The sequence below is a fragment of the Rothia sp. HMSC067H10 genome (genome assembly GCF_001810635.1).
GTDB lineage: Bacteria > Actinomycetota > Actinomycetes > Actinomycetales > Micrococcaceae > Rothia > Rothia dentocariosa.
This window is the reverse complement of record NZ_KV802284.1, coordinates 1-54,218: the sequence shown is the minus strand read 5'-3', so window position 1 is coordinate 54,218 and position 54,218 is coordinate 1. Positions and strand designations below refer to the sequence as shown.

General features: G+C 55.3%; 53 protein-coding genes, 2 tRNA genes and 1 riboswitch. Of the genes, 34 read left to right on the top strand and 21 right to left on the bottom strand.

Translation table 11 applies throughout. The annotated features are described in order from the left end of the window. Positions 1–1,489 precede the first annotated feature (1,489 nt). From HMPREF2756_RS02445 to HMPREF2756_RS02340, 21 genes are all read left to right on the top strand, one after another. Positions 1,490–2,383, top strand: coding sequence for a DsbA family protein (locus HMPREF2756_RS02445; RefSeq protein WP_004005962.1), 894 nt, complete (start codon positions 1,490–1,492; stop codon positions 2,381–2,383). A gap of 325 nt (positions 2,384–2,708) precedes the next feature. Next, positions 2,709–2,785: transfer RNA gene (locus tag HMPREF2756_RS02440), tRNA-Thr, on the top strand. 145 nt (positions 2,786–2,930) lie between these two features. Beyond that, complete coding sequence (locus HMPREF2756_RS02435) at positions 2,931–5,087, top strand: acyltransferase family protein (RefSeq protein WP_070617949.1); 2,157 nt, start codon at positions 2,931–2,933, stop codon at positions 5,085–5,087. A gap of 427 nt (positions 5,088–5,514) precedes the next feature. Next, on the top strand, positions 5,515–6,351 hold the full coding sequence (locus HMPREF2756_RS02430; protein WP_070617923.1) for an ABC transporter ATP-binding protein: 837 nt from the start codon (positions 5,515–5,517) through the stop codon (positions 6,349–6,351). 194 nt (positions 6,352–6,545) lie between these two features. Beyond that, positions 6,546–7,376: an SGNH/GDSL hydrolase family protein gene (locus tag HMPREF2756_RS02425; RefSeq protein WP_070617920.1), complete on the top strand. Its 831-nt coding sequence runs from the start codon at positions 6,546–6,548 to the stop codon at positions 7,374–7,376. Positions 7,377–7,911: 535 nt separating this feature from the next. Next, complete coding sequence (rpmB, locus tag HMPREF2756_RS02420; RefSeq protein WP_004005966.1) at positions 7,912–8,148, top strand: 50S ribosomal protein L28; 237 nt, start codon at positions 7,912–7,914, stop codon at positions 8,146–8,148. 3 nt (positions 8,149–8,151) lie between these two features. Next, a complete protein-coding gene (gene rpmG / locus HMPREF2756_RS02415; RefSeq protein ID WP_004005967.1) occupies positions 8,152–8,322 on the top strand; it encodes a 50S ribosomal protein L33 in 171 nt (56 codons plus the stop codon). A gap of 2 nt (positions 8,323–8,324) precedes the next feature. Then, complete coding sequence (gene rpsN / locus HMPREF2756_RS02410; RefSeq protein WP_004005968.1) at positions 8,325–8,630, top strand: 30S ribosomal protein S14; 306 nt, start codon at positions 8,325–8,327, stop codon at positions 8,628–8,630. A gap of 95 nt (positions 8,631–8,725) precedes the next feature. Next, positions 8,726–9,046 carry an HU family DNA-binding protein gene (locus HMPREF2756_RS02405; RefSeq protein ID WP_004005969.1) on the top strand — a complete coding sequence of 107 codons (321 nt, stop codon included), beginning with the start codon at positions 8,726–8,728 and terminating at the stop codon, positions 9,044–9,046. Between the two features lie 358 nt (positions 9,047–9,404). Beyond that, positions 9,405–10,055: a hypothetical protein gene (locus HMPREF2756_RS02400; protein ID WP_070617917.1), complete on the top strand. Its 651-nt coding sequence runs from the start codon at positions 9,405–9,407 to the stop codon at positions 10,053–10,055. Between the two features lie 648 nt (positions 10,056–10,703). Continuing rightward, complete coding sequence (locus HMPREF2756_RS02390; RefSeq protein WP_070553607.1) at positions 10,704–11,546, top strand: hypothetical protein; 843 nt, start codon at positions 10,704–10,706, stop codon at positions 11,544–11,546. Between the two features lie 39 nt (positions 11,547–11,585). Then, positions 11,586–12,098: a cell surface protein gene (locus HMPREF2756_RS02385; RefSeq protein ID WP_070617910.1), complete on the top strand. Its 513-nt coding sequence runs from the start codon at positions 11,586–11,588 to the stop codon at positions 12,096–12,098. 349 nt (positions 12,099–12,447) lie between these two features. Continuing rightward, positions 12,448–13,038 carry a hypothetical protein gene (locus HMPREF2756_RS02375; RefSeq protein WP_070617903.1) on the top strand — a complete coding sequence of 197 codons (591 nt, stop codon included), beginning with the start codon at positions 12,448–12,450 and terminating at the stop codon, positions 13,036–13,038. A 461-nt stretch (positions 13,039–13,499) separates the two neighbouring features. Continuing rightward, positions 13,500–14,387: a hypothetical protein gene (locus HMPREF2756_RS11240; protein ID WP_070617900.1), complete on the top strand. Its 888-nt coding sequence runs from the start codon at positions 13,500–13,502 to the stop codon at positions 14,385–14,387. A gap of 304 nt (positions 14,388–14,691) precedes the next feature. Further along, positions 14,692–15,150: a hypothetical protein gene (locus HMPREF2756_RS02365; protein ID WP_070617897.1), complete on the top strand. Its 459-nt coding sequence runs from the start codon at positions 14,692–14,694 to the stop codon at positions 15,148–15,150. 28 nt (positions 15,151–15,178) lie between these two features. Further along, a complete protein-coding gene (locus tag HMPREF2756_RS11235; RefSeq protein WP_004005976.1) occupies positions 15,179–15,334 on the top strand; it encodes a hypothetical protein in 156 nt (51 codons plus the stop codon). 65 nt (positions 15,335–15,399) lie between these two features. After that, positions 15,400–16,179, top strand: a complete 780-nt coding sequence (locus HMPREF2756_RS02360) for a hypothetical protein (protein ID WP_070617894.1) — start codon at positions 15,400–15,402, stop codon at positions 16,177–16,179. 94 nt (positions 16,180–16,273) lie between these two features. After that, on the top strand, positions 16,274–16,879 hold the full coding sequence (locus tag HMPREF2756_RS02355; RefSeq protein ID WP_246825806.1) for a copper resistance CopC family protein: 606 nt from the start codon (positions 16,274–16,276) through the stop codon (positions 16,877–16,879). Between the two features lie 203 nt (positions 16,880–17,082). Next, entirely contained in the window at positions 17,083–17,874 is a 792-nt protein-coding gene (locus tag HMPREF2756_RS02350) for a copper chaperone PCu(A)C (RefSeq protein ID WP_070617888.1), read from the top strand. 365 nt (positions 17,875–18,239) lie between these two features. After that, positions 18,240–19,502, top strand: coding sequence for a Dyp-type peroxidase (locus HMPREF2756_RS02345; protein ID WP_070617946.1), 1,263 nt, complete (start codon positions 18,240–18,242; stop codon positions 19,500–19,502). Positions 19,503–19,566: 64 nt separating this feature from the next. Further along, entirely contained in the window at positions 19,567–21,735 is a 2,169-nt protein-coding gene (locus HMPREF2756_RS02340) for a bifunctional copper resistance protein CopD/cytochrome c oxidase assembly protein (RefSeq protein ID WP_070617885.1), read from the top strand. 223 nt (positions 21,736–21,958) lie between these two features. Here the strand turns inward: HMPREF2756_RS02340 and HMPREF2756_RS02335 are convergent, their stop codons facing one another. Next, the gene (locus tag HMPREF2756_RS02335; protein ID WP_004005982.1) at positions 21,959–22,642 is read right to left on the bottom strand and encodes a TetR/AcrR family transcriptional regulator; all 684 of its coding nucleotides are present in this window, start codon (positions 22,640–22,642) and stop codon (positions 21,959–21,961) included. Positions 22,643–23,053: 411 nt separating this feature from the next. Here HMPREF2756_RS02335 and HMPREF2756_RS02330 point away from each other — a divergent pair, with 411 nt between their 5' ends. The 3 genes from HMPREF2756_RS02330 to HMPREF2756_RS02320 all read left to right on the top strand — a co-directional run bounded on the left by HMPREF2756_RS02330 (position 23,054) and on the right by HMPREF2756_RS02320 (position 28,067). After that, positions 23,054–24,292 carry an alpha-hydroxy acid oxidase gene (locus tag HMPREF2756_RS02330; protein WP_070617881.1) on the top strand — a complete coding sequence of 413 codons (1,239 nt, stop codon included), beginning with the start codon at positions 23,054–23,056 and terminating at the stop codon, positions 24,290–24,292. Positions 24,293–24,552: 260 nt separating this feature from the next. Then, the gene (locus tag HMPREF2756_RS02325) at positions 24,553–25,842 is read left to right on the top strand and encodes an MFS transporter (protein WP_070617879.1); all 1,290 of its coding nucleotides are present in this window, start codon (positions 24,553–24,555) and stop codon (positions 25,840–25,842) included. Positions 25,843–26,066: 224 nt separating this feature from the next. Beyond that, a complete protein-coding gene (locus tag HMPREF2756_RS02320) occupies positions 26,067–28,067 on the top strand; it encodes an NHL domain-containing thioredoxin family protein (protein ID WP_070617876.1) in 2,001 nt (666 codons plus the stop codon). Positions 28,068–28,083: 16 nt separating this feature from the next. Here the strand turns inward: HMPREF2756_RS02320 and HMPREF2756_RS02315 are convergent, their stop codons facing one another. Then, positions 28,084–29,064 carry a zinc ribbon domain-containing protein gene (locus HMPREF2756_RS02315; RefSeq protein ID WP_070617943.1) on the bottom strand — a complete coding sequence of 327 codons (981 nt, stop codon included), beginning with the start codon at positions 29,062–29,064 and terminating at the stop codon, positions 28,084–28,086. Positions 29,065–29,196: 132 nt separating this feature from the next. Here HMPREF2756_RS02315 and HMPREF2756_RS02310 point away from each other — a divergent pair, with 132 nt between their 5' ends. After that, the gene (locus HMPREF2756_RS02310) at positions 29,197–29,898 is read left to right on the top strand and encodes a hypothetical protein (protein ID WP_070617875.1); all 702 of its coding nucleotides are present in this window, start codon (positions 29,197–29,199) and stop codon (positions 29,896–29,898) included. Between the two features lie 126 nt (positions 29,899–30,024). On the opposite strand, the gene HMPREF2756_RS02305 is transcribed toward HMPREF2756_RS02310, so the two are convergent. Then, entirely contained in the window at positions 30,025–30,675 is a 651-nt protein-coding gene (locus tag HMPREF2756_RS02305; protein ID WP_070617874.1) for a class I SAM-dependent methyltransferase, read from the bottom strand. 84 nt (positions 30,676–30,759) lie between these two features. Continuing rightward, on the bottom strand, positions 30,760–31,830 hold the full coding sequence (locus HMPREF2756_RS02300) for a TlpA family protein disulfide reductase (RefSeq protein ID WP_070617873.1): 1,071 nt from the start codon (positions 31,828–31,830) through the stop codon (positions 30,760–30,762). A gap of 259 nt (positions 31,831–32,089) precedes the next feature. Between HMPREF2756_RS02300 and HMPREF2756_RS02295 the strand changes: the two genes are divergently transcribed. Then, complete coding sequence (locus HMPREF2756_RS02295) at positions 32,090–32,719, top strand: DUF4097 family beta strand repeat-containing protein (RefSeq protein WP_004005989.1); 630 nt, start codon at positions 32,090–32,092, stop codon at positions 32,717–32,719. 144 nt (positions 32,720–32,863) lie between these two features. Here HMPREF2756_RS02295 and HMPREF2756_RS02290 read toward each other — a convergent pair whose 3' ends face one another. Continuing rightward, positions 32,864–33,361, bottom strand: a complete 498-nt coding sequence (locus HMPREF2756_RS02290) for a chemotaxis protein CheA (protein WP_070617872.1) — start codon at positions 33,359–33,361, stop codon at positions 32,864–32,866. A gap of 298 nt (positions 33,362–33,659) precedes the next feature. Between HMPREF2756_RS02290 and HMPREF2756_RS02285 the strand changes: the two genes are divergently transcribed. Further along, positions 33,660–34,703, top strand: a complete 1,044-nt coding sequence (locus HMPREF2756_RS02285; protein WP_246825805.1) for a zinc-dependent alcohol dehydrogenase — start codon at positions 33,660–33,662, stop codon at positions 34,701–34,703. A 135-nt stretch (positions 34,704–34,838) separates the two neighbouring features. Here HMPREF2756_RS02285 and HMPREF2756_RS02280 read toward each other — a convergent pair whose 3' ends face one another. The 7 genes from HMPREF2756_RS02280 to HMPREF2756_RS02250 form a co-directional block, all read right to left on the bottom strand. Next, positions 34,839–35,351, bottom strand: a complete 513-nt coding sequence (locus tag HMPREF2756_RS02280) for a chemotaxis protein CheA (protein ID WP_070617870.1) — start codon at positions 35,349–35,351, stop codon at positions 34,839–34,841. A gap of 215 nt (positions 35,352–35,566) precedes the next feature. After that, a complete protein-coding gene (locus HMPREF2756_RS02275; protein ID WP_070617867.1) occupies positions 35,567–36,094 on the bottom strand; it encodes a peptidoglycan-binding domain-containing protein in 528 nt (175 codons plus the stop codon). Between the two features lie 222 nt (positions 36,095–36,316). Next, complete coding sequence (locus HMPREF2756_RS02270; RefSeq protein ID WP_070617864.1) at positions 36,317–37,372, bottom strand: ThiF family adenylyltransferase; 1,056 nt, start codon at positions 37,370–37,372, stop codon at positions 36,317–36,319. Beyond that, the gene (locus HMPREF2756_RS02265; RefSeq protein ID WP_006888813.1) at positions 37,363–38,118 is read right to left on the bottom strand and encodes a thiazole synthase; all 756 of its coding nucleotides are present in this window, start codon (positions 38,116–38,118) and stop codon (positions 37,363–37,365) included. The genes HMPREF2756_RS02270 and HMPREF2756_RS02265 overlap by 10 nt, the downstream gene beginning before the upstream one ends. Positions 38,119–38,123: 5 nt before the next feature. After that, the gene (thiS, locus tag HMPREF2756_RS02260; protein WP_070617861.1) at positions 38,124–38,321 is read right to left on the bottom strand and encodes a sulfur carrier protein ThiS; all 198 of its coding nucleotides are present in this window, start codon (positions 38,319–38,321) and stop codon (positions 38,124–38,126) included. A gap of 59 nt (positions 38,322–38,380) precedes the next feature. After that, entirely contained in the window at positions 38,381–39,436 is a 1,056-nt protein-coding gene (gene thiO / locus HMPREF2756_RS02255; protein WP_070617858.1) for a glycine oxidase ThiO, read from the bottom strand. A gap of 2 nt (positions 39,437–39,438) precedes the next feature. Then, positions 39,439–40,053, bottom strand: a complete 615-nt coding sequence (locus HMPREF2756_RS02250; protein ID WP_070617855.1) for a thiamine phosphate synthase — start codon at positions 40,051–40,053, stop codon at positions 39,439–39,441. 263 nt (positions 40,054–40,316) lie between these two features. On the opposite strand from HMPREF2756_RS02250, the gene HMPREF2756_RS02245 reads away from it, so the two are divergent. Both HMPREF2756_RS02245 and HMPREF2756_RS02240 read left to right on the top strand, forming a co-directional pair. After that, positions 40,317–40,607, top strand: a complete 291-nt coding sequence (locus HMPREF2756_RS02245; RefSeq protein ID WP_070617852.1) for a type II toxin-antitoxin system RelB/DinJ family antitoxin — start codon at positions 40,317–40,319, stop codon at positions 40,605–40,607. Beyond that, positions 40,607–40,885, top strand: coding sequence for a type II toxin-antitoxin system YafQ family toxin (locus HMPREF2756_RS02240; protein ID WP_070617849.1), 279 nt, complete (start codon positions 40,607–40,609; stop codon positions 40,883–40,885). Before HMPREF2756_RS02245 ends, HMPREF2756_RS02240 begins: the two co-directional genes overlap by 1 nt. Before the next feature lie 251 nt (positions 40,886–41,136). Here HMPREF2756_RS02240 and HMPREF2756_RS02235 read toward each other — a convergent pair. Continuing rightward, a tRNA-Gly gene (locus HMPREF2756_RS02235) sits at positions 41,137–41,207 on the bottom strand. A gap of 141 nt (positions 41,208–41,348) precedes the next feature. On the opposite strand from HMPREF2756_RS02235, the gene dcd reads away from it, so the two are divergent. Both dcd and HMPREF2756_RS02225 read left to right on the top strand, forming a co-directional pair. Then, positions 41,349–41,945, top strand: coding sequence for a dCTP deaminase (gene dcd / locus HMPREF2756_RS02230; protein ID WP_004005998.1), 597 nt, complete (start codon positions 41,349–41,351; stop codon positions 41,943–41,945). A 33-nt stretch (positions 41,946–41,978) separates the two neighbouring features. Further along, positions 41,979–43,208, top strand: a complete 1,230-nt coding sequence (locus tag HMPREF2756_RS02225; protein WP_246825804.1) for a hypothetical protein — start codon at positions 41,979–41,981, stop codon at positions 43,206–43,208. 104 nt (positions 43,209–43,312) lie between these two features. Here the strand turns inward: HMPREF2756_RS02225 and HMPREF2756_RS02220 are convergent, their stop codons facing one another. Further along, the gene (locus tag HMPREF2756_RS02220) at positions 43,313–44,707 is read right to left on the bottom strand and encodes an MFS transporter (RefSeq protein WP_070617841.1); all 1,395 of its coding nucleotides are present in this window, start codon (positions 44,705–44,707) and stop codon (positions 43,313–43,315) included. 225 nt (positions 44,708–44,932) lie between these two features. Beyond that, complete coding sequence (locus HMPREF2756_RS02215; protein ID WP_070617838.1) at positions 44,933–45,166, bottom strand: DUF4235 domain-containing protein; 234 nt, start codon at positions 45,164–45,166, stop codon at positions 44,933–44,935. 299 nt (positions 45,167–45,465) lie between these two features. After that, positions 45,466–45,568: riboswitch (TPP riboswitch) on the top strand. Between the two features lie 57 nt (positions 45,569–45,625). On the opposite strand from HMPREF2756_RS02215, the gene HMPREF2756_RS02210 reads away from it, so the two are divergent. From HMPREF2756_RS02210 to HMPREF2756_RS02200, 3 genes are all read left to right on the top strand, one after another. Next, positions 45,626–46,225 (top strand): ECF transporter S component, encoded by a 600-nt coding sequence (locus HMPREF2756_RS02210; RefSeq protein WP_135008460.1) that lies wholly within the window; start codon positions 45,626–45,628, stop codon positions 46,223–46,225. Between the two features lie 90 nt (positions 46,226–46,315). Beyond that, positions 46,316–47,974 carry an ABC transporter ATP-binding protein gene (locus tag HMPREF2756_RS02205; RefSeq protein ID WP_070617935.1) on the top strand — a complete coding sequence of 553 codons (1,659 nt, stop codon included), beginning with the start codon at positions 46,316–46,318 and terminating at the stop codon, positions 47,972–47,974. Positions 47,975–47,977: 3 nt separating this feature from the next. After that, on the top strand, positions 47,978–48,778 hold the full coding sequence (locus HMPREF2756_RS02200; protein ID WP_048751261.1) for an energy-coupling factor transporter transmembrane component T family protein: 801 nt from the start codon (positions 47,978–47,980) through the stop codon (positions 48,776–48,778). Between the two features lie 91 nt (positions 48,779–48,869). Here HMPREF2756_RS02200 and HMPREF2756_RS02195 read toward each other — a convergent pair whose 3' ends face one another. From HMPREF2756_RS02195 to HMPREF2756_RS02165, 6 genes are all read right to left on the bottom strand, one after another. Further along, entirely contained in the window at positions 48,870–49,769 is a 900-nt protein-coding gene (locus HMPREF2756_RS02195) for an aminotransferase class IV (RefSeq protein ID WP_070617932.1), read from the bottom strand. Between the two features lie 607 nt (positions 49,770–50,376). Then, complete coding sequence (locus HMPREF2756_RS02185) at positions 50,377–51,648, bottom strand: multidrug effflux MFS transporter (protein ID WP_083301650.1); 1,272 nt, start codon at positions 51,646–51,648, stop codon at positions 50,377–50,379. 249 nt (positions 51,649–51,897) lie between these two features. Next, on the bottom strand, positions 51,898–52,545 hold the full coding sequence (locus HMPREF2756_RS02180) for a nucleoside/nucleotide kinase family protein (protein WP_246825802.1): 648 nt from the start codon (positions 52,543–52,545) through the stop codon (positions 51,898–51,900). 3 nt (positions 52,546–52,548) lie between these two features. Next, positions 52,549–53,028, bottom strand: coding sequence for a low molecular weight protein-tyrosine-phosphatase (locus tag HMPREF2756_RS02175; protein ID WP_246825801.1), 480 nt, complete (start codon positions 53,026–53,028; stop codon positions 52,549–52,551). A gap of 167 nt (positions 53,029–53,195) precedes the next feature. Next, on the bottom strand, positions 53,196–53,726 hold the full coding sequence (locus HMPREF2756_RS02170) for a DUF2247 family protein (protein WP_070617831.1): 531 nt from the start codon (positions 53,724–53,726) through the stop codon (positions 53,196–53,198). A 108-nt stretch (positions 53,727–53,834) separates the two neighbouring features. After that, positions 53,835–54,218, bottom strand: a 384-nt coding sequence (locus HMPREF2756_RS02165) for a pentapeptide repeat-containing protein (RefSeq protein ID WP_210393501.1), incomplete at its 5' end; no start/stop codon positions are given.

Sequence of the window (54,218 nt, the reverse complement as noted above, 5' to 3'; positions counted from 1 at the left end):
AACGGTGGTTTTACTAAACAACCCCAACCCGGTGCAGTATCCCCTTGACTATAAGTGCGGTTTGGGCCTGGTACGCTATTTAACCACTCAACTAGTGTTAACTCCGGTACGGCACCCAAGAATGGGCCTCAAAACCCCCGCTACCTGTGACGGACCTTTGACGAAAAACGGGTGCCACCAGCACAGGAAAACCCGGTAACGATGCACCAACTGCCGGGTCTTAACAACCATTCAACACCTCAAACTCACCCAACGGAACTAGCTATGCTTTTATCGCTTGGAATATCAGCATTAGCTTTCAACACGTAAAGCCCCGGAAAAGTACCCTCTAATTCCAGCTGTATATGTAAGCCGGTACTGGGACGTCATGTATTCATACTCCCGTTCACCCTGTTGCGAGTTGCAGCTCGACGGATCTACTTTGGTGCAGATTATGGCATATATCACCATAGCCGCGTCGTTCTTATATCGTCTATGCAGACAGAAAATTGGGTTATGGAATAGAATGTGTGTCTGTTCTAATGTTCCTAACCTGAATTGTGGTTGGGGCTAAGCCGTATTCTGAAGCTCTTACACCGTATCCCTTACCCACTAAACCCCTGAGCAAGACGGAGGTGTAGAGCATGATTACTCGAACAGCTATAGCGGTTCTGGAGGTTTTGACGGTGCCGATACTCTGCTAGAAGCTCGCTGAGTAACACTGCTTGCGGCGTGTGTAGCCATAAAGTACTGCGAGGCTTGTCCACTAGTACTGTCCACTAGCAGGGTGCTCGTGAAGAAGAACAGCTGGATCACAACGTAGATAACTGCTAAGTGCACAGGGGGTGACTACAGGATAAAGGGATAGGCGATGTCCCAAGGCGCCCGTGATAAGGCTCGTCAAATTGTGGCTAAGCAAGTAAGATACTGTCAGCATTAGACATTGACATCGCCGATGAAACTAAGCTGAGTGTAGTAGAGTCATCGCATGCTATTATCCCCTGGAATCTTAGGGCGAAACTCGTTGGTTGAAGCTGTTCTAGTAAATATAGGGTTTATTGCTAATCTCGACATCTGACTTGGTCTGCGGTCGAGGCTATCTTAGACCTTTTCCTTGGTAGCGCAGTCTTGCAGTATGAGGGCCTTATCCGTGGAACTTATGAGCTATAAACGGGGGTCTCTGGAAAGGTATGGTTTACATACATACATGTCACCCAGAGAATAGGGGAACGAGACAACTTATAAGGTACCGAGTCTGCTTTTGCTCATACCGCCAGGTTTATCCTGAGATGCTATCCCGCAGAATAACAAGTCTTATAATGGTACGCGCGGCTTATAGCCAGCGCAGGTGACTGTGGTTGCCCCGTAAAATAAGCTGTGAGCATGAGAACGCGACACAAAGTGTAGAAAACCTGGCTATGACTGGCAGCTACCAACAACCTTCGGTAGGCTAGAACGGGTTAGCGGTAGGCGCATCCACCGCGTCGATCACAAGATAAAGGAGCAGGCAATGTCCCAGGACGCCCGCGAGAAGGCCCGCCAAATTGCGGCTAAACAATCAAAACGCGGCAATGTCGCGATGAACCGTCGATGGATACAACTTACCGTACTCGGCGTAGTCGTTGTTATTGTTTTCGTTATTGGCTTTGTTTATATCAATGGTCAGAACAATAAAGTACCCGAATCGGGTCCTGTGCCTGCGAGTTCGAATGAGTACGGCGGAATTGTGCTGACTAAGGACGGAATCGTCCAAAACTCCTCAACACGAGACACCCGTAACTATAAGGAACTAGGGGACTCTAACGCCTCCTACACCCCCTCGGTAAATGGTACCCCGCAGGCGGGCAAGAAGCTGCCACTCGGCGTTCAGTCGGCAGATGAAGCCTCTAAGAACGGCAAACCGGTGCGCGTAACGATCTTCCAGGACTACAATTGCGTGCATTGCCATGAGTTTGAGGATCAGTACGGCGAGGAACTGAAGAAACAGGTTCAAGAGGGTAATATCGAACTCGAAATCCGTAACCTGACCTTCCTTGATCAGAATTCACCCACCCAGTACTCGGCACGTACCGCTAATGCCGCATACGCCGTTGCTAACCAGGTGAGTGCAGATAAATTCTTGGACTTCCAGAAAGAACTGTTTAGTCACCAGGGAACCGGCGACCTGAACAACCAGCAGATTGCCGATATAGCATCTAAATACGGTGCAAATATCGGTTCGGATATGAACGATAACAAGTGGCGTTCTCTTGTGGATGTCGTGACCGCAGAATCCTCGAAGAACGATATTGGGGGCACCCCGACCGTTTTTGTGGACGGTGAACAATACACTAGCAATGACTTCACTGGCTTCCTGCAGGGGAAGATCGACGCCAAGAAGAATAACAATAACCCGCAGCAGTAATATAAAAGGATTTGCCCGCAAGCGCTAAGCCTGCGGGCAAATCCTTTTTCTATCGTGCTCTAGCCTCAAAGGATACTGACACAATAGTCTAAGATTCCAATGCATGATTCTGCATGAGAGGGCATCTCTGGTAAGGTTCATCGACCGTCTAACATTTTCTGAGCCGTATGAACATAGTTCGAAATCTAAAAGACTCAAAAAATATAGTAATACGGGAAAATAGCGTTTAAGTAGACACATATAAAAACAGTGAACACGATAAACTTTCATAACATCCACTTTTGAATTAGCATACCTGTGCGTTTGCTGTACACTAGAAGACGTTGCCTCCTTAGCTCAGCTGGCCAGAGCATCGGTCTTGTAAACCGAGGGTCACCGGTTCGAATCCGGTAGGGGGCTCCACGAAAGTCCTGATTCATGCGTTACGCAGCTGATGCGTTGAATCGGGACTTTCCCCTTACAGGTCGTTAGCATTATATGAGACCACACACACCGATTTACAGAGCAGCACAGGACACGCGATATTATGGCAGCAGGTCAACCCGCAATGCATCAGCAAGCGGCGCAAACCCCGACTGTATCATCACCCTCAAACTCTTACCCCCTCGAAAACTTTAATGAAACTCGGGGATTCCGCCCCGAAATTCAGGGTCTGCGTGCATTCGCAGTACTCCTGGTAGTGCTATACCATGTCTGGTTTGGTAGGGTATCCGGCGGCGTGGACGTCTTTCTATTCATCTCGGCGTTCCTGCTCTCACTCTCGAATATGCGCAAAATCAACGAGGGCAGGCCGCTTAACCTCTTCACATACTGGCTACACGTGTTCCAACGCTTGCTTCCGGTAGCGACCGTAACCATCGCGGGAACGACCATCGCATCATTTTTTATCCTATCGCCAAGCCGCTGGGCCGATATGCTCGCGGATGCGAAGGGATCCCTCTTCTATTACCAGAACTGGCATCTTGCTTTTAACTCGGTAGATTACTATGCGCAAAACGCAGCATCGAAAACCCCGTTCCAGCACTTCTGGTCGCTGTCTATTCAGGGACAGATTTTTATTCTGTGGCCTTTGCTCTTCGCGCTGGTTGCATACCTGGTGCAGCGTTTCCGCTGGAACTTGTTCACAACTGCCGTTTTAGTTTTCAATACGGTCTTTGTGGCATCTTTGACGTTTTCGATTATTGAAACCGAGACAAATCAGGGGTTCGCCTACTTCGATACCCGCACCCGTCTCTGGGAGTTTGCTGTCGGGACGCTGCTCGCCATGGTAACCCTCAAATGGAAGGCCCCTGAGAAGGCGCGCGTCATCATGGGGTGGATTGGCGTTTTTGGGCTTGTGACCTGTGGCGCCTTCCTGCCTGTGCAGCGTTCTTTTCCCGGATTCTTAGCACTGTATCCAGTAGTTTCAGGTGCTCTCGTCATTATGGCGGGCCGTACCAACAGTCGGTGGGGTGTAGACCGCTGGCTGGTCTCTAAACCTCTGCAGAGTCTCGGCAATATCTCCTACGCCCTGTACCTGGTGCACTGGCCCATCCTGATCTTGTACAGCACCGCTGTAGAGAAACCCCACGTGAACTTTCTCGAAGGCACCGCCATTATTGCGGTATCTATTGCCTTAGCTTGGGTTCTGATCCAGTTCGTGGAGAAACCGCTGCGTTACCGGAAAGACCCTTTCATTCCCTGGCTGATGAAAATACTGCGGTTTAAGAGGGTTTTCGCGGTCAAAACGTGGGCCGATCAGCTTGCCTTCCTGGCCGCAACCTTTTTACTGGCAGGAATACCTCTTGCCGGTGCGCAGGCGTGGGTGAACTACTCCAATACTCAGGCGAGTATTCAGGCAGAAACGCAGACCCAGACTGCAACCGATAATCATCTAGGTGCTCGTGCCGTAGGCACCGATCAGGCGCTCATGCACGACGACCCTATCCCCAATGGTGATTTGAAGAATCAATACGAGATGTTGAGCGACGGCAAATGCGAAGGCAATTTTGCCCTCTCTCATGACTCGCTTAAGAAGTACTGCTCTTCGCAGAAGAACGGAACAGATGATTCGCCGCTTATGATGGTCGTCGGTAACTCCCACGCGGAACAGGCAATGGCCATGTTCAAACCCGTTGCCGAGCAGTCCAAAGTTAATATGCAGTCGATCCTCTTGGGCGGATGCCAGTATCCGCAGCAGGATGCATCATCCTCGAACGAGTGCGCCGAGTTTAACCGGGACGTTACCGAAGAAATTCTGCAGCGTAAGCCGCAGACCGTGGTGATTATCGCAACCATCGCGGAGGCGCGGTCTAATGGGGAGCGCATCGACCCGGCCCTGGAGGAAACGGTCAAGAAGTTCACGGACGCTGGAATACAGGTGGTCGGTGTGCGCGATAACCCGCGGTACGACTACAACGTATACGAATGCGCACAGAAGGCAGGAGACGACCTGGAATCCTGCGCGCGCCCGGTCTCTGAGAAACTGGCTGAAAAGAACCCCGCCCAAGAGGTCTTTGATAAATACAAGGATAAGGGCGCGGTGCTGGTAGATATGACTGACCTGTACTGCCCGGAAGGAATGTGCCAACCGGTTGTCGGGAACGTCTACGTGTACATAGACGAGAACCATGTGAGCAAGGCATACGGGCGTACTATGGCGAAAACTATGCTTGAACGCGCCGCCAAGGGCGGCTGGATACCCACTGGCATGCTCTCGCTCTAAACACGTGCCAAGAATATGCGATGCCGTGTCTTCTTAGCGGAAGGCGCGGCATCGGTACGTCTGAAGCCTCGGTGAACGGCGGCCGCCGCACGTTTACTATGCAGCGATGAAGTTTCATGTGCATATTTTGCAGACATCATATAAGTATTATGATCATGCAGGGGAGAAGGAACGACGTGTGCTCGTTGAAGGTGAAGGGACTCTCTGGCTAAGGTCTTCACACGGGACATGAAAAAGCTTTCATTCATACGCAGGAAGATACACACTCTTAGGCCCGGTGCTAGTAGGTGCCGTGATCGTGGTATGCGCTGATTCTGCAGCCGCAAACCTAGTCCGGCATATAAAAGTTCTGTAGGCATTTTTATGGCGTCTTCAGTACCCTCATACTTATCTGGTTGCTCGTGCAGAACCGAAAGGAAGGTAAATCATGAAAACCGTAACTGAGCGTACTCTGCGCGTAGACAACGTGAGCCTAGGATACGGCGCACAGCCTATCGTCAAAGGCCTGAGCTTAGAATTCCCTCAGGGCAAGGTCACCGCCATTATCGGCCCCAACGGATGCGGTAAATCCACGCTTCTGCGGGGTGTTTCGCGACTCTTGCATCCCCTTGACGGCGAGTTTTTGCTCGATGGTAAGCCTACGCATCAGTACTCCATGAAGGGGTTCGCACGCATGGTCGGGCTTATGCCGCAGCATCCTATTGCGCCTGAAGGCATTACTGTTGCCGATTTGGTTTCGCGGGGGCGCTACCCCTATCAAGGGCTTTTCAAACGTAATAGCGCCGAAGATGATGAGGCGGTAGCCTGGGCCCTAGAGGCCACCGATACGATGTCGCTCGCCGAACGCCAAGTAACCGAGCTTTCCGGCGGGCAGCGCCAGCGTGTGTGGATTGCGATGGCGCTTGCGCAGGAGACCGATATTCTGCTGTTGGATGAGCCGACCACGTACCTTGACCTGGCGCATCAGGTGGAGCTGCTGGATTTACTGGCGGACCTGAACGAAGAACGCGGCACCACCATGATTATGGTGCTGCACGAGCTGAATCTCGCCGCTCGCGTTGCAGACTATCTGATCGCCATGAAGGACGGGCAAATTGTCAGTCGCGGATCTGCTCACGAGGTGCTGACCTCCAGAAATCTTAACGATATTTTTGGGCTCAAAGCCAAGGTTGCTGATCCGTTTAGTGACGGGAGCGTGGTGGTGGTGCCGCATCATCGGTATGCGCACGCTTCGCAGAAGATACTGGACGACGTGAACCCGTGAAATAAGACTTATGAAAGCAGGAGCGAGAAACCCGAACAAAACGCGGTTACGGTATGTTTGAGTTTGCTGCACGGATTGGTTTGCCCTGCCTGAAACCGCACGCAGCTGGATGTCTGCGGTCGATACCTAAGACAGACATATTATTCATGGGATACTGGCGGGTAGATAAAACCAAAAGTTAGGAAGTACCTACCATGCTCAAACTCGATAAAAATGCCAGATTGCACGGCGAACCTGTGCGTTATGTGGCGATGGGCGACTCGTTTACCGAAGGCGTGGGTGATGTCGATACCGACCGCCCCAACCAGGTGCGTGGCTGGGCAGATCGCGTTGCGGAAGCTATCGGCTCAGTCGATGCTCAGGCGCAGTACGCTAACCTGGCGATCCGCGGGCTTTTGATGCACCAGATTGTCGATCAGCAACTAGAGGCAGCCTTAGAACTGAGACCGAACCTCGTTAGCTTCTACGGCGGCGGCAACGATATTATTAGCCTAAACGTGAATATAGATGAGATTATCTCGCATGCAGAGCGAGCCTTTGCGGCTCTGCGCGCGGAAGGAATCGAGGTTCTGACGATTACGGGCCTAGACGTGAAGGGAGAGGGACCCTTTGCTCGGACCCGCCCGCGTACCGCCCTGTATAACGAGCTTCTACGCACGGTGGCGGATAAATACGGTGTGCACATTATCGATTACTGGCGTATGGACGATTTTCTGGATTGGCGGCTGTGGGCTGACGACCGCCTGCATATGAATGAGTTGGGGCATCAGCGCTTTGCATACCATGTGCTGACGCAGTTTGGGCTGGGGCATCTGGCGCAGGACGTGAACCTTATCGCCGGTGAAGAAGAGCCTCTGCCGCTGCGTGAGAGAGTTGCCGAGAGTGCGTATTGGGTAAGAACGCATGCTCTGCCTTGGATGGGTCGGCAGTTGACTGGGCGCAGTTTGGGGGATGGACTAAGCGCGAGGTACCCGAATTTGGTTCCTGCCGCTGGCCTTGGTGAGCCGGTAGAACTCGAAGAATAATCTGCCGTATGCCGTAAAATACGGGTCTGTACGAGTTAAGATGTTAATCTCACATTTAAAATTTCACTGATGTAATTAGATGTTTGTCACATGGATATCGACAAGGGACGAAAATTCCGTCATGAACTACCTTAAACTCCCTTGTGACTTGAGGAAACAGCGAGAACTGGTAGAATAAGCGGGTAACTCTATCGTGACCTTTCGGCGTGCCCGGAAGAAGTCTGTATCAAATGGTTACCCCTCAAAATCCAAAAAATCCTTGGTTTTTAAGGGGATTTTCTGGCGTGCAGGCTTGCGTGAGTTGCTGGATTTACCTAGAATTTAACGCTGTTCGTAGTGGTGGAAACGCCTCTCGACACTAAATTATGCTTCACCGTTTTTCCCGCGGCGGGGATTGACATCTGGATCTCACCCAGATGCCGGTCTCAAACACTCTAGCCCGGAGAATAACCCGGTGCTTCTACATTGGTGACGGGACGTACGAGTAACATCGACTGCGCATCCGTCAGAAAAGTCAATCAATAAGGAGTGAAACATGGCAGCAGTCTGCCAGGTGACCGGAGCTGTTCCCGGCTTTGGACACAGCATTTCGCACTCGCATCGTCGCAATAAGCGTCGATTCGATCCGAACGTTCAGAAGAAGACCTATTGGGTTCCTTCGCTTCGCCGTAAGGTGACCCTGAACGTGTCCGCTAAGGGCATTAAGGTTATCGATGCTCGTGGCATTGATGCCGTGGTCGCAGAAATCATCGCACGCGGGGAGAAGATCTAGTACATGGCATCCAAGGCTAAGGACCTGCGTCCTATTATCAAACTCAAGTCCACTGCAGGCACCGGGTACACCTATGTAACCCGTAAGAATCGCCGCAATAATCCTGACCGTATGGTGCTAAAGAAGTACGATCCCGTGGTTCGCAAGCACGTTGACTTCCGAGAGGAGCGCTAAGAATGGCTAAGAAGTCAAAGATCGCTCGTAACGAGCAGCGCAAGGTCATCGTAGCTCGCTACGACGAGAAGCGTCGAGAACTGAAGAAGACGCTGGTGAACGAGAACGCTACCCCCGAGGAGCGCGAAGCAGCACGTGTAGCTTTGCAGAAGCTACCCCGCAACGCATCTCCCGTCCGCGTTCGCAACCGTGACCAGATCGACGGTCGTCCGCGCGGTACCTTCCAGAAGTTTGGTATCTCCCGCGTACGCTTCCGCGAGATGGCACACCGTGGCGAATTGCCCGGTATTACTAAGTCAAGCTGGTAATTTCTGGTATTTTGTACCTAGGCGAGTTATTTTTCCTCGTGAAAAGCAGCTCGACTTAGTCTGAAAAAGATAAGTCTCAGGAAGGGGCACCCCAAATGGCTAAGAACCGTACCGAACTTGTTGCAGAGGTAGCAGAGAAGTCTGGCAAGAGCCAGGCAACCGTGAACGCAGTGCTCGACGCAGTGTTCCAGGCTTTCGAGACCTCCGTCTCTAAGGGCGAGAAGATCACCATCCCCGGCTGGTTGGCTATCGAGCGTACCGACCGTGCAGCTCGTACCGGTCGCAACCCGCAGACCGGTGAAACCATCCAGATTCCCGCTGGTCACGGTGTGAAGCTGACCGCAGGCTCCAAGCTGAAGGCGGCAGTCGCTACCAAGAAGAAGGCCACCAAGGCCACCTCCAAGAAGAAGAAGTAACTTCTTGAGACTTCTAGGACCTGATAGGGGCTCCCACCACACGGTGGGAGCCCCTATGTTTATGGTTTGTTTTCTCTATCTGAGAGCTTCTGCCTCGTGATAACGCCCGATACCAAACTCCGTTTGAAAAGGTTGTCAGGACGGGATAAACTACCGGGGACGGAATCTTATTCTTCTAAGAACTTCACATTGAACATACGCATCGCAACATTACGCTGTAATACCTTTCGCCCCAAGAAAAGCGGGTAACACCTTGTCACCTAAAAGTCTCAATCAGGTTAGCTAAAATAGTAGTAAGTAATGTTGCAGCCTGAAAATATATCCTGTTATGACACAGAAACACTCAGAAAGACATACCGTGACCATCGTACCGAGAAAGTATAGCGCTCTTCCGTTAGCCCTTGCAGGGCTTGGTCTGTTGAGCGCGTGTGCATCCTCCGAACCTCAGGATCCGGTGACTCCCGCCGTGGTGACAGTGACTGCATCCCCCTCAACACATGGTACGGCTGCGGAACCTTCACCTTCGGCAACCTCTAACCCCTCGTCAGATCCCTCTCATGCCCCCGACGCGCCCCAGGGTAATGGGGGAGGAGGAAATACCGCTGGCGGCTCGGTGAATGGTGATACTAATCAGAATCAGCCCGGAACCGGCGGGAACAATACGCCCGCGCAACGTAACAATGGTGGATCTCCAACCGAACCCAAGGTGAATGTGAATGGTTCCTGGACCCACACGAACTCCGAAGGCGATAAAATCACCGTTGAGACGAGCGGCGCGTGGGAAGTTATTAAGAGCGACGGCGAGGTCATTAGAGTGAGCGTAAGCGGCGCATGGATCCAGACCGACCATGACGGCGAGGTTATTACGGTTAACGCCGACGGCTCGTGGTCAGTCTCCGAGAACGGCATTGTTGAGGATGAAGAAGACCGGCCTGAAATCCCTGCAATTCCTGGAAAACCCAATAATCCGGAGGCGGCAACTCCGGTAGCTCCTGCAGTCCCGCGTTAAGACGCGGTTCTGTGCGGAAAACTGATATACACAATATATAACTATGAACGATATAAATATATAAGTATCATTAAATACTTTATATGTAAACTTTATAAGTATTTCACCCTGTTCTCAAAATATCTATAAATCAAACGGTCCTTGCACAAAGATCTCTGCGGTCGGCTGCCCGGGTGATACTCTACTAAGCTGAGCTTTCTTGTGTTTTGGCATTTCTTGTCGTTGAGCGTATGCCTCTTGATGCGCGAATGAAGTTTTACCTTGTGGGGCAGGGGTTTGTGCGTCGGGAGGATCAAGATCTTCACATAGAAATCTCGTAAGCGTAAAGAAAATGTATATAAAAATGCTGATTAAGTTTAATCCGTAGTTTCACGTCCGAGATTTTGAAGTGTTTCCTGAGATATTCTTGAGGGTACCCGCAGAAATTAACGTGATATTTTTCAAGAAACGTGTTAATGGATAGCTTCAAGAAGCGGAACACCTTTAGAATAGATGTATCCCTTCTTCCGGAAGGACTAGTTATCCCGCAACGATGCTCTTCAGTGTGAATTGCTATAACACCATGTTTTTCGGTGCTGTGGTGCGCTCATGCTGAACGTCTGGGTGGTCGCAACGGGACGTCATCACCGGTTTATAGAAAGAAATGCAATGAGCATGAAGAGAACCTACGCCGTTGTATCGGTGGCTGTGGCGAGTATTCTTGCCCTGAGCGCCTGCGGCTCCTCAAATGAGGCGTCTTCCTCCGTAACATTATCGCCCAACAGCAGCTCCTCAAGCTCAAAATCTTCCCCCACGAAATCTAAGTCTCCAAGTCCCAGTTCCTCGGCGAGTTCATCCCCTTCCGCGACGGCGACTGAAACCGCAACCCCCGAACCTGCGGATGCTACTCCCTCTTCAACCGCCGAGAGTAATACTACAGGTGAAGCCGTGAATGCTCCCACGCTCACGGATGCGGCAACAGCCCCCGAATCTCCGGCTGCTAATTCTCCTGAGGAAAGCGCAGCAGCTGGTGGTGTAGATGCGAATAAGGATGTCGATGAAGCGGCGAAGCCGGCTGACGGCTCTGCTGGAAGTAACTCTGGGCAGCAGGGAAATTCTGGAGGTCAGGGAGGAGCAGGATCCGTAAATAAGAATGGCGGTTCGCAAGGATCTACCGGCAACAAGGGAAATGGCGGTGCTTCTAGTATCAAGGTGAACCGCGATGGTTCGTGGTCTCAGACTGCTGCGGATGGAAGCACTATCAAAGTTGATTCTGATGGCTCGTGGAAACGCAAGAATGCCGATGGAACCCGAATTCGTGTGTACGACGACGGATCGTGGGTGCAAAAGTATCCGAATGGAAGCGAATTCGGCGTCACCGATAACGGCGAATGGTACTCCTCTAATGGATGGCGAATCTCGTCCTACACGCCCCCAGCGCCCACGTATCCTGGACGGGGGACGGCTCGTCCAGCACAGCCTAAGCGCGCTGTTTGGCAGGGGCGCGGGTAATAAAAACGGCTGACTTCCTGCCCTGAGATGGGAAAACACGTGAAAACTGCAAAAATTATAGCGAGTCTTGCTCTGGCATTTGCTTCTGCTCTGACGCTAAGCGCTTGCGTTGCTCATAGCTCCAGCGGTTCGGCCGCCTCTCCATCGGTGTCGAAAACCCCTAAGTCTTTTCCGTCCGTAACGGTACGCAGTATGGAGGAACAAACCACACAGGTTTCCTCGGATGGTTCATGGTCTTATGTATCCAATGATGGTTTGCAGGTGAAAGTCAATGCTGACGGTTCTTGGACTAAAACCGGGATTATGGGCGAGGAAACTGCGGTGTCGGCAGATGGGTCATGGACCCATAAGGCTCGAATCGAGATTGCAGAGCAGGGAACAGTGCAAGGCTCCCAGGCTAAGGTGCAGGCGGATGGTGGCTACACGACTGTGAAGAAGGGTGGACAGCCCGGAACCGCGAAACCCAGGGTTCCTCAGATACCTGAAAAACCTGCAAACCCTCAGGCGGTAACGCCTAAGACCCCGGTTGAGCCCTCGTATGCTCTGCAATAGTTTGTGACTGCGACCTCTGTCGTGAGGACTTTCAGGAACCGAAGCGCCGCATCCACAAGGCTAGGATGCGATGCTTCGGCTTTTCATCTGCCTGCGATAAGAGCTTGTGGTACGGGGGTATACCCCACCCCTTTACTTCTGCGGGAATTTGGGGGCCTGAAATAGGCATAAAAAACCTTAAGATAATTTTTAAGTTTCTTAGGTTAAACACAGGTTTACATAGGCTCAACATAGCTAGAACCAGTAGAATAAAGGTATTCCCGGTAGGGTATAGCTCCTGTAATTTCAGTCTTGTGACGCGAAATTTTTGGGTACTGAACAGTAATTCATCATCAGAAAGACTACGCACATGATCACCAAGAAAACTTCCGCCCTTCTTTCTCTAGCTGTAGCAGGCGTTGTAGCCCTCAGCGCATGCGGTGCCAATAACTCCAATAACGCTTCGAACTCTTCATCGGCATCCGCCTCTGCATCTGAGACTCCCAAGGTCTCCGCCTCCGATGGTTCGGTCACTGTGAATAATGGTGATACCACGGTATCTGCCGGTGGTAACGGTGGAATCCAGCCTGATAGCGGTTCAGGGTCGAGTGCATCCGCATCCGCTGGCAATAGGGGCGGCGGGGCCGGTTCGCATACTGTTGTATCTGATGGGTCGTGGACTTACACTGAAGCTGATGGTGATAGTGTCGTTGTGGCTTCCGACGGCTCATGGGTTCGCACCGAGACTGATGGCGATATTACCACTGTGAGTTCCGATGGCTCATGGACTGTTAAAGATGGTGGTGATGTGACAGCTGTAGACGCTGATGGCAGCTACACCGTTCAGGAGGATGGCAAGTCGTCCACTAAGAAGCCAAGCCTTCCGGATCTGCCCAATAAGCCAAGCGACTCTAAAGCTGTAACTCCTAAGTCCCCGGTTCAGCCAACCACTGCCGGCTAGATTATCCTATGTAAAGAGCCGATATGCCGTGCGTTGCCTCTGACGCGCTACGGTAACTACTGGTCTAGAAGGCTCCACCCGGACGTAGCATCACGGTATACGGCGCGATAATTCAAGCGGTGCGCATCCTTACGATAAGGATGCGCACCGCTTTGGTGTGTGGATAAAGGGCGGCAAAATAAAAACCCCGAAACCATAAGAGACGCTTGTATAAGTGCAAGGTATGCTCTAAGTTTTCTGAGGTCTAAGAGAAGGGTAAATATTTTAAAATATTAATTAATTTTAATAACACAAGAAAATACAGTTAATTGTTTAGGTTAGAAATGAGTATGCATTAAAGGGTCTATTTATTGCTCTTAGCATAAAAAGAGCCACAGGGAGGGGAAAATTCCTGAAAAATACCGTCAGTGTGTGAGAGAGTTGAAAACCAGTCAATAATCACCGGCAGAAAGGATAGGCGTATGATCGCCAAGAAGACTTCCGCTTTTGTATCCCTGGCTGTTGCGGGCATGGTGGCGCTGAGCGCCTGTGGCTCGGACAATTCTAACGGCTCCTCCTCAAGCTCTTCCGCAGGAAGCGGGGCGTCCGATTCTGCATCGGCAAACTCTTCAGCTTCCGCTTCCGGCGGCTCAGACTCCTCGAACGCTAGCGGTGGTGCCAGCGGCGATGCTTCGGCAAACTCCAGTGCCGGTTCTGACGCTAGCGGCGGTGCAGACTCAGAGAAGGGGTCTGGTAGCGGATCTAGCGACGGCATGGGATCGGATAATAAGTCTGGTTCAGATTCTGGCTCACAATCAGGCAGCGAGGGCGGCTCCGGTGGAGGCTCAGGTGCTGAAGGTGGTGGCGGCGCTCAGGGTGGCGCACAATCGGGCAGCGGTGACGGATCAGGCGGCGGAGCGAACGGTTCTGGCGCTGAGGGTAGCGGCGGTGCCCAGGGCGGCACCGCTCCTAACTCTGGAGGCGGTGCTGCCGGTGCTGACAGTAGCGGCGCACAGGGTGGTGGCGCCAATGGCGCTCCCGGATCTGAGGGATACGTTCTGGTCTCGGAAGACGGCTCTTGGACTGCTACTGAACCCGACGGCGATACGGTCACGGTCTACTACGATGGCTCTTGGACTAGGACCGACGCTTCCGATGGTCATACCGATCTGGTGGGCATCGATGGCTCCTGGGTTAAGAACGAAGGCAATACAGTGACGGCTGTGCAGTACAACGGCGCCTACAACGTGATGGTTAACGGTCAGGCTACGTCCGAAAAACCCACCGACCTGCCGGATCTTCCCGTGGTTCCCAATACTCCGGGAGCGGCAACTCCTAAGACACCTCTCAATCCGACCACTGCGGGCTAGCACCTGCAGATGGCCGTGAAGCGGCTGTGTAATCTGGCGCGCATCCTTAGTGTTTGAGGATGCGCGCCTTATTTCAGCTAAAAACACAGAAGATATAAATATGATGGAGGAATTTAACCGTTGGATATGCAATTAAACTACATAATTTTATGCATACCATTTCGAAAATATTTATGGAAATGCAATGTATTTACGGCTCATAGCATAAAAACGTTCCGCACCTGGGATAAATCCCTGAAAAATACTTTAGGTGTGTGAGAGGGTGGGGTTTGAACCAAAAATTACCGGCAGAAAGGATAGGCGTATGATCGCCAAGAAGACTTCTGTTTTTGTGTCCCTGGCTGTTGCTGGCGTGGTGGCGCTGAGCGCATGTGGCTCTGGCAGCTCTGGTGGTGACTCCTCCTCAAGCTCATCCTCAGCATCTACATCATCAAGTTCATCAGCCTCACAGGGATCCGTGACCACGGACAACGGCGGCACATCAGACGACTCCGGTTCAGGCGGTGGCGCTGGCGGCGGCTCAGGCGCAGAAAATAATTCTGGCGGCGGCTCACAAATGGAGAACGGCGGCGGATCCGGCGGCACTGGTTCAGACCCTTCAGCGGGCGGCAACATGCAGACCGGTGAGAGCGGTACCGGTGGCCACATGCAGACGAAGCCCGGCAGTGAAGGTGGAGCCCGTATGGATAACCCGCCGGAGGAACAGGGTCAGCAGCAGCAACAGCAAGAACAACAGCAGCCTCAGCAACAGCAAAAGCAGTAACCTGAGGCATTCGCCCCTCTGAGGCGGTATGCTGCCGCCGAAACAGGCGAGTTTCGGCGTATCTGTGCATATGGCGCGCATCCTTGAACGTGAGGATGCGCGCCATTGCGGCGTTCAAAACGTTAACCAGCCGAACATGTCACATCTTCGCCGTGAAATACCTGGTCAGCTGACAAACCGGTAGAATGTGGGATATTGACAGGTTGCGGGTACGCCCGCATATGACGACTACGAGCGAGGGGGCGGAATATGCACACACGCGCAAAGACGCGCCCTCATACCCGCCTTCTCGCCGTCAAAGACTGCGCCGAGCGGAAATCATCACCGCGTGAGGTACAGTCAGCAACCGCTACAAGGCGAGGTGCCCGTGTGATGCGTGCCTGGCTTATCTCGGCATCTGCGGTTCTGCTGGGCTCGGCAGGGCATACTCTCGCCGGAGGCGGTGCCGCGCATCCGATGATTCTTGCGCTTTGCACCGCGTTAGGGGCGCTCGCCGCTCTGGGACTTCTAGCGCTTCTCGAACGTATAACGCGCTCACGGCAGCGAGCCATCTACCTGGGCACCGCAGCAGGCGCCATCACGGTGCAAACCCTGCTCCACGGTGTTTTCAACCTATCCCACGGATCCGCTCAGGCGGCGCATCGTGTGGCGGCACTGCAAGGAAACCACGCGCACGGTCATGCACATGCGCCCGGAACACCCCTTGCCCTTGAACACGGGAATGGGTTCAATCACGCCGTCGCCCAGCATGCTACCGGCACTATGATCGGGGCGCACGCTCTTGCGGCCCTGCTAAGCCTTATACTTTTGCACCGTGGTGAACGCGCTCTCGCACAGGCATTGTGGGCTTTACACTGTTATCTGAATACACGTTTGCAGTCCGCTCTGCGCGTTCCGGTGCTGGCACCGCTTCCTGTCTTTCCCCGTATATACGGACGTTTTGTCATATCCGTTTATCTTCGTCGGCTGATGCTAGCGTTCTCCCGCGTGGAGCGAGGACCGCCTGCAGTCTTGGGAAACCCCGCGTAACCCCAACCATCGCCCGTGCTACGAGTCTGCCCACCGGCTGGCTCGCGTGAGTGTTATACACCTTCCTCGACTAAAACCGAGCGTGAAAGCGCATGTGGCATGGGCATTCGATGCAGATAAAGGATTTACACATATGCGCACCATGATGCGTACCCTGGCAGCGGTTTTGCTCGCCAGCCTGATGCTTTTCGGCGGTGCCGCAGCGCAGGCGCATGACGAACTGGTTTCTTCCGACCCCGCCGCGAACGCAACTTTGACGCAGGCACCTGCCGAGCTGAACCTGACCTACAGCGCGAACCTCATGAATATTGAGGGCGGAAACCGTGTGCGCGTGGTCGATTCGACCGGCGCATCCGTAGCTGAAGGCGAGCCACAGGTGAAGGGAACGACCGTCACCCAGCCGCTCAAGATCAAGGATGCGAGCGCCGACGAGACCTATACCGTCACCTGGCGCGTAGTCTCCTCGGACGGGCACCCTATTCAGGGGACCTATACGTTCAGCGTTGGCGCTGGTAAAGCCGCAGCACCCTCGCAGGATGCGGGCACCGGCGAATCTTCGCAGGTCGCAGCTGATACCCAGAACTCCACTAAGTCAGATTCCGATTCCGGGGTGAATTGGTGGCTGATCGGCGGCGGTGTAGGTTTCTTCGTCGTGCTGGCTGTGGGGATTCTCGCCCTGCTCAAAAAACGTTCCGCATAATGCCTTGTACATTCGTGACGTTACTGGGTAGCTTCCGGACGTCACACCCATTGGCAGGCGTTGCATCGGGATCTTCCAGCAGACCGCGGCACACACGAATAAAAGTCGCAGAATAATCGAACGCCGCGAACTGTCGCATGTGCCTGCCGAAGAATTATTCGCACACACAGGCGGGTTTTACCGCCAGAAAAGAGTAAAAGATCATGAAAAAATTTCAGGCTCACCACAAGCTGATGGCTTTGAGCTCCGTAGCTCTCGCCGGGATTCTTACCCTGAACGCTTGTGGCTCTACCAACACGAACTCTGATTCGAGCGCATCCGCAACGAGCTCTTCCAGCGCAGCGGCAAGCGGTTCGGCACAGTCGTCTTCAGGCCCGCTCAAGATTGAGAACACCTGGGCTAAGGCAACCGACGGCGGTATGACCGGCGTTTTCGGCAAGATTACCAATACCAGCGATCACGATGTGAAGGTCGTCTCGGCAACCTCGACTGCGACCGATGAAGTGCAGCTGCACACCACGGTTAAGGACTCTAACGGAAGCACCAAGATGCAGCAGGTGCAGGAATTTACGGTGAAAGCGGGGGAGACCCTGGAGCTGAAGCCCGGAGGCAACCACATTATGCTGATGGGTCTGAACTGCTCGCTCTCAGCGGGCGCCAGCACCACGGTAACCCTTAAGACTGAGGACGGCGCAACCCTGGAGTTCAAGCCTGAGGCACGCGACTACTCTGGCGCTAAGGAAGAATATCAGGGCGATGCGCAGTCCACCGGCTCAGCTTCGGCGGGCGCATCCGCATCAGCTTCGGGTGACTCCCATGAAGGTCACGAGCATAGTCACGGGGATGGTGAACACTCCGATCATGAGCATAATCATGGGGATGGCGAGCACTCCGATCATGAACATGGTACGCACGAACACGGTGAGCACAGCGACCACGACCATATGAGCGGCGAAGCCTCGGGGAGTGCATCCGCAAAACCGCAGTGTAAGTAGCCGCAGCGCTCGGCAACGGGTGTTTTAACACATCCACCGAGCCTATGCAGGATGCGCGGCGTACGAAACCGCAACATTTGGGGGACTGGCACCGTGCATCCTGCCTCACTCAACTGAAGCGCCGATAGCGCGCATGAGAGATAGCCGCAGGCATAGAGGAATGAAAGATTATGACGGCGGAGAATGACAAGATGGGTACCCCGCAGCCTCCGCATGAGCCTTCTTCGACGGAGGCCAACGAGCCGCAGGAGGGTACCGCCGGGATCTCTGAAGGATCGGCAGCTGCGGACTCTTCACGGCATCAAGGCGCCCGGTCTGTGGAATCTCCCGGGGTGCGTCGCCGTACAGCGCTCGCCGGTGCTTTCCTGGGGGTGGGGACCGGTGTGGCCGTTGGCGCCGGGGCACGCGGGCTGATAATGCCGGAGCATGAAACGGGTGCGCACGAGGCCGTATCCGCGCAGCAGATGCTGACCACTCAAACCGTGAATTTTTACGGCGATAAGCAAGCCGGAATTATGACCCCGGCACAGGCTCATGCGCGTTTTATTGCTCTTGATCTGAACGATGGGCTGGAAGCCCCCGGGGTGCAGCGTCTGTTGAGGATTTTGACCTCCGATGCGGCCGCCCTGACTGCAGGGCAGACTCCGCTGACAGATCAGGAACCTGAGCTTGTGCAGGCTCCCGCACATTTGACTATCACATTCGGGTTTGGCGAAAAGATTTTTGATATTGTGGCACCCGCCAAAAAACCGGCGTGGCTTAAACCTCTCCCAGCGTTCCCGAAGATCGACCAACTGCAGCAGAAGTGGAACGGCGGTGATCTGTTCCTGCAGATTTGTGGGGATAATCTGCTGACGGTCTCGCATGCCCAGCGGATGCTCACCAAAGACACCCGCTCCTTCGGGCGTATCCGCTGGGTGCAAGAGGGCTTTCTGAGCGCCTTCGGTACCGGTCAGGGCACTCCGCGTAATCTCTTCGGCCAGGTAGACGGCACCGTGAATCCGGTCGAAGACCCTCACGAGACACCTGGGCGCGGCGGCGGGTCGGCACACGAGATCGTGTGGGGCGAGGGGAACGCTGAGCAGAACTTCCCGCAGGCCTGGGAACCGGGCGGTACCTCCGTGGTGATTAGGCGCATCCACATGAATCTGGATACTTGGGATGAGGTCGATACCCCCGCTCGTGAAGACGCTATCGGGCGTAAGCTCTCTAACGGCGCGCCCTTGACCGGCAATGATGAATTTGATGACCCCGACTTTGATAAGCTCGATAATCTGGGCTTTGAGGTCATCGCCCCGTATGCGCATATTCGCCGGGCGCACGGCACCGAGCTTGAGAAGAAACCGTGGGAGCGCATCCTGCGGCGCGGCTATAACTATGACGAGCCGGTCTTTAACGCTTCAGGGTTCTCAGAGCACGGGCAGATCAGCGGCGGCATTTCGGATGCGGGGCTGATTTTCGTGGCCTACCAGGCAGATCCGGTGGCGCAGTTTGTGCCTATTCAGAAACGGCTTGAACAACTGGATATGCTTAACACATGGACGGTTCCGGTGGGATCAGCCGTGTTCGCAATTCCTGCCGGGGTACGTGAGGAAGGCGGGTATATCGGCGAAAGCCTTTTCACCTAGCCGTCCAGAATTTACGTGCATACCTAACATGCACCATCGCACACACCACAGATGAAAAAGAACTATGGCTACTACGTCTTCACAACCGCAGAAAACCGAGACTGACCCTCAGCGCGCCGCCGTGCGCCCCGGGCTGTCCGCGCCCTGGATTACCGCCTATGTTGGGGTCGGTCTGCTGACTCTGCTGGTCTCGTTAAGGCTAACCCTGGCGAACTCGGGAACCGAGCTTGCCGATGCTGGCGGTTTTGTGCGCTGGGCGCTGCCTATTTCCGAGGTTATTCATAATTTCTCGATGGCGACGACCATGGGTGCGCTGATCTTCGCGATGGGCATTATTCCCCGCTATGCAGCCGATGCCGCCGGAACACACCGAGGCAAACGCACCAGGAAAAACGCTGTCGAAAAAGAGTACAAGCCATTTGCCGATGTGCTGAACCTTGCCGCCGCCTCCGCCGTGCTGTGGACTCTTGCGGCGCTTGCCGTCTTGATTCTTTCCTATGCCGATATTTCGGGGCGACCCATTGGCTCTGGCACCGATTACGCTAGTGAGCTCATCAGTTATATCACCACCTTAGATGCGGGTAAAGAAAAAGGTATGACCGTCGTGGTCGCCGCCGTGGTCGCCACCGCCTGTTTCGGGGTACGCTCGCTTATGGGACTGTTTTTCATCTTCATGATCTCGCTCGTTGGTATCGCGGATATGGCGCTTTCGGGGCATTCCTCGGGCGGGCAGGACCATATGGGTGCCGTCAACTCCCTGGGGTTGCACCTGCTGGGGGTGAGTATCTGGTGCGGTGGGCTGATCGCGCTAGCGTTTATCTCGCGTAGTATTTCGGGTAAGGATGCGGGCACCGGCACCATTGTTGAGGCACACCGCGGCGAACACACGGCGGTATCTCGTCGCGTGCCGATGGCCCAGGCGGTACTGCGCCGCTACTCGCTGCTTGCCCTCATTGGGTTCATTCTCGTGCTGCTCTCGGGTATTACGAACGCCGGGGTGCGCATGTCATCGTGGCGGGATTTAGGCACCGACTACGGTAAGATTGTGCTGCTTAAACTGGGGTTAACGCTTCTGCTCGGGGTAATCGGGGCAGCGCATCGGCTTTATCTGATTCCCGCGCTCTCTGCCGGTAAGATGAATGGTACGCGTGCCCTGTGGAGCGCCATCTCTGCTGAGCTCGTGATCATGGGGGCAGCCTCCGGACTGGGGGCTTCGCTCTCACGTACACCGCCGCCGGTTCCGGAAACTCTCGCGCCGGATGCCACGCCGGTGCGCATTATCACCTGGTACGATATGCCGCCCGAACCGCATTTTCAGCGTTGGTTCACCGAGTGGCGTTGGGACTGGTTCTGGGTTGCTGTGCTGGGGTATCTGGCGATTGTATATCTGTGGGCGTTCGTGAAGGTACGTCGTGCGGGTGACTCTTGGCCCGTGATGCGCGCTGTCTCCTGGATTTTAGGGCTGCTCGTGCTGAACTATATCACCTCCGGTCCACCCGCTGTATATTCGCGTGTGCTGTTTTCGGTGCATATGTTTGAGCATATGGTGCTTACGATGGTCGTGCCGATTCTGCTCGTATTGGGCGCGCCCGTAACACTGCTGCTTAAGGCGCTGGAGCCGCGCCAAGACGGTACGCGAGGCCCTCGTGAGTGGATTGTGCGCATCGTGCATTCGGGGTGGTCGAAAGTTGTTACACACCCCATTTTTGCCGCCGTAAACTTTGCGGGATCGATTATTATCGTCTATTTCACGCCGCTTTTCGGGGTGATGCTGCGGTACCATATCGGGCACGAATTCATGATGATTCACTTTACGCTCACGGGCTATATCTTCATGCTGGTGCTTATTGGTATTGACCCGATTCCGCACCGCCCCGAGTACCCGATGCGTCTGATTATGCTGATTGCAACCCTGGGGTACCACGCCTTCGTCGGCATATCGATCATGAACTCCAAGGCGCTCCTGGAAGCTTCTTGGTTCGGCAATTTGGGGCGCACTTGGGGTTTGTCGGCGCTGGACGACCAGAAGATGGGCGGCGCGCTCATGTGGGGTATCGGTGAAATTCCGACCATGATCGTGGCGATTGCGGTGGGCTTCCAATGGTCTATGGCAGATAAGAAACTTGCTGCACGCATTGACCGGCAGGCCGACCGTGATGGGGACGCCGAACTGAATGCCTACAACGAGATGTTTGAGCGCCTGCATGAAGAGGATGCGCGCGACAGCTCCTAAACGACTTTCATTCATTCGCTCTTCCAAGCCCCTCGCGAACGCGATCAAGCTACCTTCGTAGTTAAGCTTTGTCATTGGTGACCGCGTGTGGTGTACCCGCAGCAAAGCCTTTGAACCCGGTCGTTGCTGAACATACTCGCGGCATAAAAATAAAGGGCGTAGGGGGTCCCCAGAGGGGTGCCCCTACGCCACATAAGACGGTATCGGCAGATGAAGCCGTTCGTTATGACTTGAGCGAGTATTCGATGCCGTCGAGCAGAATGGTCATTTTATGCCGCAGCCACTCTAAGGGATCCGAGGTCACCGAATCCCGCAGAATAGTCCGAATCTCTTGACGCTCGGCGGAAGCACCTGGGTCTTGGAAAGACTGCAGGTCGGTTGAGGTGCGCTGCATCTGGTGCTGAATTTCTTCACGTCCAGCGCCGGTTTCAGCAATAAACGCATCGCTGTGTTCAACGCTTCGTCTGCTGTCGATAACCATGTCTAGCAGCATATCGCAGGTGAGAACGGCCTTCTTTGCCGAAAAACCTTGTTTGATGAGAATCACACAAAGCTCTTCGAAAAAGTATGTAGCAATGGGGGGAACGATGCCGCGTGCCACTTCGGTTGCCGCGCCCGGGTATTTCTCAAGGCTGTGCCAGGTATTGAGGGCGTGTGCAGTCAGAACCTCACGCCAGGGACCTTCAAAGGAAGGAACCTCAATACCGGAATAGGCATATTCGAGCCCCATACGTACCAGTTCGTCGCGGTCCGGTGCGTAGCGATATAGGGTGGTTTCCCCTACCCCTAGACGGTCACGAACGGCGGCAAACGTGAGATTGGCAAAGCCTACGTCTAAAACGGTTTTGGCAATCTGCTCACGGGTTAGGCTTGGGGGACGTCCACGGCGGGCTTTGGGTTGGGTCATGGTTGGTTTCCTTGCACGGTGATTGCATATTCATATCTGATAATAGGTCTTTACGAGGCGGAATAAAAATAGCAGTTTGCCCCGGTATCTCAGGGTGAGACAAGAATGAAAATTCTTGTCACCTGATCAAAAAGTCACAGATGTACTAGCCTCGCAGCGTCGCGAGAGCAAGGTTTGCGGGTCCTTCCCCCGAAAAACCGCCTCAAAAACGGTGTGTAGCACTCGGCGCTGGTTAATAAGTCAAGCCTTGCCTTATTTATTAGTATGGGTTAGCTTAAGATTACGGGCATTGTGTGGTCCGATCATAACTGTGAATGAACACACACCATACTTTTGCGTTATATCGCGGTATATGACGCTTTGAACCTCGTATAGCAATGAAGCGGCAACCCCGCAGAAAGAAGGCGCCCCATGGTACAACGTCAGTTCCCCAAGCCCAGCGAACTCAAAGAATTTATGACGTTCAAGAAGCCCAGCCTGGACTTCGCCGGGAACCGCCTCGAAAAAGCCCTCACCATCTATGATCTGCGCAAGATCGCCAAACGCCGCACCCCAGCTGCCGCTTTTGACTATACCGATGGCGCCGCCGAAGGCGAGTTCTCTATGAACCGCGCACGCCAGGCCTTCGAGGATATCGAGTTTCACCCCGGCGTGCTCACAGATGTTTCGACCGTAGACACCACTACCGAGGTTCTAGGCGGTACCTCTGCCATGCCTTTCGGTATCGCTCCCACCGGCTTCACTCGCCTCATGCAGACCGAGGGTGAGATTGCTGGCGCCGGTGCAGCAGGTGCCGCGGGCATCCCCTTCACCCTGTCTACTCTGGGCACCACCAGCATTGAGGATGTGCGCGCCGCAGACCCCAACGGCCGCCTTTGGTTCCAGCTGTATGTCATGCGTGAGCGCGAAATCTCCTACGGGCTGGTAGAACGCGCCGCCAAGGCAGGATTCGATACGCTCTTCTTCACCGTAGATACACCCGTTGCTGGCGCTCGACTGCGCGATAAGCGCAACGGTTTCTCTATTCCTCCGCATCTGACGACGAAGACCCTGCTGAACGCAATTCCGCGCCCCTGGTGGTGGTTCGACTTCCTGACCACGCCCAAGCTGGAATTCGCTTCGCTCTCCTCGACCGGCGGCACCGTGGGCGAGCTTCTGGATAACGCGATGGACCCCTCCATCAACTATGAAGACCTGAAGATTATCCGCGAAATGTGGCCCGGCAAGATCGTGATTAAGGGCGTGCAGAACCTCGAAGATTCTAAGAAACTCGCCGATCTGGGCGTAGACGGCATCCTGCTCTCGAACCACGGCGGTCGTCAGCTGGATCGTGCGCCCGTACCCTTCCACCTGCTCCCGGAGGTTGTGCGCGAAGTAGGGATGGATACCGAGGTGATGGTCGATACCGGCATTATGAACGGTGCCGATATTGTCGCCTCTATGGCGCTGGGCGCGAAGTTCACCCTGATCGGTCGCGCCTACCTGTACGGGCTTATGGCTGGTGGTCGCCGTGGCGTGGACCGGACTATCGAGATCCTTTCCGACGAGGTACGCCGCACCATGAAGCTGCTCCAGGTGCACAACATTGCCGAACTTGAGCCCAAGCACGTAACTCAGCTGCGCCGCCTGCAGCCGATCCCGAAGGCGTAAGCTCTAAAGCTGCATAACCTCCCTTTCGCTAGGGGATGATAAAAGGCTCTTGAGGTGAACAAAGCGTTAGAAACTCTGCTTTGCTCACCTCAAGAGCCTTTTAGTATGTAGGTTGCTTCCTGTAGATGAATATATGATTCAGGGCTACGTACTCTTTGTCATAATGAGGTAATTATTTTTTCCATGTTTACTCAGCGGAGCACTAATGCGGAGGATCTATAATTGATTTCCTCAATTATCTGAACTTCAGGAGTATCTTCATGGCAGCCTCTGAATCAGTGCCGGAACCTCATACTGGTTTTACAGCGAATATCACACGCACAAGGCTACCTGCTTCCTTTACTACCGTGCTTATTGGAGAGTCCTTCTCACTTTTCGGCACTCAGATTTCTTCTGTGATGATTCCTCTTATCGTTGCGATAACGCTTAGCGCAGGAGAAATAACTCTGGGCGTTGTCAGCGCTGTAGGGTGGCTGCCCATTATCTTGATAGGACTTATCGCCGGGGCAATTGTTGATAGACATAGTCGTTGGACCATGATGGTGGTATGTAATATCACACGTGCCGGATTAATTGGGTTGATCCCACTTCTTGCGCTTACGCAGAATCTCACAGTGACAGTTCTCGTAGTTATCTCATTCTGCATGGGGGTCTGTAACGTATTCTTCGATGTTGCTTATCAAACCTATGTCCCCGACATTGTGCCCCGGAATATGCTTGACAGAGCAAATAACAGGTTTGAGCTTATTCGTTCAATGGCTCAGCTTATAGGACCACTTATGGGAGGATTTTTAGCAGCACATTACCGCCCAGAGTACCTAATTACTTTGGATGCAGTAACTTTTCTCATTGCATTTATCGTGTTGCTACTGCTACCAGGTCGTTTCAGGGTTCCATCGGCAATTTCACAGAGAAGTTCGCTGAATACACCCAGTATTATTTCTGATATGATGGCTGGTCTTAAACTTGTATGGCGCACGCCTGTTATTCGTTTGGTCGTACTATCGGGTGCCTTCATTAATATTTTTGAGGCAGGAATAAGCGCCTTATTTGTTCTATATGTTACGCGAACCCTTGGATTAAATTCGTCTGCATATGGTGTTGCTATATCGCTAGCAGGGATAGGTGCTTTATGTGGTGCACTTAGCTACCGTATATGGTCGGAGAAAGTTCAAGAGGGAGCCTGCGTAGGTATTGGCGTGGTGTGGATGGCAGTGGGATCGATTCTTACAGCCGCCGCTATTTTCCCTGGATGGTCATGGATCTGTCTGTTATTGGGACAATTTTGTATTGGGTACGGAAGTCCAATCATGAATATAGCTCTCGTAACTTTACGGCAAAAGATCACTCCCGCTGAAGCGCTTGGACGTGTAAATGCTAGTGCCCGTGTCTGCATCATGAGTAGCCTACCGATAGGCGCTCTCATGATTTCTTCACTTGCAGAAGCAGTGTCAATCTCAACTGCTCTGTGGGTTGCAGGCCTGGGGGAACTTGCGGTGCTAATCATTTTAGGACCACAACTTTTACGGATCCGTATCCAAGAAATTTAGAAAGCAGAATTTGTATGTTTTCTCTTCTTACTGAGGAGTAGTATTGCCAGATAACGTGACGATTGGACCGTGGTTCTATGACAAAATATGACGGCGTATTGCGGGGCGAGTTCATAAACTTTTGTCGCCCGGTGAACACGCCCGCACCGCTGGCATAATAGGGTGAAACGAGCGCACCCTGCTGCTAAGCGGGGTCTGGGTGCGAAACCACAGGGGAGAGAATCGTGAGCGAAACCAGTAACCAGCATTCCGGGCAAGATCATACCGGGCAGAAAACCGTGCGCGTGCGCGCCAGCGAACTCATCGGACGATCCTGGCTCAACACTGGCGAGAAGAGCCTAGACCTGCAGGCTCTTCGCGGCAAAATCGTGATCCTCGACTTCTGGACCCTGTGCTGCATAAACTGCCTGCACGTGCTCGACGAGCTGCGCCCCCTCGAAGAAGAATTCTCGGATGTGCTCGTCACTGTGGGCGTGCACAGTCCCAAATTCGAGCATGAGGCAGACCCGGCAGCGCTCGCCGCAGCCGTAGACCGCTACGACATCAAACATCCCGTACTCGACGACCCCGAACTCACCACCTGGCAGGCTTATACCGCCCGCGCCTGGCCCACGCTCGTGGTCATCGACCCCGAAGGGTATATTGTGGCGCATCTTTCCGGGGAGGGGCACGTGCAGGGGCTTACCTCACTCGTGCGTGAGCTCGTTGCCGAACACGAGAAAAAAGGTACCCTGCACCGAGGTGACGGCCCCTATGTACCCCGACCCAAAACCGAGGGAACATTCGCTTTTCCGGGGAAGGCTATTGAACTCCCCACAGAGTTCGGACCCAAAAACCTGTTCGGCACCGGCTCACGCACCTACCTGGTGTCCGATACCGCTAGGCACCGCATCCTGCAGGTCGCCGAAGACCTCAACACTGTGCTGGCAACCTACGGGGGAGAGGACGGCGAAAAAGGCTACGCCGACGGAACCGGAACTACCGCACGCTTTAACGAACCGCAAGGGCTTGCTTTGGTACCCGCCGAACTTCGTGAAAAACTCGGGTACGATGTGCTGATCACCGACACCGTGAATCACCGGCTGCGCTCGCTGAATCTGCGCACGGGCGAGGTTCGTACCCTTGCGGGCAACGGCGTGCAGCGTGTGATCGATGGAGACAACGCCGTCACGGGCAATGCAAACCATATCCCCGCGGATGCGCCCGCCACTGCTATAGCGCTCTCGTCCCCATGGGATGCGGTCTATTCGCGTGAAGCCGGGCAGTTCGTGATCGCGATGGCTGGCACCCACCAGCTCTTCGGCTACGACCCCGTGTCTGAAATCGTCAGTATTTTCGCGGGTGCCGGGGTTGAAGGGCTGCAGGACGGTACCGCCGAGGATGCATGGTTTGCCCAACCCTCCGGCATTATCGAGGCGCGTGACGGCAGCCTGTGGGTAGCCTGCTCGGAAACCAGCGGGCTGCGCCACGTAACCTTCACGCGGGACGAACACGGACACCAGAGCGTACAGGTGACCTCTGCTGTAGGGTTGGGTCTGTTCGATTTCGGGTTTGTGGACGGCGACTCGCAGACCTCTCGCATGCAGCATCCGCTGGGACTTGCGGAGCTTCCCGACGGTTCTATCGCGGTGGCAGACACCTATAACGGTGCGATTCGCCGCTGGGATCCTGCCGTGAAGGAACTAAGCACCTTACAGCGCGGACTCGCCGAACCTGCCGACCTTCTAGTGGAGCATAGCCCGGGTGAGGATCCCCGCCTGATAATCGTGGAAACCAATGCGCACCAGTTGGTGCGTGCCGCCATTCCGGCGCAGGCGCAAAAAGTGGACGAAGGGGCTATTACAACCGCCCGGCCCGCCACGAAGCTCACCGGCGGAACCCTCGAATTTACCTCGCGGTTTACCGTGCCGACCGGGCAGAAACTCGATACCCGCTGGGGAGACCCGACCCAGCTGAAAATCTCATCCACCCCCGAAAATTTCCTGCTGGACGGTGCCGGTACCTCCCAAGGACTCAGCCGTACCCTCGTGCTCAACCCCGAGATTCAGGAGGCGGTGCTGCACATTACCGCCCGCGCCGCCGCCTGCGACGGTACCCCCGACGGCGATATTCCCGAGCACGCCGCATGCCACCTATACCAGCAGGATTGGGGTATTCCGGTCATCGTCACCGGTGATGCCGCGGATGAGAGCGAACTTGTGCTGGATTTGCGAGGGATTAACTAAGCCAGGGTAAGGGCCCTCAGAAGCTCACGTGCACCGCCGTGCCGTTGCTGACGTTCACTGTCGGTTTGATGGTAAACGGAACTTCCTTCTCAAAAGGCTGCCGCTCGCCCGTGTACAGGTCAAGCTGCGTGAAGGATACCTTGACCTTGCCCTGCGCCTGGTCAGCGCTCCACTCGCCATTCGCGGTGACCGTCACATGCGGATGCGGATACTCCTTGACCGACCAGGTCACCTCGCCATCCACACGCCCGGGGAAAGTGTACTCGAAGGGGCAGCCGCTCGGGTAGAGAGTCTTTTGCTCGGTGCAGGAATTTATGTAATCCTCCACCTGGTGCTGTACGGATTCCCGAGCCTGATCGCTCGCTTTCAAATCGAGCGTGACCTGCGAATTTGCATCCGCTGAGAGCACCTTTTGCGAGTACGGCTGTGCGGTATACACCGTCGAATCATAAGAAATGGAATAGTTTCCGGGATAGAGCACCGGGAACGTTGCCTCACCGTCATCAACCGCAACCTTGCGGGTGTTCACGGTCGCCGCCTGTACGCCCTTAATCGAAACCTTCAGCTCGGGCAGCTCGCCGGGTTCAATCTCCCAACGCGGGAAAAGGCCCCAGTGATCGCCCACATGATGCAGCCTGAAATCGGTGTGTTCCTGTGCGCCGTCCAGGGTGTAGGAGGCTCTCACCGTCGCATGCTCGCCGTCATCGCTGCTTTCCACTACCTCATAGGTAATATTAGACAGCCCCGAAACCGACTTCTTCAGAACCTCACCATCGAGAAGAGAACCGTCGCCCTCAGGTACCCGAGCCCCCAAAATACCGAGCGCATGCGAACCATTACCGTCCTGCAGCGCTCTAAAATACTCCTGAACTTGACCCGTGGGGGTGTAAACCAGCCGATTCAGAGCAAAGAGCGCGCCAAAAGCAAGGGTTACCGACACGAAAACGCCGATAACCCAGGTAGCTAGAACCCGTTCCACGGGAGAAAATTTGTGCATGATTACAGCGTACCGCACCGCGCGGGCGCACCTGACACCGGGCAGATTTATGTACCCGCACGAACCCTCAGGTTTGACACTGCGGGGCGAAAATCTTAGCGTCGGGCAGGTGCGACCGCTAAAGTGGTGTGTATGGCAGAACGCGCACACGAAATTCCCGCCAAATATGGCGATGTTCTAGAACTCTTCCACCCCCGCATGCGATCCTACGGCAGGCGCATCGAGGCGGCGCTCCCGGGAACTATCACCCTCGTCGCCGCGATCGCATTCTTAGCGTATAAACGCCCCGCCTTGCCGTACCTGGTGCTGGTGCTTATCATCTGTTTTTTCGCGGGTCTAAGCCTGTATTCGGTGCTTAAACCCACGATCGTGGCAATCACCAAAACCCATGTGCTTCGCGCCCGAATTTTTGGCTGGCATGCGGTGGAACGTAAAGATATGGACCACACGATCTTCGTGGAAAAGCTCTACAGCAAGAAAGCACACGGGCAAGACCTCAGCAACGTTGTTGCCAAGCTCAAGTACCGCAGCTTCCCGAGCATGTGGGTGCTGGATAAGCAGGGAAAGTCTCTTCTTCGCCTCGATGGTCGCGTGTGGGATGCCAAGACTATGTCTACGGTGGCCTCGAAACTTTCCGACCAGACCACGGTCTATAAAAAAGCGAACGTTCTCGATATTGACCGGCTGCACCACGGCCTGATTACCTTCACCGAACTGCACCCCGGCTGGAAATCGGCCACTATGGCGATTCTCGCAGTACTTATCGTGGCTATATTGGGCGGCGCCGCAATCCTGCCCGAAGACATGGCTCGTTCAATCCACCTGATCCCCTAGAGGCTACGATTCCCGCGTTCTGCACGGGGCGGAAAGAGAAAAAAATGCGGTGGTGCGCATCCTACACAAAACCAGGATGCGCACCACCGCTTTTATCAGCCATAAAGCGTGCCGCCTGAGCGCCGCCTACCGCGAAAGAACCGCCACAATAAACTCGGAACCCTCAGCAAACGGACGCAAATCCCAGGAACTAAACGTCGAATCAATATTCAGCCCGACCTCGCGCGCATCCTCAAGAAACTGCGCAAACGCATAGTCACGACCGGGACCGGAACCGTACCCAATCACGGCACGCCCACCCGGAGCCAGCACCTTCCGGAAATTCTCTAGCACCGGCTTACGGGTTGAACGCGCAAGAAAACCCATCACATTCCCGGCACATACGATCAGCTCAAAACCATCCTCACCGGCATCAGACTCGAACCCGAGAGCCTGCGGCAAATCCACCAAATCAGCCGTAACCCAGGTGGCCTCCGGGCATACGCGGCGCGCCTCATCAATAAGCTCAGGGTCAATATCAACGCCGGTCACCCGATGCCCCAGCGCATGTAGCTGCTTACCCACGCGGCCCGGGCCGGAACCAGCATCCAGAATCTTCGCCCCGCGCGAAGCCAAAGCATTCACCAGGCGAGACTCACCCGCCATATCCTTACCCTCAGCCTCCATAGCCTTAAAACGGTCGATATACCATTGCGAATGTGCCGGATCGTTCTCTTTCTTGATGAGCCAGAGCGACTTTTCGCGCTCGCCGGGGGTGTTAAAACTCAATGCTGACACCGTATTCTCCTCGGTGGTAGATGAATAGATAGCGTGTGTGCAAACGTAGGGGTATCGTACCGCATACGGGTAAGAATGCGCCTCCTAGGGCATCTGCCCGACGGTATTTTGCTCGCTGTGTTCATCCGAGTTTTCGGCGCCGGTGAATTCCTCAATCAACTGATCCATAACATCGGATACATCGGATGCGCCCCGCACCGGCCCGCCCGCCAACAGTCCGTCAGAGCCCAGTACTACCGCCAGTGGGGTGCCGCGGCCGAAAGCGTGCATAGCCGCAAATTTTGGGTCTATCAGCGAGGTAATGCTCTTGGGCACAGACGCTGTCTTTGCGTTGCTCACACTGCTGAAAACAGGATGCAGCTCAAGCTGCGGCAGTTTGTGCGCCCAGCCCGCCAGCTTGTCGAAAATCGACAGGCAAGCGCCGCATGTGGGGGAGACGAAGAACAGCACCCGCGCCTTGAGCTCGGCGAGCTCGCGGATCGAAAAATTCTTGCCGTCGAGCGTATGCAGAGTTGCATACGGAATGGGCATGCGCACATATTCTTCGCCGTCGTCGCGATCCTCATAGACGGGAAGCAGAAGATGGTTATCGTCGCTTTCGCCGAAATCTGGCTTAGCCAATGCCTCGCCGCGCTGTACCGCCCACATGGTGAGGGCGATCAGGGCGGCACCGAGCACCCAGCCCCAATCGGCAGAGTTGAGGTTGTACAGCTCGTAGATAAGTGCTCGACCTGAGCCCAAAGACGCGGCAAAAACCGTAGCTGCGGCTATGGTCAACGCGATATTGCGGATGAGCGTATAGCGGCTCACGGGTGCGGCGGATTTTGAACCGAAACAATTGCACCCCGCGGTGCGGCCGGTGGCAAGTGCCCGCGCAATAACGATCAGGTAGAACAACATGAGCATTACAGAGATGCCCGATACTGTGGTGAAGAGAATGCCCGGCGCTGCGAGCATCCCTAATGCCAGAAGCAGTTCGACCCAGGGGAGTGTGCGCGCGGTGAGCTTCAGCGGAGCAATTTTTTCGAGCCCCAGGTTGAGAATACCCGTGACGGTACTGGAAGGGTCCTTAGCCTTGGCGAACCCGCTCACCGCCAGGGTGATGGCGATCAGCGCCGTACAGAGAAGAAAAGATACATTTGGAAAAGCAGACATGATTCCTTGAAAGTTTGAGTGAGTTTGTGTCTACCACAGATTTTACGCCTGGTGAGGGTCTGCACGGCGGATATGGGGGCGCATCCGGCGGCATAAATTTATGGGGAGGGCAGCACGTTCTTCGTGTTCGGAGTCGGAATAATACCGGGGTAGAATAGCTCATGAAGGTGTTAGGTGACTGGCAGAGTCAGCCCCGGATGCCCAGGCTGCGCGCCGGGTCGCGCCTTCGTCACCGTGATAAAAATAGGGAGTTAAGTGTATGCCTATCGCGTTGCCTGAGCCCGTGTCTTTAGCTGTTGAAGCACTCGACCTTGAGGTCGCTATTACCGCTGCAGAAACCCAGGATGCGACTGCAGAGTTACCGCATGAAGAACTTTTTGACGTAAGCACCGAAGATGGTGTGATCCAGATTGTTCAGCGGGAACGCTACTGGAAATCCAAGTTTGCCAAGCGCACCTCGTTTTTATCCTTTGGGGGACCTAAGATCGTTATCAGCCTTCCACACGATTCTTTTCTTGACGTTCTGCGGGTTCAGACAAACTCAACATGCCGCCTTGAGGGGGTGCGCACCACGCACGCGGATTTGGCGGCGACTACGGGCACTATTCGCTGTTTGAACGCATCGTTTACACATGCGAAGGTGACCGCGAAATCTTCGTCCGTGAAGATGGTAGACAGTACGGTTGCTGAGGATGCGACTCTCACGGTCACGGGCGGCTCGGTGACAACGACCGGGACTTTCACCGAGATGCCGGGGTACCGTATCGAGGATGTTTCGGGCAAGGTGCAGATTTTGGATCAGCCGTGCGAACCGGGCGACTCACACAATGCGAAGGGGCAACCCAGCGTGTTTATCAACTGCATCGGCGGGTCCGTAACGCTGGCGTAGGCGCTGTACGCTTCTTTGCCGAGTCTCTTCCCGGGTCGCATAAAAAGGCTCTTTATGTGAATAAAGCGGGTTTTCTGCCGCTTTATTCACATAAAGAGCCTTTTTAGCATCTATCCATATGGCATGATGCTCAGCCGTAGAGCGTTAGCCAACGTACTGGTTGATTTCGTTCTGGAGAGCCTGGATGGTCTGGGAAGGACCGTCGAGGCGGCGATCCTGGGAGATACCATAGTGCTTCTGTAAGTTTTCGATAACAGTATTATTGATCATACTGGGAACCGGGTACTCGATGTTATTGAGTCCTAGCCACAATGACATGTGGAGGATAGTGGGGGAACCTTCTGCCTGCCTAGGCTCTACCCATTCCCAGCCACCGACGATTCCAGGGCATGCAGGTGCCATGTGCGAAGGCTGCGAACTAATCACTCCATCAACGACAAGACCAGCACCCCTGACGGCGTTCATGAACCGCTGCAGTCCCGCGCTGGTTTCTTCGCCCCACCAGCCGTCGGCGGAGATGGCGTTGGCGGAGGTTGCGGTGACTAGGGTGGAGCCGAAGGCGAGTACGCCTGCTGCGGGAACTCCTATGGCGCCTGCCTTGAGCAGCTTGCGGCGGGAAGGATTAGCGCTTTCGAGGGACATGAAAATATCCTTTCATCGGTGATGCAGATTAGTCCTGCATTTTCACTGTAAAAGGATTCATCGACAAATATCAAGCCTAAATTTATTCTTCTATAAAGTTAAATAAAAACTTTTTAAATTTTTTCTGGGTATATTCATGAGCGAAATATTATTATATACGAATAAAATTTTAAGCATTTTAAAGAGTAGTAAAATACATTTATTTAATGAATGCTGTACGAAAAATAAAATATTATGCCCCAGTGGTGTTGTAGTCCTTGAACTCGTCTATTGCGGATAGATAATCTAAAGAGACCGCATGAGAACGCAGGGAGAGATAACGTTGAAAGCCAGTTTTATCACCGGAATCCGAAGCGTCGAAGCGCGCGAGATTGAAGATGCTCAGACCCAACAACCCGATGAGGCTCTCATTCGAGTTGCCTATGCGGGCATCTGTGGAACCGACCTTGAGCTGTACGACGGCACCTCAAACTACCTGCGGCGCGGTCTGACCGAGTATCCGCATCATTATGGACATGAATGGGTGGGTGTGATTGAGACCCCGCCGCAGACCGCTTGCGACAGTCGTTTGAAACCCGGCGCGGTGGTCACTGGAAGTACCATGATTCCCTGCCTGACCTGCGATTTCTGCCAGCGTGGGCGGCGTAATCTCTGCACAAACCTGCGCGAAGTTGGTCTCTATGAGCACGGTGGGGCGGCGGCACAAAAGCTTGTAATGCCAGCGCATGTGTTGACCGTTATTGACGACGGTTCGGGTGCAGAGCCGCATCCCGAATATATTCTGATCGAACCTCTTGTGACGGTTTTGGAGGGTCTGGCGAAAGCCACCCCGGAACCTGGCGATAGGGTGCTTGTGCTTGGCGGCGGCACGATCGGTACCCTCGCGGCGCTGGTGCTGAAGCAGTACCCCATTGAGGTTGCGGTGGTTGACCCCTCGCAACCCGTGCATCTTTCCGAGCTTGGGATTACGGCCTATAAAACGGTGGACGCGCTCCCTGCCGGAGACTGGGATGCCGTATGGGAGTGCTCCGGTTCTGCTACGGCACTGCAAGCTACACCGTCCCTGCTGAGGAACGGGGGTACGGCGGTGCTGATTGGCTTCCCGCCTGCGCCGACCGATCTTGATGCCTCGGAGTTTGCCCTGCGGGGGCAGTACCTGGTGGGCGTCCGCCACGGCATCGACCACTATGCGGCTGCCGCGCAGTTCGTGCGGGAGCACCGGGACAAGCTGGGCGCGCTCATCGACAGCAGCTACAGCCTTGACGATGCGCAGGCCGCCTTCGAGCGGCTGGAAGAGGGGGAGCGGGAACGCCCCAAGGTGATGCTGAGTATCGATAAATAGTCCCCTAATTTTTCGCCAGAAAAAGGCTCTTTATTTCAATAAAGCGGATTTTCTAATGCTTTATTGAAATAAAGAGCCTTTTTTGGGTACCGAACCTAACAGCCGGTGCCTGGTGCGGCTTGGGGATTAGTTAATTTACCCAACCCACTGGTTGATTTCGTTCTGCAAAGCCTGAATAGTCTTGGAGGGCCCGTCAAGACGACCATCCTGCGCGATACCGTAGTGACTTTGTAGCTTATTAACGTGTGTCGAGGAGAAATGAGGGTAAGGGTATGAATACGAACTACCGTCAGCACCTTTCCATTGCATTCCCAGCCACTCTGACATCTTAGAAATTGTAGGGGAGCCTTGATCTATCTGTATGGCCCACTCCCAGCCACCCACAATTCCCGGGCAATAGGGTGCCATTGCTGCAGGTTGGGAACTGATCCATCCGTCGACAACTAGATTTGCGCCTAAAGCCGCATTCATAAACCGCTGGAACCCGGCTGAGGTTTCGGAGCCCCACCAGCCGTCGGCGGAGATGGCGTTTGCGGAGGTTGCGGTGACGAGGGTCGAGCCGAAGGCGAGTACACCTGCGGCGGGGACACATATGGCACCTGCCTTGAGGAGCTTACGGCGAGAAAGATTGGTGTTTTCAAGAGACATAAAAATATCCTTTCATCGGTGATGCAGCTTAGCTCTGCATTTCCACCTTAAAATTAATTGTCGGAGGATATCAACCATAATTTTTCCAAAGATATTTGTTTATACTTGCAAAAAAGACTCTTTATTCCACTAAAGCATGAAAATCCGCTTTAGCGGAATAAAGAGTCTTCTTATTATCGACTCCCAGTAGTCGATCGTTATATGGCTAGAAGGTGTTAACCGACGTATTGGTTGATTTCGTTCTGCAGGGCCATGATGGTCTGGGATGGACCGTCGAGGCGACCGTCCTGCGTGATTCCGTAGTGTTCCTGTAGGTTTTTGATCCCAGGAGTGGTGATTGTGCCAAAAAGCGTCGCCCCCTGAGGGCCTGTACCGTCCCTCCAGAGTGGAGAGTTATAAGGTAAGTGTTTCAGCCATGCGTTCATAGCTTGGATGGTTGGGGAGCCTGCTGCACCGTCTACCCATTCCCAACCACCAACAATTCCTGGGCATGAAGGAGCCATCCTCGAAGGCTGGGAACTGATAACCCCATCAACAGTGAGACTAGCGCTTACGACGGCATTCATGAACCGTTGCAGTCCTGCGCTGGTTTCTTCGCCCCACCAGCCGTCGGCCGAGATGGCGTTCGCGGAGGTTGCGGTCACGAGGGTGGAGCCGAAGGCGAGCATGCCTGCGGCGGGAACACCTATAGCACTTGCTTTGAGGAGCTTACGGCGAGAAAGATTGGTGCTTTCGAGTGACATAATGCATCCTTTCGTCTGCACTGCGGATAATTCCTGCATTTCCACCCTAAAATTAATTATCTAAGAATTGCAACCATATTTTTACTCCACTAAAGCATGCATGAATGCTATATATAATTTATTCAATATTGTTATACACTTAAAAGATTCTTGATGGTAAATAAATTAGAATTACTGATTATTTGCTTTGAAAAATATTTTTAGCAAAATAAAATATAACCACTAAATTCCAATCAGCGTTATATTGTATTCTTCCGCAACTGCACCCCAATCCTTTATAAACTTGGCTGCGCGTGCCCCAGACTTACAAAACACACCCACGCATTCCCCGGCGAACGGCTTCAACATGGAGCGCACCGCATCCTCGGTAGCTACAGACAGAGGAAGGTGCAGGGAATCCGGGTGCTTCACCTGGGTTTCGCGTTCGCTCTGCTCGCGCACATCCAGCAGAATTTTCGGCAGTTCATAGGCGCTCAAATCCGTCACGGATGCCCGCTCAGGATCGGGGGAGAGGGCAAAATTCTGGAAGGTGCCGCTCAATGCCTCGTAGGTGAGCAGCCGCCCCTCAAGCGTCGGCAGCCCCGCCAGGAACTTGAGTGTTTCCGTCGCCATGAGCGATCCGATAACCGCCGTGGTAGCGCCCAGCACCCCGGCCTCGGTGCAGGATTCCAGAGTCGCGGGAGTTGTAGGGAACAGGTCGCGCAGATGTGCCGACCCCGTGCGGAAGACGCTCACGCTGCCTTGATACCGCAGCACCGACCCCCACACCAGCGGAATACCGGTTATCTCGGCGGCGTCGGCAATCAAATATTTAGTCGCAAACGTATCGGTACAATCGACGATCACCGAAGGGTTCTCCTCGGCGAGCAGGTCAAGAATCCAGGATGCCTCCAGGTATCGCCGATACACCGTCACCGTGAGTGCCGGGGCGATCTCGCGGGCACGATGCGCGGCAACCTCAGCCTTCGCCCGGCCGCAATCGGCGATCCCGAACAACGGCTGGCGCTGCAGATTCGACAGCTCAATCACATCGTGATCGACGAGCGCAATCGACCCGACCCCGGCGGCGGCGAGCGCCTGCACCACGGGGCAGCCCAGGCCGCCCGCACCGATAACGAGCACATGCGCATTGGCGACCGCCTGTTGGTCGAAACCGGGCAGACGATCCTGCCGCAATACGCGCTCAGCTTCGAGAGCCTGCGCCTGCGCGGGGTCCTTTGGCGCTAGAATCTGTGGTGCATCAGGCACCGAGCGGTGGTCGTGCGAGGTCACATCCATGACACCAGACCCTCCGCCGGGGAGGAAGCCTTCGCGTGCTCGCGCTGAGGAATCCTGCCCGCGCCTCGCGCCAGATAGCCTGCCTCAACGGCGGCTTTCATAGCTTGCGCCATCGCCACCGGATCCTGCGCACGGTTGACCGCCGAGGCCAACAGCACACCCGAGCAGCCCAGTTCCATAGCAAACGCGGCGTCCGATGCGGTGCCAACCCCCGCATCCAGCAGCACAGGAACCGTGGCGCGGGAGCAAATCAGCTCAATATTGTGCGGGTTCAAAATGCCCAGCCCCGTGCCGATGGGTGAGCCGAGCGGCATAACCGCCGCGACTCCCACATCCTCTAAACGCTTGGCGATCACCGGGTCATCAGAGGTGTACGCCATGACCGTGAAGCCTTCCGCCACCAGCGTTTCGCAGGCGGTCACGGTCTCGCATACATCCGGCAGCAGGGTGTCTTCGTCGCTAATCACCTCAACCTTAATCCACTTTGTCCCCAGGGCTTCGCGCGCGAGCCGGGCGGTGATAACGGTGTCGCGCGCGGTGCGGCACCCCGCCGTATTGGGTAGAGGCGCAATATTTAGCCTGGTCAGAAGCGGAAAGATAGGGGTGCCCGAGGCGTGCCTGCGCATCGCGACCGTGGTCATCTCGGTGCCGGATGCGACCAGCGCTTTTTCGAGCAGGTCCATGCTGGTGGCGCCCCCGGAACCCATAATGAGCCGGGATGAGAACTCTTTCTCAGCAATAATCATGGTCACTACCCGCCCTGAACTGCGGTCAGCGCATCGACCCTAGCACCCTCGGGTATTTCGGTACTCGCCCACCGTGAACGCGGCACCACAGTACCATCGAGTGCGACAGCGACCCCCTGATCGGTGCCCGCCTGCTGAAGAATCAGCGCCTCAAGATTCGTGGTCGAAATGTCTAATAATGTGCCGTTATAGGTTATTTTCATGGACTATTCCTTTCGTTTCTGGTGCACAAACTGGCGGTATGGAGTAGCAAAATCGCGTATCAGTGCTCAAACCTCTTCGGCGAGCAGGGCGCGAACTCCGGCGGAATATCCCCGCCCAAAAACACCTCCGCACCGGCTTTCCCAGCGAGTGCCGCCAGTAAAATTCCGTGCCGAAAATACCCGTTTGAGATCAGCTGCCGCCGCCCGGTCGCCGTGGTACGGTCGCCAAAGATCGGCAGATCATCCGGGGTTCCGGGTCGCACCCCCACATTCGACTCGATAAGCTCGCATTCCTCCACCGCAGGAACCACCCGAATCGCATCTTTGAGCAGCTGATACACGCCGTCCACACCGGGGCGGGTACGCGTGTCCTCGCGGCTTGTCGCACCGATACACACCTCACCGCCAGGCCGTGGAATCACATAAACGGGCCGCCCGTTCACGAACCCGCGCACCACATGCTCCACCAGCGGATGCGGCGCCTGCAAACGCAGAATATCGCCATAAACCGGTCGCAGTGGATACTGCCCCGCCGCGCCCAAACCGGTGCACACAATATCCCCAAAATCCGGGTCAGTCACACGCTCACGCACAAACTCGACCCCGCGCGCCTTCAGCGCCTTCACGAGAGCCTGCATAAACAGCCGGGGCGCCACCTGATGATCGCCCTCAATCAACGCCGCACCCGCCAAATCCGGGGCAAGTGCAGGTTCCAGGGTGCGCGCCCGGCTCACGGGAATGGCCTCGGCACTGCGGTTGAGCGAACGGTAATAGTCAGAAACATTGCGCAGATGCGCCGCATCCGCGCGATCGCTCGCCACCACCAACGTGCCGGTCGTATCGTAGCCGGTGGGGGCGTCTGTTACCGCAGCGAGCCTGCGCATGAGCGAAGGGTACGCATTCGCGCTGGCAACCATGAGCGGGAAAAGCGCATCCTGCTGAAACTGCACTTCGGCAATAGGCGCGAGCATTCCACCCGCAAAATAGCTGGCACCCGTGCCGCGCTCGCCGGGGGTTGGGTCATAGACGCGCACCCGCTGGCCGCGTTCGGTGAGTTCAAATGCGGTGGTCAGCCCAATAACTCCGCCGCCCACCACGGTAATAACTTCTGCCATGATTATGCCTGCAATTCCGGGTTTTCCACGAAGGCGCGTGCCATTGCAACCCCGGCAACCCCTGTTTCGCGGATGCTCGGGCAGTCTTGCGGCCAAATATCGCCGATGGCGACTACCGGAACCTTCGAGAGCTCGGCAAGTTCACGCAGCCCTTCAACACCCAGTGGCGGGCGGTTTGAGGCTTTGGTCGGGGAAGGGCGGAACGGCCCGGCACCAATGTAGTCGATCAGGTGCGCAACGGTGTTAGCGCGCTCAACAAGCTCGCGAGTGCCGGTCGTGAGCCCAATAATGGCGTGCTCACCCAGCAGACGGCGGGCATCGGCGACGGGCAGATCGTCTTGACCTATATGTACCCCGTCGATGCGTACCCCGCGGGCACGCAGGGCGAGGGCAACATCCACCCGATCATCAATCAGTATCTTCTGGTGGGGGAGAACGATGCGCGCAATCTCTTCGGCAAGGGCATACAGGTCGCGGGCGCTGATGGGCTTGGAACGCACCTGTATGCAGGTGGCGTGCCGTGCCCGCCGCACCGTTTCGACGGGGTTTTCGCCGGTGACCAGATACAGCGAAAGGTCTAAGGGTGTGGCGGTTCCGGCGGTGCTGTTGATTGTCATGGGATCACGATTCGACTGTGAAAGTAGTACTTCCTGCGTGCTTGCGCGGGCGTTGCGGTGATTTTGCGACGATGCGGCACACGCAGATATTTCTCATTCAGGCTAACACACAACCTTTATCGCGGTTCCTGGCGGCGTTTTTATTGCTCTTATGGTTTGTATAAAGCTAAGAGTAGAAGGACCTTGTTAATTTCCGTAATAAATACACACTTTTGTTATACTTTAGATATACATTGTTTTACAATAGAGAGGTGTAATTGACTATGGCAAAGACAGCGAACATCAATCTGCGCGTAGAACCAGAAGTTAAGAGGGAAGCTGAGGAGCTTTTCGGGATTTTCGGAATTTCCGTAAGTGATGCCATCACGATGTTTTTAAACGTTTCCATAATGCAAGGTGGATTGCCTTTCGAACTCAAGCAACCTCAATACAATGCTACAACTGAGCAAGCTATCGCAGAAACGAAAGCTATGATGGAGGGCACCCGTAAAAGTAAACAGTACAGTTCGCCCCGAGAGCTCTTCGCTGAGCTTGATGCTGAAGGCGATGATTAGTGCTTCACCTTGAAACAACATCCCAGTTTCGTAAAGACTACAAGCTCATGAAGAAGAGAGGATTAAATCTTCGTCTTTTAGAAGATATCCTCAATAAACTCATACGTGAGGAGCCGTTAGAAACAAGGCATCGAGATCATGCTTTGACAGGTAACTATCGTGGATTAAGGGAATGCCACATTCAGCCTGATTGGTTGCTTATCTATGCTATCGACAAGGGACGATTAATTCTGACTGCTTCCAGGACGGGAAGTCATGCTGACCTTTTCAAAATGTAGTTTTTCGTCCGACCAAATTTGTACAGCTAAATGTACTCATTATTTGAACATACGCTTCTAAAAACCACCTGCTCGCGGGGCTAGCTGAGGAAAATAAAAAAGCCCTGGCAAATACCAGAACTTTTGAGAGCGGCTGACGGGCTGGAGGGTGCGGATTCCGAGCGAGCGAGGTGCCAAATCCGCGCCTGGAAGCGATTCCCGTCTAAAATTGGGCACACGAAAACCCCTAACAGAAGCTAGGGGTTTATGAGAGCGGCTGACGGGAATCGAACCCGCGTATCAGGCTTGGGAAGCGTGCGCTCTACCATTGAGCTACAGCCGCGCATCCGTGAACGGACTTAACCTAGTGTAGCGTGTGCTGCCTCGGTTCGCATACTTTGCCGCAGATTTTTATTTTTGACTTGTCGGCTGTTCTTTTTGAGCAATGGTGAAGTATGGAGTCTGGAGTCGGTATCCTTAGAGTGTGCTTATTTCAGACCGCGATATTCGACGAGAAATTGCTGACGGCCGTATCGTACTTGAGCCGTTTGACGATTCGATGATTCAGCCGGCGAGCGTCGATGTGCGCATCGACCGCTTTTTCCGTCTGTTTGACAACCATAAGTACCCGCATATTGACCCGTCGCAGGAGCAGGAGGAACTGACTCGTCTGGTGGAAGTTGCCCCCGACGAGCCTTTTATTCTGCATCCTGGCGAGTTTGTGCTCGGTTCCACCTATGAACAGGTGACCCTGCCTGCGGATGTGGCGGCTCGCCTGGAAGGTAAGTCTTCACTCGGGCGTTTGGGGCTTTTGACTCACTCAACCGCAGGGTTCATTGACCCCGGATTTTCAGGGCACGTGACCCTGGAACTGTCTAATATGGCGACCCTGCCGGTCATGCTGTGGCCCGGGTCTAAGGTCGGTCAGCTGTGTTTCTTCCGGCTCACAAGCGAGACTGAGCATCCGTATGGTTCCGGCGCATACGGAAACCGCTACCAGGGGCAGCGCGGACCAACCGCATCGCGCAGCTACCTGAACTTTCACCGTACAGAGATCCCCGTTGAGAAATCTGGCGACTAGTCGCCGTCCGCATGATTTTTTCAAGGAGATACCTTGTCGTTCAAGACAATGGCTTTAAGCCCTGCCGGTGCCGATCTGAAGGTTATTTTTGGCCCCGGTGTTCCAGATGCGCTGCGCGAGCAGATCGTACAGACTTGGGGGAGCCTATCCCCGCGCCTCTTCGATAGTGTGCATGATGCCCTTGAGGCAACCCAGTCTGTGGCGCACGCTATTGTGCTCACGGACGGGAGTGTGAATCTGTTTGACGAGCACCCCGACCTGGTGAACCCGTTCGGGATTCTGCAGATTCTTAATATTCAGAACGAGAAGCAGGCGTTGGAGACTCTGACGTCTAACCTGACGGTTGCTATGATTCAGCAGTTGGCGGGTAAGCGCACCATGCTGCATGCCGCCGCCATTGGCGACCCCGCTACGAAGCGCGCGCTGGTGCTGGTGGGTGCTTCGGGGCGGGGGAAGACGACTGCCGCGCAGTATCTGGGGAAGAAGTTCACCTATCTTACGGACGAAACCACGATCGTGGGCGCCGACCGTGAGATTTACCCCTACCCGAAGCCGCTGTCGCTGGTGGTCTCTGACGACGAGCCGAAGGAACAGCGCAACCCTGTGGATCTGGGTCTGAACGCGGCGGACTGTGAGGATACGAGCTATACAGCCGCTCGCGTCGTCATGGTGGGGCGCACCGATGAGCCCACGAAACCCTATCTTGAGCGTGTGAGCCTGGGGGATGCGCTCATGTCGATTGCCGAGCAGACCTCCGGCGTGGTGCTCAACCCTGAGGGTGTGCTCTCGATTATTCGCCTGTTTGAGCAGTGCGGCGGCGTATGGCGGCTGGTGTATTCCGAGGTTGAAGATATTGAGCCGCTCGTGCGTGAACTTCTCGCCGAGAATGCTGTGCTCCCGAACTCTGAGAGAGTGGACGAGTACGAGACCTTTGAAACACCTGACCGTCTACCGAACGTATACCCCAACGGCACGCAGGTTCTTCAACGCATGTTCGGCACCACCGGGTACCTGGTGGATGGAGAAAGATTCCTGCTGCATCACGGAGATTCACTGGATGAGCTTTCCGCATTCGCGGCGGAGTGCTGGATTAACGCCGCTCACGAACTGACGGTGCGGGAGCACTACGAAGTCATGCGCGAGCTGTTTGAGGGGCTGCCCGAGGATGCGCATCGCCAGGTTGTTGAGCAGCTGTCTGAAAGCGGTATACTCACGATGCGCACCGTAGACGACCCGCTGTATACCGAAGAAGACTCGAACTAAACAAACCCAATAAATACGCGAACAGATAGCAATCCGCTATCTGCTCGCGGGTTTAAGACTCGTAGGTTGAGGGGCGCACGAGTTTAGGGGAAACGGGTAAAGAGCTACCGTTGCGCCGCCTTGGAAACTTTCTTTTCGGCGCGGCGTGCCTTGCGCAGGTGAAGCGCTTGTGGCGATTCTAACGGCAGGGCCAGCAGCAGGCCCGCCAGCACCACGACCATAATGCCGAGAATACCCCACACCTGAGCATTAAAAATCGTGACGAACAGGCCGAAGAGCAAGGGGGACAAGAAGCTAGTTGCGCGACCTGTTGTCGAATACAGACCGAAGAGCTCACCTTCCGTACCGGGATCGGCGATACGCGCCAAGAAGGTACGCGAGGAGGACTGCGCGGGTCCCACGAAAAGGGCGAGAATGAGCGCGCAAATCCAGAAGGTCATAGGGTAGGGGAACAAGAGCAGGGGCACGGCTGCAATCAGAATGCCCACAAGCGAGACAATAATGATCTTTTTGGGCCCCAGATAGTCATCCAGATACCCGCCCAGCACCGCGCCTACGGCGGCAACACCATTGGCGGCAACACCAAAAATAATGACATCCGAAGTACTGAACCCGAAAGAACCGGCCGCCAGCACGCCACCGAAGGTGAAGATACCGGCTAAACCATCGCGGAAGATAGCGCTGGCACACAGGAAATAGAGAGTCTGAGGGGCAGTCTTACGAAGTCTGACAATGGTGCGCCACAGTTCCTTATAGGAGGCGAATAGTCCTCCCTGCCGCGCTGGGGAAAGACGCGAGAGACCGCGTTCTAGGAACCTGAGCTCGCGGGTGGGCAGCACCTCTGGCAACACGTGTTTGCGTCGGCGCATCCGAATCAGGATGGGGGCGCAGAAAACCAGGCACCACAGGGCGGAAAACAACGTTACCGCACGAATATTGAAAGCGTTATCGGTGCTCAGGTGCAGCCCGTTAGGCTCAAAAATAAATCCCCACAACACGATAAGCAGAGCCACTAGGCCGCCCACATAACCCGCAGACCAGCCGATTCCAGAGATTTTACCAATATTATTCGGGGTTGAAACTCGCGGCAGCACGGCGTTATAGTTCACGGCGGCAAATTCGCTGAAGATATTCGCCGCAGAAATCAGGATCACGCCTAACCACAGGTGCCCAGGGTTAGGTTCCACGAAAAAACACAGGGCGGAAAGAAGCACCATGCTGAGCGTGTTCACACCCAACCAGAAGATACCTGTACCGGATTTGTCGGCGCGCTGGCCGCTGACCGGAGCAAAAAACGCAATGCAGACCCCGGAGACAGTCAATCCTAAAGAGAGAGCCGCAGAAGCACTTTCGGTAGACCCGAAATAGGAGCTCGTGAGGTAGACCGTGAAGATGAAGGTCATCATGATAGTGCCAAAACTTGATGAACCAACATCCCACAGCACCCAGGACGTGACCGAACGGCGGCTGTTACTGTGATCGGGAACGTGTGAGGTCATAACGGATGTGTTCACTTTCGTGTAAGACGCAGCTAGGCGCCCTCAATCTAGTGCTGGTTTCGCAGCTTACCCCCGGCGACACTGCCGTAGGCATCGCCTCCCAGCGTGCCAAGCGCCTTATTCTCTTCTGAGCAGGCAGACTATTCAGCACATTGGAAAAGATGCGCACACCGCTACAGCCTGAAGGCTGCGGGGGCGGCGCATCCATCCAAATACACCGTGAAATTATGAGAAGAAACGGCGCTGTGCGCGGGTAATACCGACGCTTACCAGGGCACCTACCACGGAAGTGACGACGCTCCACACAATAACATGGCGCAGAGTGTCTTCGGACTCGGGGTCGGTGGTAGGAGGTTCGTTACCGGTCACACGCTTCCACGCTGCACCAAGACCCTTGCTTGCCAAGGCGGCGGCGGCCATATTGGCACCGGTGATAGCAATCCTTGCTATGGGGTTCATATATTCTCCTCAAAAATCAGAAGTGACTATCCCTAGCCTATCGGCTTTGCGACTTAGATGCAGAGAATATGACCTGTTTTAACGCGCGCATACACGAAAAATTAGGGTAAAAACTCTAGAATGTGAGAAAAAGCACAGTATTGCGGGCCTGAAAGGTGTATACCAGCGGCAAATCAAGGAATCATATTACCGACCTGCCGCACGTTCTTGTCATAAACCGATTCAAAAACTCAACGAACTCACAGAAAACGACTCACACGGCATAGAATGTAAACGTTTATAAGCTTCGAACTCTCGAAGCAACACGACAGGGGAGCGCCGCAGACGGGCGCTGAGAGTGCAACGCAGACCCTCGAACCTGATCCGGTTAGTACCGGCGTAGGGAGTCGAAATATGTTTTTCTCAACACCCCACCCGCAACGGGTGTGGATGTTCCCCTTCCAATCATGGGAGGAAAATATGTCTCAAAAATCTCGCCTCAGCTGGCGGGTCAATGAAATTGTTATCGTCTCTGTGATCGCCGCCGCCTGCGCGGTAATCTTCTGGATCTGGGATATTGCCGTAGACCCCGCCACTAAAACGCTCTTCGCGGCGGTTCCCGAATACCGACCCATCGTCGCCGGTATGTGGCTGCTCGCCGGTGTGCTCGGCGGGTACCTTATCCGCAAGCCCGGTGCCGCGCTCTACTGCGAAATCGTCGCCGCCGTCATCTCCGTATTCCTCACCGGAGGCGCCTGGAGCCAATCAATCCTCATCGCCGGATTCTTCCAGGGAATTGGTGCGGAAATCGCCTTCGCCGTGTTCGGGTACCGAGTCTGGAACCTCAGCACAGCAGCCTTCGCGGGCGCACTGAGCGGGCTTTTCATGGGTGTCAACGAAATCATCATCTACTACCCAGACATGGAAATCTTCAAAGCCGTCATCTACGTGGTATGTGCGGTCGTCTCAGGGATTGTGCTCGCCGGGGTGCTCTCCTGGGGACTCACGAAAGCGCTCGCTAAAACCGGGGTACTCGCCTCGCTTGCCTCCGGCGTGCAGGCACGTACCGCACGCGGATAATAGGCAGGCAGGCGTATGTCACAGCCTATCCCAACGCTCAAACCCTCAAACACGGAACATCCTGAACCATCCGCAACCCAGGGTGCAACCATGACCGAACCCCACAGTACCGCCCCCGATGCGCCCGCCCGCGGTGCCGCAATCGACCTTCACAACTTCGGTTGGCACCACCCCGGGCGCGAAAAACCAGCGTTCTCGAACGTGAACCTGCGCATCGAACCCGGACAGAAAGTACTGCTGCTGGGGCCCTCCGGCGCAGGAAAATCAACGCTCCTGCACGCTATCGCCGGGGTGCTGCACGATCACGACGGGCAAAGCCAAAGCGGCAGCGCGCGCATCGACGGCGTAGCCCCCGAAGACGCACGCGGACTCATCGGGCTCATGCAGCAAGACCCAGAATCATCGGTCGTGCTCGCCCGCGTGGGTGATGACGTAGCCTTCGGCCCCGAAAATCTTGCGGTCGCACGCGAAGAAATCTGGGCGCGCGTTGATGATGCGCTCGCCGTCGTCGGGCTCGACTACCTGCCGCATGGGCATCCCACGAATGCGCTTTCGGGTGGGCAGAAACAACGCCTGGGGCTCGCCGGAATCCTGGCGATGCACCCGCGCGCCATTCTGCTTGACGAACCCACCGCGAACCTCGACCCCGAAGGCGTTCAACAGGTGCGCGATGCCGTGGTGCAGGCGGTCACGGCAACCGGTGCCACCCTGATCGTCGTCGAACACCGGGTGGGCGTGTGGGCGCAGCATATGGACCGCGTTATCGTGCTCGGTGCCGATGGAAGCATCACCCACGACGGCGCACCCGAAACCGTGCTCGCCCAAGCCCGCGAAACCCTCATCGCCAACGGTGTGTGGGTGCCCGGGTATGTTCCCGAACCCGCCGCCGCTGCGGCACCGAGCGGGCGCATACTCCTAAGCGCCGAAAACCTTGCGATTACGCGGGAATTTCCGAACAAAAAACAGTTAAGGGCACGCCGACGACAGCTCAAAACCATGCCGGAACCCGCACCCGTGCCCCTGGATATTCCTACCCTACGTGGGGGTATTAACCTGAGCATTCGAGAAGGCGAGCACCTGAGCATCCTCGGCCCCAACGGCGCCGGAAAATCAACCCTCGCACTCACTCTCGCTGGGCTTCTCTATGCCCCCAACGGAACCCTGCACGCCCACGAAGCACTGCGCGAGTTCGACCAAAACCCAACGGCAGAAAGCTCCCTCACCCGCGAGAAAACAGCCGCCAGCTGGGATATTCCCTCCTGGAGTCCCGCCCAGCTGCTTGGGCGCATCGGCTACGTTTTCCAAGAACCCGAATACCAATTCGTGCGCGGCAGCGTGCGTGAAGAACTCGAACTCGGGCCACGCCGCTTCGCCGCCCTGCGCCGCGAAAAAATTGATGATGATGCGCTCTCCGCCGCCACCGCCTCCCTCGCCGAACGCTTGCGTTTAGAAGGGCTTTTAGATGCCAACCCGTTCACGCTTTCGGGCGGGCAAAAACGCCGGCTGTCGGTTGCATCCGCTTTGGCGACGGCGCCGCGCGTGCTGATTCTTGACGAACCGACTTTCGGTCAGGATGCGAGCACCTGGGGCGAACTGGTGCACTTGATTCTCGGGCTTCTTACTGAGGGGGTTGCGGTGATCTCGGTGACTCACGATCTCGAATTTACGGCGGCTTTGGGCGGGCGGAGTATCACGCTTGAAAGCCTGCCGCATGAGCCCGCAGACCTGAGTCTTCAGGAAGGGAAGTAGCACATGAATACCGATTTTTTCGGGCCGAGTGCCGAGCGCAACAGCTGGTTTGGCGGGCTTAACGCGGGTGTCAAATTAGTGGTTGCGGGCGTGCTGGTTCTTGCGGCAATCCTCATTCAAGACCCGGTAACCGCGGCTATCATCTTTGGGCTGGAACTGCTGGGGTTTATTGCGGTCGGGTTTCGGCCTGTGAACCTGCTGGCGCGCAGCTGGCCTATCCTGATCGCGGTGCTGACCACTGGCTGGAGTGTGGCGATCCTTGTCAATAAAACCGGTGCCGTCCTACTCGATTTTGGGCTGAACACCATCACGGAAGGGTCGCTCGCGGCGGCGTTTTCGATGATGATTCGTTCCCTGGCGATGATTCTGCCGACCTTCGCATTTGTGCTCTCAACAGACCCAACCGACCTGGGCGATTCGCTTGCCCAAACATTCCGCCTGCCCGCCCGTTTCGTGCTTGCCGCGTTGGCGGCGTTACGCCTTGTCGGCATCCTATTTGGGGAATGGAATACGCTGGGGCAAGCGCGGCGTGCACGCGGGCTGGGTGCGGGGCAAGGTCCACTCGGGCGCATCAAAACCGGTGCCGGGCAGGCCTTCGCGCTCATGGTACAGGCAATTCGCCGCGGTTCGCGCCTTGCGGTCACAATGGAGGCGCGTGGTTTCGGTACCGGCAAACGTTCCTGGGCCCGCGTGCCTGCCTATTCCCGGCGTGATGCGTATGTTGCGGTTGCCGCCGCCGTGATCGTGGCGTGCGCCTACGGGGTTTCGTTGGGGCTAGGAACTCTGCGTTTCTTATGGCAGTAGCCGCACTGAAGCTGCCGCTAGGTACTCCGGGCCTGAAAACCGGGGTAAAGGCGCGGCGCAAGTATCAGCCTTGCGCCGCTAACCCTGTACCTTAGCCCTGTGCCAGGTATTCCAAGAACCGGTGCGTGAGCTGCGAATCGTGCGCTAACGCCGTACCATTCAGATGCGTGACGGGGGCGAGCAGACGCACCGAGGAGGCGAGCCAAACCCCATCTGACTCGAAAAGATCCTGCGGGTATAGCGGACCGTAGCCCAGTTCCCAGCCGTCGCGCCGCGCCGCCTCAAAAATAGCGCCCTGCGTGGTACCGGGCAGGATTCCGTGGTTCGGTTCGGGGGTGTACAGCGTCTTTACACCGTTTTCGATACGCGCCATCAACACCGACGAAGTTGCCCCCTCCAGAATGCGGCGGTTGTCGGTCATAAAAATCGCGTCATCCGCGCCGCGGCTGTGCACATACCGCAAAACCGCCATATTGACCGCATATGACAGTGTTTTTGCGCCCGCCAACAGCCACGGGTATGCGGTGTTGTCGGCGGGGTCGTGCCCGCGTGGCAGCAGCATGGCCTTCACGCCGTTCTGCCGCTGGTTCACGGTAGTTTCGGGCACCGGGGACGCGATCAGCAGGGTGTATGGACCGGCGGGCATTCCCACAGAGACACGTGGCAGCCCGCGCGAGATAATGATTTTGACAATATGCTCTTCGCCGAGTTCCGTGTGGGCGCCGGGTACGGCCTGGGCGAGAAGGTTTGCCAGCGCATCCTGAAGCTGGTGCAGGTCGGGTTCGGGCAGGTCGAGCATACGCGCCGAAGATTCGAGTCGGGCGAGGTGCATATCAAGTTTTCGTACCCGCCGATCTACGGCGAGCATGGTCTCAAAAATGCCGTCGCCACGGGTAAATCCTTGATCTTCCACGCCGATAAGCGGCTGGGCGGGGTCTACGAAAACGCCTTGCGGGTTCTCTGAATTTAGGAGCATTACGGAACTAGTCATGTTTCCAGTGTAGTGGCTCACGTGCCCTCCCTCACCGCAGTGCACGCCGAGCGGGCCCAGCTCCCAGGTGGCGTTTTCGGCGATAAAGTATATGTCTGCCTCTGCGATGTCCTCGAAGGTTTCGGGGTTGTCGTTGTACCCTTCGACGTCGAGCCCGATTTTGCCGTCCCGTTCGAGAGCATGAACTCCGCTGCATATGCTGATGAACGGGCCTTGCACCCGGTAGTCCGAAATATTTTCCAGGGTTACGGTGACATGCCGCCAGACGTCGTCGTTAGCGGCCTTCTCCCAGCCGCCGTCTACATGGTTCCAGTCCACTGCGCAGAATCGCAGACGAACAGCTGTTCCATGTGCGTAGGTTACGGTGATCGAATCCAGCCAGCAGTCGTAGAAGTGGTTGAACCGTTTGATGATCTCTGCACTTGTGAGGTTTTCGTCGGGGCTCACGGTCAGCCTCCTTAAAATCTTAGGATTTATCAGGATACCAGTTACCGGCGCGAATACGCCGAGAAGCGGGTTTCTGCTCGAAAATGATGATATTTTTTCATCTTTTTGGCAAAAACCCGCTTCTTGGGTATCAACGTCTTAACACGCTTGATGCGAAGCGCTAGCGCCCACCTTCGCCGCCGTCTGCCGCATAGTCGGCATCCTTACGCGGGGTTGTGAAGAGCACAAGCGCGGTCATCAGTGCGAAGCCCAGAATTGAGAACGCCATCGGCATATAGGAACCCTCGCCGCCCAGCGAAACCAGGGGCGCGGCAAGTCCGCCCAGAAGCGCCTGAATCGTGCCCATCACGGCGGATGCGCTGCCCGCCATATGGCGCGCCTCGTTCAGCGCCAGTGCCGAGGAGTTACCGAAAATCAGACCCACCGAGCAGGTGAGGCAGAACAGCAGAATCAGGGTGGGCCACAGCGAAATACCCAGCGCGAATGAGATAGTCAACAGGATTGAGACCGTCAGGAGAGAAATCACGCCGATATTGACGATCACGCGCTGACCGATACGACCAACTAGCGCGGTTGCCAGCGAGCTCATTGCCACAATGCCGAGGGAGTTCACCCCGAAGGCGAGAGTGAACTGCCCGGCATCGAGACCCAGAATGTTCTGGAGAACGAAAGTGGAACCCGAAATATACGAGAACATTGCGCCGAAGGCAAAGCACATGGTGAGGGAAAAACCCAGGTAACGGCGGATTTTGAACACTTTCGGAATCTCGGAGTAGACACTCAGCGCGGTGCCTTTGTACCGTTTTTCAGCGGGAAGAGTCTCGCGCAGAATGAAAATCACGGCGAGCATGAGCAGCGCGGTCACTACGGTGAGCACATGGAAAATATTGCGCCACGTGCCCCACGACAGCACCCACCCGCCGAAGAGCGGCGCCAGCACGGGGGCAAACCCGTTAATCATCATCATGACGCCCATGAGCTTGGCGGTTGCCAGCCCCTTGGTGGTATCTGCAACGATCGAGCGGGCAAGTACTGCGCCAATAGCACCGCTGAAGCCCATGAGGAAACGCGCCGCAATGAAGACCTCAATGCTGGGCGAGAATCCGCACAGCGCGGTCGCAATAAAGCAGACTACAGAACCGATCAGAAGCGGTTTGCGGCGGCCGGTTTTATCGGAGAGCGGGCCGATTATAAGCTGCCCGAGCGCCATGCCTATCATGAAGGCGCTGAGAGTCATAGATGCGGCGGCATCGGTGGTGTTGAGCTCACGTGCAACCGTAGGCAGCGAGGCCAGGTACATGTCGATACCCAGCGGAGCGATAGCGGTCAGCGCGGCAAGGGTGACGATAACGGGGGCAGGAATACCGAAGGAAACTTTAACGTGATCAGGGTGCTCATGACCCTGCTGAGAGGTAGTCTGTGACGAAGACACGGGTAGAGTGCTTTCTAGGTTTATGAACGCGTAACGGCGCCGAATACGCCCGGCTGGAAACGCAACTTTTCTAGTCTAGCGGATGCGCGCATCCGGCGTAAGTGGCGTGTGCGCTAAACTTTTTTGCCGCCGCTGGGCACATAAAAAAGCCTTGTTCGTAAAGCGGGATTTATAACTCTTCATTCACGAACAAGGTTCTTTGTATCAGGGGAGGGTAAGCATGGGTACAGCAAACAGCAGGGCAGAGGGCTACGCCGTGCGGTAGATGATGTCCGCCTGCGCATACGTGGCGGAGTATGCGGCGAAGAGGGCTTCTTCCTGCGCCGCCCAGCGCTCCCAATGCGGGCGGTAGGTTTCACCGTCGCGGTCTATCGCCCGCCTGTACCGCAGCTCGTTGGGTGCCTTCACCACGATGCGTACATCGCAGGTACCGGCGATCGCCCCCACGCCCTCACAGATGATGACGGTTTCCTGGGTGGGGTTGATCGTGTGTTTGGGGCCGGGAGCATCCGCGTGCCAATCCCACTCCCGGTAGCTGGCGGGCTTGCCTTTGCGCAGGTTCCACGAGATTTTCTGCCACGTTTTTGTGCCTTCCTCCAGCCCGTCCCAGCCGGGGTAGATGGAATCGAGGTTGAGCACGCGCACACCGATTCCTTTGGCGGATAAGGATAGTTCTAGGAGTTCGGAGAGCCTTGTTTTGCCGCTTCCGCTGCGACCGTCGATACCGATGATCGTCGGTAATGCGGCGTCGCTGAAAGTGGAGTTATCGAGCGGCATTCCGTCTTCGTCGGTGGGCGGCAGGGTGAGTTCGTGGTACGTCTCTAGGCAGAACTCGAAGATTTCCTCAACGTCGTTGGTTTCGTAGCCGTTGCCGAAACCTATGCTCCACACACCCATGCGCTAGTTTTCCTGCGGGGTTGCGCTTAGCTCGGCGATCAGCGCCCGCGCTGCGGTGTCGATAAGCTCGGTCGTGTACTCGAAGTCGCGCATCTGCCCGTACCAGGGGTCGTAGATGCCCAGTTCGTCCAGGTTTTTGCCCGCCATCGCGGGGTCGAAGGAGCGCATCATACGGATTTTGGCTTTGTCGTCTTCGGTGCGCGCAAGCTGTTTCAGGTGCAGGTAGTGCGGGGTGTCCATCGCCAGAATCAGGTCGTAGCGGTCAAAGTCTTCGGCAACGAATCTGGATGCGCGGTGCCCGCTGGGGTCGATACCGCGCGCGGTGAGTATGCGCCCGGCGCGGGTGTCGATGGGGTTGCCGATCTCATAATCCGTGATGGCGGAGGACGCGACCTCAATCTCAAGCCCCGCCTGGCGCGCGTGCTCACGAATCAGGTACTCGCCCACGGGGGAGCGGCAAATATTTCCGGTGCAGACAGTCATGATGCGGTACATGGTTTTAAGTGTATGCCAGCGGCACCGGAAAGGCAGCGGTATTAGGGTTGCCTGCTGAAGCGTCGTTTCTATTCAGAAGAGTTTTTTGCATTCAGAAGAGCTTATCGCTTCTGAATGCAAAAAACTCTTCTAGATAGGCAGGCAAGTTTTGGCTGTTACACCTCAAAACGGGTTTTAGCCTCATGTAAGTATGCTTCCCACAGAGCATAGAGTCTGTCGATGTTCTCTTGACGAGTGTACGTTGAAGGGTCATAGTCGGTCGGGGGCATGTATCGCACGAACGGGGTCACATCCTTGGGGTAGCCAAAATCGGCGTGAAGAATTTCTACCTCGCCCAGCGGGTCGTCAAAGTTCTTGCGGTGCTCATACACATGTTTGAGCAGCAGGTACAGCCAGAGCGCGTGGCGGGGGTCGGTGCTTCCGGGGTCGGGGTCGGTGAGTTCAGGGGAGTCTTCGTGCCGCGCGAGTTCGGCCAGAATCCCATCAATCCGGTAGGTGTGTTCGGGTTTGCACTGGTAGAGCTCGTATTCCAGGTCGCTGGAGTCTTCCTTCAACCGGTCGGATGCATATCGCAGAATATCTGCGTGGCTGATGTATCCCTGCGCGAGCCCCCAACGTAAACCCTGCCAGGTGAGGGCACTCTTTCTGATGCCTTCATAGCCTATGTAGTACGTGCCCAGCATCATAGCGTTAACCTCCTATCTTTGTAGTCCCACGAATAACGTAGCATTTGGCGTATTACCTAACCCTAAAGGGTGGGTAATACGCACTAAGCTGCGTTATTCAAGACGGTTTTAGCTGTCGTTGCTGTCGTTATCTTCCTGCTCAGAAAGTTCGTCGGGGTCGAACAGTATTGTGCCTTTAGGGATGATGAATTTAGTACCGTTATGTTCTTGTTCTTCGGTCTCGATTTTGCAGCTCTTAGGAGAGACATCGAATTTATAATTTTTTGGATTGACCTTATAAGAGAACCTCGCTTTATAGGTTTTATTGCCTAGTGTGTATACAAATATTGGTTCGTATTTGAAGATAACCCAGGAGAAGTCAGCGTACCCGGTGAAGGTTGTCTCGGAGAAGTCAGCGTACCCGGTGAAGGTTGTCTCGGAGAAGTCAGCATCCTGGGCGAAGGTCACCCCGATGAAGCCAGCATCCTGTGTGAAGGTCGCCCCGGAGAAGTC

Excerpts from the sequence above, each read along its gene's own strand:
- HMPREF2756_RS02310 (WP_070617875.1), top strand. The coding sequence starts at position 29,197 with ATGGCAGAACGCGCACACGAAATTCCCGCCAAATATGGCGATGTTCTA.
- HMPREF2756_RS02210 (WP_135008460.1), top strand. The coding sequence starts at position 45,626 with ATGTCTCAAAAATCTCGCCTCAGCTGGCGGGTCAATGAAATTGTTATC.
- HMPREF2756_RS02365 (WP_070617897.1), top strand. The coding sequence starts at position 14,692 with ATGATCGCCAAGAAGACTTCTGTTTTTGTGTCCCTGGCTGTTGCTGGC.
- HMPREF2756_RS02295 (WP_004005989.1), top strand. The coding sequence starts at position 32,090 with ATGCCTATCGCGTTGCCTGAGCCCGTGTCTTTAGCTGTTGAAGCACTC.
- HMPREF2756_RS11240 (WP_070617900.1), top strand. The coding sequence starts at position 13,500 with ATGATCGCCAAGAAGACTTCCGCTTTTGTATCCCTGGCTGTTGCGGGC.
- HMPREF2756_RS02275 (WP_070617867.1), bottom strand. The coding sequence starts at position 36,094 with ATGTCACTCGAAAGCACCAATCTTTCTCGCCGTAAGCTCCTCAAAGCA.
- HMPREF2756_RS02335 (WP_004005982.1), bottom strand. The coding sequence starts at position 22,642 with ATGACCCAACCCAAAGCCCGCCGTGGACGTCCCCCAAGCCTAACCCGT.
- HMPREF2756_RS02330 (WP_070617881.1), top strand. The coding sequence starts at position 23,054 with ATGGTACAACGTCAGTTCCCCAAGCCCAGCGAACTCAAAGAATTTATG.
- rpmG (WP_004005967.1), top strand. The coding sequence starts at position 8,152 with ATGGCATCCAAGGCTAAGGACCTGCGTCCTATTATCAAACTCAAGTCC.
- HMPREF2756_RS02390 (WP_070553607.1), top strand. The coding sequence starts at position 10,704 with ATGAGCATGAAGAGAACCTACGCCGTTGTATCGGTGGCTGTGGCGAGT.
- HMPREF2756_RS02205 (WP_070617935.1), top strand. The coding sequence starts at position 46,316 with ATGACCGAACCCCACAGTACCGCCCCCGATGCGCCCGCCCGCGGTGCC.
- HMPREF2756_RS02245 (WP_070617852.1), top strand. The coding sequence starts at position 40,317 with ATGGCAAAGACAGCGAACATCAATCTGCGCGTAGAACCAGAAGTTAAG.
- HMPREF2756_RS02435 (WP_070617949.1), top strand. The coding sequence starts at position 2,931 with ATGCATCAGCAAGCGGCGCAAACCCCGACTGTATCATCACCCTCAAAC.
- HMPREF2756_RS02325 (WP_070617879.1), top strand. The coding sequence starts at position 24,553 with ATGGCAGCCTCTGAATCAGTGCCGGAACCTCATACTGGTTTTACAGCG.
- HMPREF2756_RS02315 (WP_070617943.1), bottom strand. The coding sequence starts at position 29,064 with ATGCACAAATTTTCTCCCGTGGAACGGGTTCTAGCTACCTGGGTTATC.
- HMPREF2756_RS02375 (WP_070617903.1), top strand. The coding sequence starts at position 12,448 with ATGATCACCAAGAAAACTTCCGCCCTTCTTTCTCTAGCTGTAGCAGGC.
- HMPREF2756_RS02425 (WP_070617920.1), top strand. The coding sequence starts at position 6,546 with ATGCTCAAACTCGATAAAAATGCCAGATTGCACGGCGAACCTGTGCGT.
- HMPREF2756_RS02265 (WP_006888813.1), bottom strand. The coding sequence starts at position 38,118 with ATGATTATTGCTGAGAAAGAGTTCTCATCCCGGCTCATTATGGGTTCC.
- HMPREF2756_RS02270 (WP_070617864.1), bottom strand. The coding sequence starts at position 37,372 with ATGGATGTGACCTCGCACGACCACCGCTCGGTGCCTGATGCACCACAG.
- HMPREF2756_RS11235 (WP_004005976.1), top strand. The coding sequence starts at position 15,179 with ATGCTGCCGCCGAAACAGGCGAGTTTCGGCGTATCTGTGCATATGGCG.
- thiS (WP_070617861.1), bottom strand. The coding sequence starts at position 38,321 with ATGAAAATAACCTATAACGGCACATTATTAGACATTTCGACCACGAAT.
- rpsN (WP_004005968.1), top strand. The coding sequence starts at position 8,325 with ATGGCTAAGAAGTCAAAGATCGCTCGTAACGAGCAGCGCAAGGTCATC.
- HMPREF2756_RS02290 (WP_070617872.1), bottom strand. The coding sequence starts at position 33,361 with ATGTCCCTCGAAAGCGCTAATCCTTCCCGCCGCAAGCTGCTCAAGGCA.
- HMPREF2756_RS02195 (WP_070617932.1), bottom strand. The coding sequence starts at position 49,769 with ATGACTAGTTCCGTAATGCTCCTAAATTCAGAGAACCCGCAAGGCGTT.
- HMPREF2756_RS02170 (WP_070617831.1), bottom strand. The coding sequence starts at position 53,726 with ATGATGCTGGGCACGTACTACATAGGCTATGAAGGCATCAGAAAGAGT.
- HMPREF2756_RS02360 (WP_070617894.1), top strand. The coding sequence starts at position 15,400 with ATGCACACACGCGCAAAGACGCGCCCTCATACCCGCCTTCTCGCCGTC.
- HMPREF2756_RS02340 (WP_070617885.1), top strand. The coding sequence starts at position 19,567 with ATGGCTACTACGTCTTCACAACCGCAGAAAACCGAGACTGACCCTCAG.
- HMPREF2756_RS02180 (WP_246825802.1), bottom strand. The coding sequence starts at position 52,545 with ATGGGTGTGTGGAGCATAGGTTTCGGCAACGGCTACGAAACCAACGAC.
- HMPREF2756_RS02175 (WP_246825801.1), bottom strand. The coding sequence starts at position 53,028 with ATGACTGTCTGCACCGGAAATATTTGCCGCTCCCCCGTGGGCGAGTAC.
- HMPREF2756_RS02250 (WP_070617855.1), bottom strand. The coding sequence starts at position 40,053 with ATGACAATCAACAGCACCGCCGGAACCGCCACACCCTTAGACCTTTCG.
- rpmB (WP_004005966.1), top strand. The coding sequence starts at position 7,912 with ATGGCAGCAGTCTGCCAGGTGACCGGAGCTGTTCCCGGCTTTGGACAC.
- HMPREF2756_RS02220 (WP_070617841.1), bottom strand. The coding sequence starts at position 44,707 with ATGACCTCACACGTTCCCGATCACAGTAACAGCCGCCGTTCGGTCACG.
- HMPREF2756_RS02430 (WP_070617923.1), top strand. The coding sequence starts at position 5,515 with ATGAAAACCGTAACTGAGCGTACTCTGCGCGTAGACAACGTGAGCCTA.
- HMPREF2756_RS02405 (WP_004005969.1), top strand. The coding sequence starts at position 8,726 with ATGGCTAAGAACCGTACCGAACTTGTTGCAGAGGTAGCAGAGAAGTCT.
- HMPREF2756_RS02285 (WP_246825805.1), top strand. The coding sequence starts at position 33,660 with ATGAGAACGCAGGGAGAGATAACGTTGAAAGCCAGTTTTATCACCGGA.
- HMPREF2756_RS02215 (WP_070617838.1), bottom strand. The coding sequence starts at position 45,166 with ATGAACCCCATAGCAAGGATTGCTATCACCGGTGCCAATATGGCCGCC.
- HMPREF2756_RS02280 (WP_070617870.1), bottom strand. The coding sequence starts at position 35,351 with ATGTCTCTTGAAAACACCAATCTTTCTCGCCGTAAGCTCCTCAAGGCA.
- HMPREF2756_RS02445 (WP_004005962.1), top strand. The coding sequence starts at position 1,490 with ATGTCCCAGGACGCCCGCGAGAAGGCCCGCCAAATTGCGGCTAAACAA.
- HMPREF2756_RS02200 (WP_048751261.1), top strand. The coding sequence starts at position 47,978 with ATGAATACCGATTTTTTCGGGCCGAGTGCCGAGCGCAACAGCTGGTTT.
- thiO (WP_070617858.1), bottom strand. The coding sequence starts at position 39,436 with ATGGCAGAAGTTATTACCGTGGTGGGCGGCGGAGTTATTGGGCTGACC.
- HMPREF2756_RS02300 (WP_070617873.1), bottom strand. The coding sequence starts at position 31,830 with ATGTCTGCTTTTCCAAATGTATCTTTTCTTCTCTGTACGGCGCTGATC.
- HMPREF2756_RS02350 (WP_070617888.1), top strand. The coding sequence starts at position 17,083 with ATGAAAAAATTTCAGGCTCACCACAAGCTGATGGCTTTGAGCTCCGTA.